General features: G+C 39.6%; 27 protein-coding genes and 1 pseudogene (1 of these 28 running past the window's edge). 12 read left to right on the forward strand and 16 right to left on the reverse strand.

Annotated elements, in window-relative coordinates:
• Nucleotides 1-451: 451 nt before the first annotated feature.
• The 3 genes from H6G76_RS16375 (at nucleotide 452) to recR (ending at nucleotide 3,621) form a co-directional block, all read left to right on the forward strand.
• Nucleotides 452-1,987: an NAD(P)/FAD-dependent oxidoreductase gene (locus H6G76_RS16375; RefSeq protein WP_190702488.1), complete on the forward strand. Its 1,536-nt coding sequence runs from the start codon at nucleotides 452-454 to the stop codon at nucleotides 1,985-1,987.
• 431 nt (nucleotides 1,988-2,418) lie between these two features.
• Nucleotides 2,419-2,664, forward strand: a complete 246-nt coding sequence (locus H6G76_RS16380) for a ChaB family protein (RefSeq protein ID WP_190702491.1) — start codon at nucleotides 2,419-2,421, stop codon at nucleotides 2,662-2,664.
• 399 nt (nucleotides 2,665-3,063) lie between these two features.
• Nucleotides 3,064-3,621 carry a recombination mediator RecR gene (gene recR, locus H6G76_RS16385; protein WP_242056431.1) on the forward strand — a complete coding sequence of 186 codons (558 nt, stop codon included), beginning with the start codon at nucleotides 3,064-3,066 and terminating at the stop codon, nucleotides 3,619-3,621.
• A 53-nt stretch (nucleotides 3,622-3,674) separates the two neighbouring features.
• On the opposite strand, the gene H6G76_RS16390 is transcribed toward recR, so the two are convergent.
• Nucleotides 3,675-4,940: a DPP IV N-terminal domain-containing protein gene (locus tag H6G76_RS16390; RefSeq protein WP_190702497.1), complete on the reverse strand. Its 1,266-nt coding sequence runs from the start codon at nucleotides 4,938-4,940 to the stop codon at nucleotides 3,675-3,677.
• 218 nt (nucleotides 4,941-5,158) lie between these two features.
• On the reverse strand, nucleotides 5,159-5,758 hold the full coding sequence (locus H6G76_RS16395; RefSeq protein ID WP_190702500.1) for a trans-aconitate 2-methyltransferase: 600 nt from the start codon (nucleotides 5,756-5,758) through the stop codon (nucleotides 5,159-5,161).
• A gap of 583 nt (nucleotides 5,759-6,341) precedes the next feature.
• On the opposite strand from H6G76_RS16395, the gene H6G76_RS16400 reads away from it, so the two are divergent.
• Complete coding sequence (locus H6G76_RS16400; RefSeq protein ID WP_190702502.1) at nucleotides 6,342-7,067, forward strand: alanine--tRNA ligase-related protein; 726 nt, start codon at nucleotides 6,342-6,344, stop codon at nucleotides 7,065-7,067.
• A gap of 242 nt (nucleotides 7,068-7,309) precedes the next feature.
• On the opposite strand, the gene H6G76_RS16405 is transcribed toward H6G76_RS16400, so the two are convergent.
• The 8 genes and pseudogenes from H6G76_RS16405 to H6G76_RS16440 all read right to left on the reverse strand — a co-directional run bounded on the left by H6G76_RS16405 (nucleotide 7,310) and on the right by H6G76_RS16440 (nucleotide 39,959).
• Nucleotides 7,310-8,089 carry a 2OG-Fe(II) oxygenase gene (locus H6G76_RS16405; protein ID WP_190702505.1) on the reverse strand — a complete coding sequence of 260 codons (780 nt, stop codon included), beginning with the start codon at nucleotides 8,087-8,089 and terminating at the stop codon, nucleotides 7,310-7,312.
• A gap of 245 nt (nucleotides 8,090-8,334) precedes the next feature.
• Nucleotides 8,335-10,344, reverse strand: a complete 2,010-nt coding sequence (locus tag H6G76_RS16410) for an ABC transporter ATP-binding protein/permease (RefSeq protein ID WP_190702507.1) — start codon at nucleotides 10,342-10,344, stop codon at nucleotides 8,335-8,337.
• 101 nt (nucleotides 10,345-10,445) lie between these two features.
• Nucleotides 10,446-11,267 (reverse strand): pyrroline-5-carboxylate reductase, encoded by an 822-nt coding sequence (proC, locus tag H6G76_RS16415; RefSeq protein ID WP_190702510.1) that lies wholly within the window; start codon nucleotides 11,265-11,267, stop codon nucleotides 10,446-10,448.
• A 35-nt stretch (nucleotides 11,268-11,302) separates the two neighbouring features.
• Complete coding sequence (locus H6G76_RS16420; RefSeq protein ID WP_190702514.1) at nucleotides 11,303-12,409, reverse strand: zinc-binding dehydrogenase; 1,107 nt, start codon at nucleotides 12,407-12,409, stop codon at nucleotides 11,303-11,305.
• A gap of 74 nt (nucleotides 12,410-12,483) precedes the next feature.
• Complete coding sequence (locus H6G76_RS16425) at nucleotides 12,484-13,278, reverse strand: hypothetical protein (protein WP_190702517.1); 795 nt, start codon at nucleotides 13,276-13,278, stop codon at nucleotides 12,484-12,486.
• 31 nt (nucleotides 13,279-13,309) lie between these two features.
• Nucleotides 13,310-20,725, reverse strand: a pseudogene (locus H6G76_RS16430) (amino acid adenylation domain-containing protein); the annotation flags it as partial.
• A gap of 578 nt (nucleotides 20,726-21,303) precedes the next feature.
• Entirely contained in the window at nucleotides 21,304-25,542 is a 4,239-nt protein-coding gene (locus H6G76_RS16435; RefSeq protein ID WP_190702522.1) for a type I polyketide synthase, read from the reverse strand.
• The gene (locus H6G76_RS16440; RefSeq protein ID WP_190702526.1) at nucleotides 25,539-39,959 is read right to left on the reverse strand and encodes a non-ribosomal peptide synthetase; all 14,421 of its coding nucleotides are present in this window, start codon (nucleotides 39,957-39,959) and stop codon (nucleotides 25,539-25,541) included. Before H6G76_RS16440 ends, H6G76_RS16435 begins: the two co-directional genes overlap by 4 nt.
• Nucleotides 39,960-40,769: 810 nt before the next feature.
• Between H6G76_RS16440 and H6G76_RS16445 the strand changes: the two genes are divergently transcribed.
• The 5 genes from H6G76_RS16445 (at nucleotide 40,770) to H6G76_RS16465 (ending at nucleotide 48,627) form a co-directional block, all read left to right on the forward strand.
• Nucleotides 40,770-41,750 (forward strand): MvdD family ATP-grasp ribosomal peptide maturase, encoded by a 981-nt coding sequence (locus H6G76_RS16445; protein ID WP_190702528.1) that lies wholly within the window; start codon nucleotides 40,770-40,772, stop codon nucleotides 41,748-41,750.
• A gap of 234 nt (nucleotides 41,751-41,984) precedes the next feature.
• Nucleotides 41,985-44,060, forward strand: a complete 2,076-nt coding sequence (locus tag H6G76_RS16450; protein ID WP_190702531.1) for a patatin-like phospholipase family protein — start codon at nucleotides 41,985-41,987, stop codon at nucleotides 44,058-44,060.
• 142 nt (nucleotides 44,061-44,202) lie between these two features.
• The gene (locus H6G76_RS16455; RefSeq protein WP_190702534.1) at nucleotides 44,203-44,607 is read left to right on the forward strand and encodes a hypothetical protein; all 405 of its coding nucleotides are present in this window, start codon (nucleotides 44,203-44,205) and stop codon (nucleotides 44,605-44,607) included.
• A gap of 191 nt (nucleotides 44,608-44,798) precedes the next feature.
• Nucleotides 44,799-46,820 (forward strand): ABC transporter ATP-binding protein/permease, encoded by a 2,022-nt coding sequence (locus tag H6G76_RS16460; RefSeq protein ID WP_190702536.1) that lies wholly within the window; start codon nucleotides 44,799-44,801, stop codon nucleotides 46,818-46,820.
• Nucleotides 46,821-46,950: 130 nt separating this feature from the next.
• Entirely contained in the window at nucleotides 46,951-48,627 is a 1,677-nt protein-coding gene (locus H6G76_RS16465) for a GUN4 domain-containing protein (RefSeq protein WP_190702541.1), read from the forward strand.
• Between the two features lie 271 nt (nucleotides 48,628-48,898).
• Here H6G76_RS16465 and H6G76_RS16470 read toward each other — a convergent pair whose 3' ends face one another.
• Together H6G76_RS16470 and H6G76_RS16475 are read right to left on the reverse strand one after the other, a co-directional pair.
• Entirely contained in the window at nucleotides 48,899-49,591 is a 693-nt protein-coding gene (locus tag H6G76_RS16470) for a hypothetical protein (RefSeq protein WP_190702544.1), read from the reverse strand.
• Between the two features lie 258 nt (nucleotides 49,592-49,849).
• The gene (locus H6G76_RS16475; RefSeq protein WP_190702546.1) at nucleotides 49,850-50,374 is read right to left on the reverse strand and encodes a hypothetical protein; all 525 of its coding nucleotides are present in this window, start codon (nucleotides 50,372-50,374) and stop codon (nucleotides 49,850-49,852) included.
• A 319-nt stretch (nucleotides 50,375-50,693) separates the two neighbouring features.
• Between H6G76_RS16475 and H6G76_RS16480 the strand changes: the two genes are divergently transcribed.
• Entirely contained in the window at nucleotides 50,694-51,944 is a 1,251-nt protein-coding gene (locus H6G76_RS16480) for a glycoside hydrolase family 10 protein (protein ID WP_190702551.1), read from the forward strand.
• A 247-nt stretch (nucleotides 51,945-52,191) separates the two neighbouring features.
• Here the strand turns inward: H6G76_RS16480 and H6G76_RS16485 are convergent, their stop codons facing one another.
• From H6G76_RS16485 to H6G76_RS16500, 4 genes are all read right to left on the reverse strand, one after another.
• Nucleotides 52,192-53,679: a site-2 protease family protein gene (locus H6G76_RS16485; protein ID WP_190702554.1), complete on the reverse strand. Its 1,488-nt coding sequence runs from the start codon at nucleotides 53,677-53,679 to the stop codon at nucleotides 52,192-52,194.
• A 113-nt stretch (nucleotides 53,680-53,792) separates the two neighbouring features.
• Entirely contained in the window at nucleotides 53,793-54,875 is a 1,083-nt protein-coding gene (locus tag H6G76_RS16490) for a DUF4350 domain-containing protein (RefSeq protein WP_190702556.1), read from the reverse strand.
• Between the two features lie 33 nt (nucleotides 54,876-54,908).
• Nucleotides 54,909-55,523 carry a DUF4129 domain-containing protein gene (locus H6G76_RS16495; RefSeq protein WP_190702559.1) on the reverse strand — a complete coding sequence of 205 codons (615 nt, stop codon included), beginning with the start codon at nucleotides 55,521-55,523 and terminating at the stop codon, nucleotides 54,909-54,911.
• Between the two features lie 7 nt (nucleotides 55,524-55,530).
• Nucleotides 55,531-56,010, reverse strand: a complete 480-nt coding sequence (locus H6G76_RS16500) for a DUF2243 domain-containing protein (protein ID WP_190702562.1) — start codon at nucleotides 56,008-56,010, stop codon at nucleotides 55,531-55,533.
• Between the two features lie 290 nt (nucleotides 56,011-56,300).
• Between H6G76_RS16500 and H6G76_RS16505 the strand changes: the two genes are divergently transcribed.
• Together H6G76_RS16505 and H6G76_RS16510 are read left to right on the forward strand one after the other, a co-directional pair.
• On the forward strand, nucleotides 56,301-56,939 hold the full coding sequence (locus tag H6G76_RS16505) for a histidine phosphatase family protein (RefSeq protein ID WP_190702565.1): 639 nt from the start codon (nucleotides 56,301-56,303) through the stop codon (nucleotides 56,937-56,939).
• Nucleotides 56,940-57,433: 494 nt separating this feature from the next.
• Nucleotides 57,434-57,671: the start of a LemA family protein gene (locus H6G76_RS16510; protein WP_190702568.1), read on the forward strand. Its footprint extends 338 nt past the window's final position; the window shows 238 of its 576 coding nt (coding positions 1-238); the start codon lies at nucleotides 57,434-57,436; the stop codon falls past the right edge of the window.

Here is a 57,671-nt window from a genome sequence, read left to right on the forward strand (position 1 = left end):
ATTCGGTTTATAGCTTGGGTTTTCTCTATTAACCAATCTAAATTATCTAAGTTTTATTTAATTTTCTTATATTATTTTACCATAGTTACTCTGGGAGAGCCATAAAAATATATAAATGAATACAGATAAACACTGATAAAATCTCTGTGTTTATCCGTTGCTAGTAATATCTAAGTAGGATCTTTGCCGATAACCTAATTCTATAATTGAGTTTTTTAATAGTTGATATACCAAAAGATAGAAAAGCTCATAAACATAAGTGTAATTTAATAATATTAAATCAAAAAACTAGCACCTATCTAGAGGTATATTTAATTTGCATATCTAATTAGTAATCGAGAAATGAGAAGCTAAAAAATCATTGCACCCCTTGGGTTTACCAGCTACGCAAGCGGATTTACGCTGGAACATAGTCTTCATATTCTTAGGATTGCGATCGCTTGTATTAAGTATGAACTCAACAGATGTAATTGTCATTGGTAGCGGTATAGGGGGGTTGAGTTGCGCGGCTCTTTTGGCTCGCTATGGGTTAGAGGTGACTGTTTTTGAGAGTCATACTATCCCTGGTGGGGCGGCGCAAGCTTTTGAGCGTCAAGGGTTTAAGTTTGACTGTGGGCCTTCTCTCTACTCTGGTTTATCTTATAGTCCCTCTGTGAACCCTCTACGACAAGTAATAGACGCAATTGGCGTTGATTTGCCTTGTGTTAATTACGATACTTGGGGCTGTCGTTTACCAGAAGGTGATTTTGATACCTCCGTGGGAGGCGAGCAATTTTGCGAAGTCTTAGCTAAACTACGGGGTCAGGATGCAGTCAATGAATGGCGACAGTTGCAAAAGGTCATGACACCACTAGCCCAAGCTGCGATCGCTCTGCCTCCTGCTGCTTTACGCTTAGATATAGGTGCAGCTTTGACTGTGGGTAAATTCGCGCCATCGTTAGCGCAACACGCTACTAATTTTCTGAAATTAACAGGTTCTTTTGACCGCATCATGAATGGTGTGGTTCGTGACCCGTTTATTCATAATTGGCTAAACTTGCTGTGTTTCCTCCTGTCTGGACTCCCGGCTGCTGGTACTAACGCCGCAGAGGTCGCATTTATGTTCGCCGACTGGTATCGACCAGGAGTAGTTTTAGACTACCCTATCGGTGGTAGTGCGGCTTTAGTAAATGCCCTTGTACAAGGATTAGAAAAACATGGTGGGCAATTGCTGTTAAATAGTCATGTTGAGCAAATATTAGTCGAAGCTAACAAAGCAGTTGGTGTCAGGTTGCGTGATGGTCGAGAAATTCGGGCGCGGCGGGCGGTTGTGTCTAATGCTTCCGTCTGGGATACCCTGAAGCTACTACCAGAGGGCGCATTACCAAGAAAATTCTTTACCCAACGCCAAACTATACCTGAGTGTGATAGTTTCATGCATCTGCATCTTGGAATCGATGCTCAAGGCTTACCAGCAGATTTAGCTTGTCATTATATAGTAGTTAACGATTGGGAATTGGGGATTACTGCGCCGCAAAATGTTGTCTTGGTATCAATTCCCTCTATTCTCGACCCATCTTTAGCACCCCCAGGGAAGCACGTAATCCACGTTTACACCCCAGGTAACGAACCTTACGCACTTTGGGAAGGGATGGACAGGAGGAGCCAGGAATATACACAACAAAAGCGATCGCGTGCTGAAGTCATGTGGCAAGCTTTAGAAAGAATCATTCCCGATATCCGCACCCGTTGCCAAATCACCCAGGTTGGTACACCCTTAACCCACGAGCGTTTTTTACGCCGCCATCGAGGTTCTTACGGGCCAGCAATTTCTGCCGCCTCTGGTTTGTTTCCTAGTCACCGCACACCCTTACCAGGATTGATGTGCTGTGGTGACTCCACATTCCCCGGTATTGGTTTACCAGCTGTTGCCGCTAGTGGGATGATTGTTGCTAATAGTCTGGCTTCTGTGCGGCAGCATTTGACTATGTTAGAGGAGATCCTTTAGGAACTTGCAATTAAAAAAACCTGAGTTCGGGTGAAGACGTAATTATACAAAGGAATCGAAGTTTCAGCTGATCCCGAACTTAGGCTACTCATACCGTTTCACTTGTTTTACTTTGGAAAAATCAAATTTTTGGTGATTATAAAAAATTTGGTTAACCATTTAATTGCCTGCCTCCACAAATAGTTTTTAATTAATGAGGATTGCTATATAGCAACCAGTGTAAGAGATTCAAATAAATCTATTGCCTATTGCCTATTGCCTATTACCTATTACCTTCCTCCAAGATTAGTTTGTAAATGAAGTAAGATTCTATAACTGTGGGCATATCCACATTAAATTGTGATGTTTATCAATTTCTGCACAAAGAAAGAGGGTTTTTATTAACTATCTTTTTTACCATGAACCCATATCAAAGTTATTGGAGTGGAATTATGGCATATAGCAAAGTAGAAGAATTACCCCAAGATATTAAAGAACAACTTCCTGAACACGCCCAGCAAATTTTCTTTGCAGCTTTCAATGCTGCTCAAAGTGATGGTTTGAGTGAAGATGGCGCGCGTGAAATTGCTTGGAATAGCGTCAGACACAAATATACTCAAACTAAAGACGGTAAATGGGATAGAAAACCTGAAGACACAGCTCAACACAACAAAGCAATCACAACTGGTGGTAATTAATTTCCTACAAGCAAGCAGAAGTTTGTGAAACATTTTTGCTAACTTTTGATTGATTTAACTCTCTTGGCAGATGAAAGCGGTTTGTATAAATTACAAATCGCTTTTTGCTATGATTGCTCAGATCCTGAACTTCTGATTATTGATATTATCTATTGAGGTGCGTTAGGCGATCGCCGTAAAACAGACACTGCGGTACTGTTAACTAACATATGCTGATTCAAAAAGACGAAATAGCAGATTATTCTTTAATGACAAAATGGTTAAGTAATGCACAAGGATTAATTTGATTCACAACGAATCGCATGGGGATTCAGCCTATGTCATCATAGTTAAAGTGAACGCGATTCTGGAGATAAAACCACGGTTTACGCACGTCCTTTAGCACGGTTGATAGAACAGTTGCAACGCTTGCCAGGAGTTGGCCCCAAATCAGCCCAGCGATTGGCTTTGCACATTTTAAAGCGACCAGAAGCAGAAGTAGAAGCTTTAGCGCAAGCACTGGTTGACGCAAAAAAACAAGTAGGCTTGTGTTCAGTCTGCTTCCACTTATCTGCGGAACCAGTTTGTGAAATCTGTCGCAATGCCAACCGCGACAATCAAACCATTTGCGTAGTGGCTGATTCGCGTGATGTAATTGCGTTAGAAAAAACCCGCGAGTTCAAAGGCAAGTATCATGTCTTAGGGGGAGTGATTTCCCCAATAGATGGGATCGGCCCAGAACAGTTGAATGTCCAACCTTTAGTGCGGCGGGTGAGTCAGCAAAAACCGCAAGAAGTAATCTTGGCAATTAGTCCAAGTATAGAAGGGGAAACCACGACACTATATATTGGTCAACTATTGAAACCCTTTACGAAAGTGACAAGAATTGCCTTCGGCTTACCCGTAGGTGGAGATTTAGAGTATGCCGACGAAGTAACCTTAGCCAGAGCCTTAGAAGGACGGCGAGAGTTAGAGTAGGCAATAGGCAATAGGCAATAGGCTTAAAAGCCTTCGATTGTCCATGTGTCAGGCTAAATTGACATCAAGAGGGTTTGCGACAGGAGCTTTTGTTGATCTTCTAGAGGGATAAGCAAATGATCTCCTGCCCAATTTACGGGTAAACCACGATATGTACCTGGATTTAAAGAAATACGCGCTGGCTGCTGTCGTTGTAAATCGTAGACAAATAGACTTTGTTGACCATTACGATCAGCTAAAGTTAGAACAATGCGATCGCCTGCCGCAGAAAAATCCACACTTTGACCAGTAAAATTTTCTGAAGGGCTTTCTCGAAAAACTAGTTGTTTTTTTCCCGTTTTGAGAGAAAGAGCATAAATTTGTTGCGATGATGGTTGATTTGGTCTAGTTGTATAAAGCAAAGTATTTCCATCATCACTCACCGCTATTAAACTACCTTGAGCTAGTTCTTGCATCTGTTTTGTAATCGGGTTAATAGCAACAACAGTTTCCTGATTGCTATTAACCTGTTTTTTTGACACCACACTCCGCGCCAAAATTCTACCATCTGATGACCAACCATAAATATGGAATGTTGTTCCTGGTATTCCTATAACTTTAGAATCCTTCCCAGTGCTAACATCATGTATCCAAACGGCAGTATTTTGATAATTGTCTCGGTTAGAAGCAAACGCAATTAATTTGCCATCAGGCGACCATTTTGGCTGAGAAACCCAATCTAGACGCGGGCCAAATTCCTCATCTGGTTTTAAAACCGCCAGTTTGGCAATTGCTTGTTGCAAACCTTCAACATTCAGTTGCTTAACTTGTTGAGTTTGAGCATCCAGAATATTTAAAGGATTTTGTAGCTTGCTTTTACCTATAAATAAAATTTGACTAGGATTTTGCGGATTTGGTAATAATTCTGGGGTATCTGTACCCGGTTCTGCTACCCAACGTCGCCCATTTTTAGTATTGTAAACTAGCAAATCTAGTGTTAGAGATTCCGAGGAAATTGCATCTTTATAAACGACTGTTTGCCGAGAAATAGGAATCTTAGTTTGTTGACCATTCTCGTTAATTTGAATTAATTCTGGTGAATAAACCTGACGATAACCATATCTACCAGCATTTGACGGCAGAATTTTTTGAACAAATTCTTGTACTTGCTTGGCGGAAGGTTCAGTTAATAGCAATACTTCTTGCTGGCTTTCTGCAACTAAATTTAACCTCTGATCAATTTGCAGGTTGCCATAAGAGGATTTTCCTATAGATTTACAACCGAATACAGCAAATATTAAAGCTCCTGTGAGAGGAAGTAGATGTTTTTTGAATGGCATATCAGGTGAACGAAGAAAAGCCGGAGAGTTTTTTAGGGTAGGTGTTTAAGTTTTGCGAATACTTGAATAAAGTTTAAGGTTTTATAGGACTAGTATTTGATTTTTGAAAAAAATCAGTATATTGTTACCTGCCTTCTATTGGGTTGCCTATTGCCTATTGCCTGCCTACATAAGTATGTTCAGTAATCAAATCGGATTTCTATATGTTGCAATAATTATTAGATTTTTTGACCAATGATATAAACATGATTCTCAGGATATTGGTCATATTCGAGATGGCGACACGTGCAGTGATGCTCAGTAAGAATCCGCATTAAAGCATCTACCCCCAAAGTGCTGTACTCAAATTCTAGACCTTGAAAAGAACCTGAAATCTCGCTGCTGGTATGTCCGCCACCACAGGTAAACAAGAGAACTCCATCGGGTTCCAGCGCATCGCATAGCTTTTTCATAACAGGCTCTTGCATATTTAGTGGCAAATGAAAAATACTATCCCAAGCAGAAATTAAGCTGTAAAATTTTGAAGGAGTCCAACAGCAGATGTCTTCGGTGTAAAACGTAATTTCTGGATGCAATTGCTGGGCTAAATTTATCATTTCGGTGGAAATATCAAGTCCTTCAGCTTGAAATCCATGCTTGGACAAGATGTTAATAAATCGTCCGCTACTGCCACACCCTATATCTATAGCTGAGTGCCTCTTAGAAGTAAATTTGATAGCCCGCTCTAATTGTGCAATTCCGTATGACGAATCTTGATGCTGAGTTTGCCACCATCGGGCAATTTGATCATATCGGGCGGCTGTAGCATTCGGATTCATTATGATGTGAACTCCTAACTATTTTCCAATGCCAAGTGCCGCCCCTATGAGGATATAGCACTCTTATGATTTATTTTCTCATTGAGTGCCAACAAGTTTACCTGATTATGCAGTTAATACCTCTGTTTAATGCTGAGATGCTTCCTATCTATGGCACTACCCACTTTTGGTTGTTACCTCCAGTGCCAGTGGCTTCTCGTATTCCACAGCAGAAGCTACTGAGTAGGAGAGAGATATATCGTTGTACTGTACTATTTCGGCTAGTAAGGTGTAAGTAATATATCACTATCTAATTGGGGACGACAAGCTGCACAAACTGCCTGATAATTTATTTTTACTCACCTATATGTGTATCTTATTTTACTAAATCAGGACTTAAGCACAAGCTACGGAAAATCAAACCACGAGAAATAAAATTTTGAAAGGTTTTTTGCATAAGTCCTATTAATATTGAACACCTTGCTTACCTGGTACGTGGTTGTTGTTTTGACATTCATATCTCCAGATGCAAGCTCTAAGTCATTTTTTTGTGGTTTATTATATTCTTGGAAATAATTGTTATCAAACTCAAATTGAGAGATTTATGTCTACAGTACTTGCTTATCTGGAAGATACTTATAAATTTACTGATCAGGCTCACGTTGAGTATATTGGCAATGATGAGCGGGGTAATTATTGTGTACTCGATAGCACGATATTTTATCCGCAAGGTGGTGGTCAGCCTTCAGATGTCGGCACTATTGAAACGAAAGGAATTCAGATTTCTATCACTTTCGTAGGTTTTGTAGATGGAGACGTTCGTCATTATGGAGACTTTTCATCTATATCTTTAGAGAAAGGTGAAACAGTAACTTTGTATGTTGATGAAGCCCGTCGTATACAAAATGCTAAGGCGCATACATCTGGACATCTTATGTATACTATAGTCGAATCACTGGATAAAAATTTAGTTGCAGTTAAAGGGTATCATTTTCCCGATGGCTCCTATGTAGAGTTTCAAGGAAACCCTGCATTTGAAAATACAGAAACATTTATTGCTGAAGTTAATACAAAAATTAGTGAAGCTTTAAATAAAGCTACTAGTATAGAAGCTGCACTAATTACACCAGAAGAATTAGCAGCGCGTTGGTTTAATATTCCCAGTAATTTACCTCCAGGAAAACCTTTGAGAGTTGTAACAATTGACAATCTTCATCCAACTCCATGTGGGGGAACTCATTTAAAATCGCTTACTGAATTAAAAAGTGTAGTAGTTACTAAAGCAAAACGTCAAAAAGGAAATCTTAAAATTAGTTATAAATTTGATTAATTTTATGCTTTTAATGATGTCAAAAGTTTACTTTATTTATTCGTAATGGTTGTGTCATGTTTTAATTTTTTAAATCATATTCGCAACAGTACTGATACCGTTTCACTTTAAGTTTGATACAAATAGGCCGCAGGGGGCAGAGGGGCTGAGGAGAAATTATTTGTATCATTTATTTCGTGAAATGGTATGACATAACTTCTGGGATGTAGCGTAGCTTTCCAGTCTGCGCTATATTCCAGAAGTTATGACCAAAAAACTAAATCTCCGTCTGGCATTTGTCCAATAAAAGAGCTAATTGTTATACGTTCTCCAATGCCTGGTAAGACTTCATGAAAATTACGGCTATTGAAAATAACCAAATCTCCTGTGAGTGGAATATTATGCTTTACTTCTGAGTCAGCTACTAAGGAAGAATCGTAGCCATAAGAACCAGGCATTTTATATTTTTCATCTTCGGGTTGCCACTGGCGGTTGTAGACTTTGCAGATACCACCTTGGCTAGGTGCTTTGATATAAACATTCCATACTAACTGTGACTTAATATTTCCTATTCTCCACTCTGGAGCATCTAAACCTGCAAAGTCTATGTGTAACAAGGCAATATTAATCTGACGTATCAATCCCGCAAAATAATGCCCATAATCTTCATTTTCATAAGCAATATGTACTTTACTTGAAACATTCTGACGCAAAATTGTTGCCAAACGCTTGATTGGATCAAAAGATAAAGAAGTTACTTGATTATAAGTCTCACTAGCTTTTCTAACTGCATCGAAATACCCAGATTTATCTCTATTTCTATATTCAAATTGGGTAATGCCAATTCTGCCTATGGGTGGTTCTACATTTCTATAAAAATCAAACCCAACTTTTTCAATCGCTAAAGATATTTTGTGACATTCTTCAAGTGAAGCAAATTGAGAAATCCGGATTGACGGAATCTCATTTCTCAGTAATGCTTGAAAGTTTTCTGAGTTCATTTCGCAGTCATTTAAGGTTTGCCACTGCGTTGTCTTTAGCATGGTAATTTATCCTTTATATCTTGCAAATTAAATTGTTGTAATAATAAAAAATGATAGAGATATTTAATGGAGCTTTTTGATAAATTTTTATTTATGGTGACAACAAATTTGACTTTAATAGCAGTTTAAAAGAAGAGGTAAACGTGATTTATTCAACTACCGTGCGTATTATTTCATGAAAAAAATTAAATATTGAAGTTTTTGATAAAAGATGATTTATCTTTACAACTCATGGTTAGTAGCTACTAAACTCTCACCCATTTCAATACATTGGTATCTTTGTCGTATCGATAGGTAGTGCCATCCCTAGTAGTGATAGAATCCCCTTTGCTGGCTTTACTTCTAATAGTCTTAATGGAATAGTATGTTAATTCGCTCATTTCCTTATGAGAAAGTCCTTCAGTTATGGCTTTTTGAGCCAAGATAGCTAATTTATTTCGAGATTCATTATTAGAGGCGATTTGAGCATTGTCTGGAGAATTACGAGCTATATTTTTTTGGTTTCGGTAATCTTGGACAGTCACAAGTTGCCAGCTAGAGTCATGTGAGAGTTCTAAAACCCATTGATGATAATCAAATAAGCTTTCTCGATGTCCAACACTAATAAATGTTGTTTTTGTCTCTTGTAGCTGTTTATATAAACTACCTTCGTTGGTTAAATCCAAGGCACTTGTTGCTTCATCTAATATGGTGAATCTTGGATGAGTTATTAACAGGCGTGCGAAAGCTAGGCGTTGTTGTTCTCCGAGCGATAATATATTTTCCCAAGGAACTTCAGTATCAAAGCTTTCAACTCGACTGAGTAAGTTTTGCAGATTTACTTGTTGCAAAACTTCTCCCAGTTCTGCGTCGGTCATTTGACGATTAGTTTTGGGGTAGAGTAACTGTTCACGCAAAGTTCCCAAAATGATATAGGGACGTTGAGGTAAGAATAAGACTTCTTCTAGGGAAGGCCGCACTAAACGACCAGTTCCCGCATTCCACAAACCCGCGATCGCTCTCAACAGAGAACTTTTACCTCTACCACTCGGCCCGACAATTAATAAACCTTCTCCAGCTTGAACGGAAACAGACAAATTTTCGACAATTACCTGTTCATAGTTGGGTGTTTGTAAAGTGACATTCTCAAAAGCAAATTGATTTTCTTCTATTGTTTTGATAGTGTTGACATTTTCTGGCTGTTTACTTACTTCTTCTAAAGCATTTGAAAATTCAGATAAGCGCTCAACGTAACTAGAAAATCGCCCAGAAACACCAAATTCACGAATTAATTCTTCTAACGCGGACGCAAACTGATAGCTGGCTGTAGTAGCTTGTCCAACTTGTCCAAAATCAATGTCACCTTTAATATATAAAGGTGCGAGTACTAAGAGCATACCAAGTTCAATTGCACCTCGATATCCTCTGTTAAAAATTGCCTGATTTCTCTCCCAACCAATCTTGCGTTTAATATTGTTTACCAGAATTAGAAATCGGCGTTGAATTATATTTAATTCTTGTTTTTCCCCTTGATAAAAAGCTATAGACTCTGCATGATTTCGCACATGAGTTAAAGCATAAGTATAATCGCCTTTAGATTCGAGTTCTGCCTGATTGATTTTAATATATTCTTGATTTAAGTAACCACCAATAAAATTGCAGATAATTGTATAAATAATGATAACAATAGCTATTTGTTGGGAAATTGACCAGATGATTACTAAAAAAGTCATCATTTCTAATGCTTTTTCTAAAAAAGTAGCTGAAAAGTTGATAGCACTACTTGTAATCGGTTCAATTTCTTGGGATAAACGTTGATCTGGGTTATCGATGTCGGCTTTAAAGTTTATTTTGTAATAAGCACGATTTCTCAAATATTTATTTAATACATTCTGTTCAAGCCATTGATACCAATTAAGAGAAATTTGTCTTCTGAGAAATTTATTGAATCCCAGCAAAAGCGTTATAGTAACGATGCCAACAGCATAGATTGAGATAGTATAAGTGAATTTAGAATAATCTTTTTCTTGAATAATGACATCGATTAGATAGCGATAAATAAAAGTATTTGCAGCATTGATACCTACAAATAAAATTATTACTAATAAGAGTAAAATCAGCAGTCCCCACGCCCGAATTACGTCTGAGAATGCTCTCTCCCCTGGCTTTGTGGGATACCAAAAAGGGCCAGCGATCGCTTTTACATTATTCCAAAATTGGAAAAAGTCTGAAAAAGGATTTGTTGCAGGTTTAGATTGAAGAACTTGGGCTGTCATATTTGAGAAAAACTGAGATATTTTAGATTTAGATAAATTCTTTTGACTGTTAAATAATCAGTAATAATGATTGACTAACAAATCCCATTCATAACTAATTTTTAAAACATATTGCCTAGTTGTTGAGTGCGACTTAAAGCAGTAAGCACTGCATTAGCAATCACGGTTCGCATCCCACCTTTTTCTAATTCGTAAAGGCCAGCCGCAGTCACTCCCCCAGGACTCGTTACCTTGTTGCGTAAAACGGCTGGATGTTCATTAGTCTGAGACATCAGTTCTACACTGCCAGCAATCGTATGTAATGTTAATTCTTGGGCTTGTATGCGAGTTAAACCCATCTGCACCCCAGCATCAATCATCGCTTCGATATAGAGATATATAAACCCAGTACCGGCACTACTCAACGCTGTTGACATATCAAGGTAATGTTCATTTTGAGTAGCAAATTCCTTACCTAATGCTTGTAAAATGATTTGAGTCTGCGATCGCTGTACCTCAGTCACACTTGATGATGCGCTCCATACTGTAGTTCCATGTCCGACTTGCACGGCAATATTTGGCATAGTACGGACAACAGCAGGATGATTCAATCCTTCGCACAGCGATGCAATACCTACTCCACCGATAATACTAATTACTAAAACATCAGGTGAAATTTTACCTTTGAGCATAGCCATAACAGAGGCTAATACCTGCGGCTTCACCGCCAACACCACAATAGATGCGCCTTGTATAGCTTCTATGTTGGAGGTTGTAGTACGTACTCCATATTCCTTTTCTAAATGAAGGCATCGCGTAGAAAGTGGGTCGCTAACAACAATTAGTTCAGGTTTTTGAACAATCTTTGTTGATAACAATCTGCTAATTATCATTTCGCCCATCGTTCCACCGCCGATAAAGGCAATTTCTAAATTTTCAAGCATATTTTCTTCCTAAGTTATTTAGTATGTTTTTAGTTTCAAGATAAATTAGTCTGGATTACAGCTTTTAATACAGAACCTTGCTCTACATCTGCTAGGGCTTGATTAATTTCTTCTAAAGTGTACGAACGGCTAATTATGCTTTCCCAAGCAATATTTTTTCTAGAATTACTATGACGTTTTAATAATTCAATCATTCTATAAAAATGGCTGAAATCAATTCCCCAAGTTCCACGGATATCTATATGTTTTAAATTAATTTCTAAATGTGGATTTATGAGAATCTCACCTGTATTTGTGTAATGCCCAACAATTACATAACGACCGCCATTTCTCGTTATATTCAAGCCTTCTTTAACAGCAATGGGAACACCTGTGGCTTCAATCGTCACATCAGCACCATGTCCGTTTGTCAATTCCAAAACTCGCTCAATATGTTGTTGTGGATTGTTAGCATTAATTACAAGCGTTTCATCCACACCAAAGGATTTAGCAACTGCTAATCGACTCTCAAATTTATCAATCACAATTACTTTACCCGCACCTGAGAGCAAAGCCAGAATTGCTGCACTTAAACCGACAGGGCCACAACCTTGTACCACAACAACATCACCGATTTGAATTTGCGCTCTGTCAATAGCGTGTAATGCAGTGGGTAAAGCACATCCTCCAGCAATAAATTTCTTTGGCGAGACTTCTTCGGGTAGAGTAAGAACCTTTACCCCTGGTTTAAGATAAACCAGTTGCGACCAACCACCCAACAACCCCTCGTTGGCTGAATAAGTTACACCATAAACCTTGCGTTGGGGACAGCGCGTGGATGCTTTGGCTACTAGACAATACCAGCAGTTGTAACAAGTTTCGTGGACATCTAAAAAAGTGGCGATCGCTCCAGGCTGAATTAATTTACCATTGACATCATTAACCTGTCCCCCTGTTTCCACCACACGACCGACTGAGAAATGACCAGGAATAATTGGATATGGTACGCCCTCTAAATGTCCACGCAATAGATGTACATCAGTTCCACAAACCTCACTATATAAGGTTTCAATAATGATTCCACCCTTTTCTAGAATCGGGTCTGGTAGTTGTTGCACTGTTACTGGCTTATTAGGTGCAGTCATCACAGCTGCTAAGGGCATGAATCATTACCTCTCTTTTCCAAATTGCTGTTGATGTAGAGACGTTGCATCCAAAGCCTCTACAGGGTTTTGATTTAAGACCAGAAAATAATTTCACCGTTAGGAAGTAAGCCAATCATGGAAGTGAAAGCTACACGTTGTCCGTGCATTGGCTCAACATAGTGGAAGTTGCTGGTATTGAACAGCAATACATCGCCTACATAAGGTTGGAAAGCGATCGCATCGTTATCTTCAAGGACTGCATCGCTGTATCCGTAGGAATCGAGTTTATATTGCTCATCTTCTGGTGTCCAACGGCGATCGTAAATGCAGGTTTTACCATGATTGTTATCAGACAATTTCAAGTACAAAGTCCAGGAAAGTTGAGTGGTAATTGTGCAAACTTCCCAGCCAGATTGCTCTAATGGGGCAAAATCAATATGTATTTGTGTACCATTTTCAATTTTTCTGATCAACCCTGCATAATAGCTACCGTATTCTGCTTCCGAAGCAATTCGCACCTTCGCGCCACACTCTCTAAATTTCTCCATGATGCGCTCCAAGGGATTGAAAGAAGCTGCAAAAATAGTGTCTCTTAATTTAGATGCTCTTTCTACTCCTTGAAAATAATTTGCTTTACTGACGCTGTTGTATTCAAATACTGTGATGCCAACTTTTTCAATTTTAGGAGTGACATCTTCATAAGCATTAAAGTTAAGCAATTGAGATTGAGCATATAACTTCTCACACTCTTCAGGTGTAGCAAAGTCTTTAAGCCGAATCAGAGGAATGCGGTGTTCAATCAGCTTTCTTAAAAATTCTGCTGTTAAGGGATACTCTTGGTTTTTTTCCCATCCTGTCGATTTAATTTGGTTAGATGCAGCAGTCATAATATACTTCCTTACGTTTAAATTTCTACTTTCAATTCCTACTAATATTTAGCAACGCTATGTTTGCTTGTGCTTGCTGAATGCAAATTTTCAAGCGTTTAGTTAAAACCTGAACGTGTGGTTCAGCCATCATCGTGACATGATTTCCTGGAACAAAATGGACATCTACTGGTTCGCTAGAATACTCCTCCCATCCCATAGCTGAATTCTGGGAAATATCAGAGAACTTACTATTAAAATGTTCTGGAGGAGTTTCGCTGGCACGTAAAAGGGTAATTTGTCCAGGATAGGTATGTTGTGGAACATAGTTAATCAGAGATAAAGAGTTTGCTTTTAAAGCTTGCACAATGTTTTTTAACTGTGTAATTTCCGCATTAGGAGGCAACATATTCACCGTTTTGAAATGCTGTAAAACTTGCTTTAGTTGTTCTTCTACAGATAGCGATCGCAGGGTATCGTAAGAAATATTTATATTCGTAGATAGGGAAACTTCTACTGCTTTGATCGCCTCAATCAACCACCTAGCATGATCCCAATCAAGACGCTCAATTCGTGTTTGTTTGTCTTTAGAGGTTGGTGCAGGCATATCAATCATGGCAAGTAGCGCAACTTGATGTCCTTGATGAATCAGCTGAGTCGCCATTTCAAAAGCTACGATACTTCCTAAAGAATGCCCTCCCAAAAAGTATGGCCCTTGCGGCTGAACAGTCTGCATTACTTGAATATAATGACTAGCCATCTCCTTAATTCGGTTGGCTGGCTCTAATCCATCTAGATTGTTGGCTTGAAAACTGTATAAAGGTTGGTCTTCTCCTAAATAACGCCCTAAATGATAGAAGTAGAAAGGCTCACCACCAGCACCGGGAAGACAGAAGAAAGGTAACTTGGAACCATTTGGTTGAATGGGAACTAGACAAGATGAATTTGCATCATCCAAGTCTATTTGCAAAATTGTTGCTAACTGTTCAATTGTGGGATTTTGAAAGAGGCTGGTTAAATTTACATTTTTACCAAACTGCTGCTGAATTTGAGCCATTAAGTAAGGTGCTAACAGCGAATGACCGCCAAGGTCAAAAAAGTTGTCTTGTACTCCTACCTTGTCAACTTTGAGAATTTTTGACCAAATTTGCACTAATTGCAGTTCTAATTGGTTACGGGGTTCAACAAATGTATCTAAATTATTAACGTTAGCAGGTGTGGGTAAAGCGCGGCGGTCTATTTTACCGTTGGGTGTTAATGGCAACTTATCTAAGAAGACAAAACTAGAAGGAACCATGTACTGTGGCAACTTCGTAGAGAGAAAACGGCGGATTTCACGGATGATGGGCGTTGATGCTTGAGTGGGAATGATGTAAGCCATTAAGCATTCTTCAGGTGCAGTTACGATAGTCTGATGCACAGATGGATGTTGTGCTAATACTGCCTCAATTTCTCCAAGTTCGATGCGTACACCGCGAATCTTGACTTGATGATCTTGCCGACCGAGAATTTCAAGAGTGCCATCTGGAAGATAGCGACCGCGATCGCCTGTATAATACAGCAAATCTCCAGCATCATTGCGAAAATAGTTAGTGACAAAGCGAGAGCGCATTTCTTGGGCGGCGTTAATGTAGCCCAAACTGCGAAATGGAGTCCGTAAAACAATCTCGCCCGGTTCCCCAATACCGCATAGTTGATGATTTGCACCCAAAACTAAAGCTTGTGTTTCTGGAAGTGTTTGTCCGACTAGTTGCACCCCTGGTCTGGGTTCGCTGGGTACTTGGTAATAACACTTTGCCAAAGTTGTCTCTGTCGGCCCATATAGATTAACTATTTCACCTGCTTGGGGAAAAACATCTCGCCATTGCAGTACAAGCGTCTCTTTTAGAGGTTCTCCGGCTAAGAATAACCAGCGTAAGTTATGCAGAGAAACATCCGAGGGGACACTAGCTAACCATGATTGCGCTAAGGAAGGAACTGTATGGAGGACAGAAATTTGTTGACGTTCTAAGTAACGTAAAATTTTCGTTGGTTCTAACTTATCTTCTGGGGCTGGCAGACATAAGGTTGCACCACTAGTCAAGGGCAAGAAGATATCTCTGAGGACGACATCAAAGGAAAGTCCTGTTAATTGGGCAATGCGGTCTTGTTGATTAATTCCAAAGGTTTGTCTTTGCCAGCTAATAAAATGTGCTAACCCTTTATGACACCCCAACACACCTTTAGGAACGCCAGTAGTGCCAGAAGTAAAGAAAATATAGGCTGCATCATCCGCAGAGATTTCTGGTAGGGGTGTTATATGACTGCTTTCTAAAGAATTTACGGCTAATCCTGTATCTGAATTTACATATATAACAGTTAACGACTGCCATATTTTCTGGTCTTCTTGGTGCTGATTGTCAATGTAGAGTAAGTATTTAGCTTGTGCTTGTTGAAGCATTAGCTGTTGACGTTCATGGGGAAGTTGCGGATCGAGAGTCAGTAATACTCCGCCACTCAACAGAACAGCGATCGCACTGGCAATCAAGCCAAAACTAGGAGTTCCGTACAAGGCTACGACATCACCCTTTGTGATACCGTGACTCAGCATCACCCTAGCTAAAGCTTGAGATTTATTGCCTAATTCACCATAGTTCCAAGTGCGATCGCCTTGACGCACTGCTGAGAGTTCTGGGTTGCTATTTACCCAATCGGTAAAGGTTGTTGTGACTAATTCGTATTCTGGTTGTGGTATAGGTTTTGTAGGATCTGGCAGTAAAAATCGGGCTTGTGGAGTAACTAGAGAATAAAAAGCGATCGCTCTATCAGGCTCGACAACAATTTGATTCAGCAAATGGTGGTATTGTTGCAACATTTCCACCATTCGTTCTGAAGTAAATAGGTCAGCATTGTAGAGTAATTGCAGAATTGTGCCTTGTTCTTGTTCTGCAACATACAAGCTTAAGTCAAACTTAGAAGCCGCTTCTGAAACCAATATAGGTTCTACAGACAGCCCAAAAAGTTCTAGTTCGTTTTGTGCCAAATTCTGTACATTAAACCATACCTGAAAAATTGGGTTATGGCTGAGATTGCGTTCTGGCTGTAATGCTTCCACCAACATTTCAAAAGGCAAATCTTGATGAGCATAAGCACCCAAAGCTACTTCTTGCACCCGTGATAATAACTCCCTAAAACTAGGATTTCCATCCAAGCGGGTACGCAACACCAGGGTATTGATGAAAAAGCCAATTAGTGATTCAATTTCTGCACGGTTGCGGTTAGCGATCGGTGTACCTATGCAAATATCATCCTGCCCACTATAACGCCATAGCAATATTTGGAATGCTGCTAACAGCGTCATAAACAAGGTAACACTTTCTTTTTGACTCAATTGTTTGAGGGCAGTACTTAACTCTTTCGAGATTACCAACTCTTGATACGCCCCGTGGTAAGTTTGCACAGCCCCTCTAGGGCGGTCAGTGGGTAGCGATAATAAAGTGGGTGCGTCTTTTAGTTGTTGTTGCCAGTACGAGTGTTGATTTTGCAGCACATCCCCTTGCAACCACTGTCGCTGCCAAATTGCGAAATCTGCATACTGGATTGGCAGTGGTGCTAATGGTGACAGACGACCTTGAGCATAAGCATTGTATAAAGCTGCTAATTCTTGAATAAACACACCCATTGACCAACCATCAGAGACAATGTGATGTATAAACACTAACAAAGCCTGTTCTGTCTGGGACAGTACAACTAACGTTGCTCTAACTAATGGTTCATCCGCCAAGTTAAAAGGTTGTTGTGCTTGTGTTTGCACTAATTGTTGCAAAGCAATTTCTTTTTCGGTTGTAGGTAGATTTTGCAAGTCAACAATTGATACAATCCCCTGCTCCCTGCTCCCTGCTCCCTGCTTCCTAATAACTTGAATTGGTTGCCCATCAACGCTAATGAAATTGGTGCGTAATACTTCGTGGCGATGAATAATTTCTTGTAAGCTTTGTTGTAGCGCAGCTTGATTTAGATTTCCCACTAGACGCAAAGTTAGGGGCATATTATATGTGCCACCCAAAGACTGTAACTGGTCTAAAAACCACAAACGTTGTTGAGCATAAGACAGTGGTATTTCTGCATTCTTTGCCCGCCTTAATATGGGTGGTGTAGAAAGTTCTAATTCCTGTTGCTGCAATTGCTCAATAAAATGTCCTAATTCCGCAACTGTAGCTCTAGCAAACAACTCACGCAATGGTATTTCCACTTTGAAAATGTTGCGGATACGTGAAAGCAATTGGGTTGCTAGTAGCGAGTGTCCGCCCAGTTCAAAGAAATTATCATGTATGCCTACTTGCTCCACTTTCAGAACTTGCGCCCAAATATGTGCCAGCATTTCTTCAAGTGGGTGACGTGGGGCTACATATTTGTCTATTCGTTCGCTGTGTAAATCTGGTGCGGGTAAAGCGCGACGGTCTATTTTTCCGTTGGGAGTTAGGGGCAGAGAATCCAATATTACAATAGCCGGAGGAACCATGTACTCTGGAAACTTTGCCTTGAGAAATTGGCGTAGTTCGCCTATTGTAAGTTGGCAGTTCTGATGCGCTACTACGTAGCCAACTAGGCATTTATCACCCCTGTTATCTTCACGGGCGATAACACAAGATGTTTGCACACACTCATGTTGGTTTAGTGCTGCTTCAATTTCGCCTAACTCGATACGGAAGCCCCGAATTTTAACTTGGTTGTCAATACGTCCCAGGTATTCAATATTCCCATCAGGTAAATAGCGTGCTAAGTCTCCTGTTTTGTACAATTTTGAATTGTCAAAAGGGTTAGGAATGAATCTTTCCTGCGTTAGTTCAGGACGGTTGAGGTAGCCTCTGGCTAACCCGACTCCACCGATGTGCAACTCCCCTGGCACGCCTACAGGTACTGGTTGTAAATTTTTGTCTAAGATGTAAACTTGGGTATTGGCGATCGCTTTGCCAATAGTTATTTTCTCTTCATCATGACATTTGGCGATTGTTGCACACACACTCGCTTCTGTCGGCCCGTAAGCGTTGAAGAAGTTTCGACCCACAGACCATTGCTTGATTAATTCCGCCGGACAAGCTTCTCCGGCGACAATGATTGTTTGCAGTGCTGGCAGTTCCTCTTGTGGCATCACTGCTAGAGCCGATGGTGGTAGGGTAATATGCGTAATCGCATCATCTCGTAATCGCTCAATCAACGTCTGTCCTGGCAATAGCGAGTCTTTTGTTCCCAAGTAAAGCGTTCCACCTGACATCAATGCCATGACAACTTCCCAAATAGACGCATCAAAACTGAAGGAAGCAAACTGGAGAACGTGACTATTCTTAGTCAAGCCAAAAGTTTGAATCTGAGCTTGAGCTAAGTTGCATAATCCTTTATGCTCAACCATCACACCTTTCGGTCTACCTGTTGAGCCTGAAGTGTAAATCACATTCGCTAGATGAGAGGCTTTTACCTCATTGTTTGGATTATCTTGATTGTGTTGGGCGATTTGTGACCAAATTTCATTTAAACAAATAAGTTTGGCTTGATGTTTGGGAAGTCTTTCAATCAGGTTTTGTTGAGTCAGCAGCACTGAAACTTGAGCATCTTCTAGCATGAAAGCCAAACGCTCAGATGGATAGTCTGGGTCTAGTGGCAAATATGCCCCACCCGCTTTGAGAATCCCCAACAGCCCAACAATCATCTCTAAAGAACGTTCGACACAAATACCCACCAGCGTATCTGGTTTTACATTCAATAAGCGCAAGTAATGAGCTAAAGAGTTAGCACGACAATTCAATTGGTGGTAGGTGAGTTGTTGATTGCCAAACACAACCGCCACAGCATCCGGTGTGCGCTCAACCTGTTCCTCAAATAATTGATGGATACATTTATCTTCAGGGTAGTCCATCCATGTATGATTCCAATCAACTAATAACTGTTGTTGTTCAACTGCTGTCAGCAGGGGTAATTGGGAAATTCGCTCTTGAGGATTGGCGACAATTGCTTTAAGTAATGTGACAAAATGCCCACTCATGCGCGCGATAGTGCCTGCATCAAACAGGTCAGCGTTGTACTGCCACATACCTACTAATCCACTGGCGGTGTTCTGGAATAATAAAGTTAAATCAAACTTGGCAACTGCGCTTTGAGTTGGGAAAGGACTGATAGTTAAGCCAGTAAGCTCTACTTCAGATATGGGTGCATTCTGAAGGATAAACATCACCTGAAATAGAGGTGTATGGCTGAGGTCGCGTTGTGGCTGCAATGCTTTGACTAACTCATCAAAAGGCAGGTCTGCATGAGCATAAGCTTGCAGTGTACGTTGTCGTACTCGACCAAGCAATTCTTTAAAGCTGGGGTTGCCTGACAAATTGGTGCGTAATACTAAAGTATTGACAAAAAAGCCAATTAACCCTTCTATTTCCAGGCGATCGCGGCCAGCAATAGGTGTACCCACTACAATGTCATCGGAGCCTGTATAACGATAAAGCAAGGTGACATAAGCGGTAAACAGCATCATGAATAGGCTGGCTCCCTCTTGCCTACTCAAGTCGTTTAGTGCCTGACTCAGTTCTTTTGATAATTCTATATATTGGGTTGCGCCCCGATAAGTTTGAATGGCTGGTCTTGGTCTGTCTGTAGGTAATTCCAGCAAAGTTGGGGTATTTTTGAGTTGTTGCTTCCAGTAATTAAGCTGCGTTTGCAGGACATCTGTTTGCAAATATTGGCGTTGCCAAATTGCATAGTCAGCATACTGAATTGGTAGCTCAGGTAGCTCTGGGGATATGTTATTGCAGAGTGCTGAGTAAATAGTTGCTAACTCGCGCATCAATATGCCTGTTGACCAACCATCCACGACAATGTGGTGTACTGTTAGTATGAAAGCCTGTTCTAGTTCTGTGAGTTTCACCACACAAGCTCGGATCAAAGGATAACTAGCAAGGTCAAAGGTTTGACTAGCCTCAGTTGCTGCTAATCTTTGGCAAGCGATTTCTCTTTCACTTTCAGATAATTCTGTTAGGTCTATTATTGGTAAAGTGAGAGTTAATTTATCAGCAATTACCTGGACTGGCTGTTCGTTGATGGTGCGGAAGTTGGTACGTAAAACTTCGTGACGAGCAATAATTTTGTTGAGGCTTTGCTCTAATGCCACAATGTTTAACTGACCGTAAAATTTTATAGCTGTTTGCTCGTTATAGAAGGGACTATCTGGTTCTAATTGGTTTAATAACCAGAGTCGTTCTTGGGCATAAGATAGAGGTAAATTCTCAGGACGTTTGGCTTTGACGAGAGGGATATCTGTATTGATAGCGGCATTTTTTTCTTGCAAAAACAAGAGAAGTTCTGATTTACTTTGAGCTAATAAGTTACGAGTTTCTATCGTCAACACTCCCTTAGGAGCATTAACACGCAACTGCTCACCTTCCACCCACAACTTCACACCCTGGTTACGAAGGTCAGCTACTAATTGCTCAATGTTCACAGAAAAATTACCTCCAATCACCTAATTATTTATTCCTAATCAAGTTTTTTTTACTATTTATAATTGCAATTTATTATCTTTATTGCCTGTAAGTTCAAAATTTGTTTTTTACTAATTATTTACTCTAATTTTTACTTATTGGTTTGCTTATTTAAGTTATCAGTAGAGAGATGATCCCATTTTTATCAATAAAATGCAATGCCAGTTAAGACAGTTAAGACAGCAGGAAAGAGGACAGTTAAGACAGTTAAGACAGTTAAGAATAGACCTTTTGCAAAAGTCCATGTTTTAATCTCTTTCTCTGCGCCTTTGCGACGGCCTACCCTTCGGGAAGCCGTGCAGAGCGCGTCTACAAGTCAGGGAAACCGCCCAACGCTCTACCTCGCCTCTGCGTGAGACAAAAAAATAGTTATGCAAGAGGTCTAATGTATTTATATTCCAATACGGTTCAGTTAAGGTTTCGTTCCCCCCTCCTAAAACCCCTCAAAAATGAATTTAGGGGGATATTCAATGTCTGCTGTTCTAAGTTCTACGCTTAAACTACTCAATCACTTGGTACAAGATAGAAGTTATTGCATTTAAATTGCGATTTCTTCTCTCTCATTCGTACTTAAGTGAGAATTTAATTGAATTTGTTCTTGTAGCTTGGATGCAACTTCCACTATTGTGGGATATTCAAACAAACTAGCAACAGTTAATTTAATAGAAAAAATATTTCGCAATCGAGATAGAACTTGTACAGCGATTAAAGAATCTCCTCCTAATTCAAAAAAGTTATCATGGATGCCTACTTCTTTTACTCCTAATAATTCTTGCCAAATCTCAGCAATTTTTTGCTCAATTGCGTCACGAGGGGCTACATAAGAATTGGGTAAATTAGGTCTTGAATAGTTTGCTGATAATTTTTCTGACTCAAAAGTATCTGACTTTGTTTGTAAGACATTTTCTGATTTCTTCTGCCCGGATTTTACACTAAACGCAGCTGATGCAGAAGCAACTGCCATAATAATTTGATGTTCAATTGTTTCCGTTTCAGGAAAAGCAGCAACTTGCACAAAATCTTGCTCTCTTAATGCTTCAAACCACTGGTCTAGAATAATAAAAGGCTGACCAGGGCTGCGTCTTTTATCATCTAATGGTTTTAAAAGTAGACCCCAGCTAATATCAAAGTCAATTTTCGCCTGAGTTATTTCCCACACTAAAAGGAAGCCGCCAGGAGCTAATAAAGAGCGTACATGATGAAGTGTTTTATCTATATTACGAGTGGCGTGTAAAACATTAGTGGCGATGATGACATCAAAGCTGTACTTTTCAAACCCTTGCTCGGTTGGCGATTTGTCTATGTCTAGTAAGCGATATTCAACAAATGGATAGTCTTTAAATTTCTCTTGCGCTTGAGTTAAGAAGCCGCTACCAATATCAGTAAAAGTATAGCTGGTTCTTTGTGGTGGCAACACAGGTAATATAGCTTGTGTAGTGACACCAGTACCCGCACCGATTTCCAAAACTCTCAGCTGAACAGATGACGGTAATGATTTGATTAGCTGTTCCAAACTGGAGCGCACAATAGAGTTGTAGTAAGTAATTATGGATGATTCTGAATATGATGGTTTGTTTTCTTTTTGGTAAACTAGTTTATTAAAAATCTCTAATGGTTCTTGTTCACCAGTAACAATAGCCGCTAAATTTTCCCCACAGCGTTGGATTAAATCTAAATCTACTAAAGAAGAATTAGCGAACCTTGTTCTGACTTGTTTTAAATGTTCGTTAATGTAATCTTGTGAACATGATACTAGTCCAGTAAATAATCCTTCTTGTTGCTGTAGTTGTTTTTGCTCAATTAATATCTGCAACCATCTAGAAAACAATTGTTGGTAGCGGGGAGAAATATTGTATTTATCTAATAAATTTTCTAAAGAATACTTGTCTTGAGAATTACTAAAAGCCCCTAATTTTTGGAATGCAGAGTTAATGTAAGCTGTACATAAATTATCTAGCCACTGTCTATTTTCTTGATAAGTTAATTCGTCAAGTTCTGCATTTCTAATGCTTGCTTGCTTTTGACCTGCTTGTTTAAGCAGTGTCCACAATTTTGATGTTGTGGGTATTTGCGAATCTTCCCAAGCTGTTTTTTGTGGCGGGTCAATCCAATAACGTTGGCGCTCAAAGGGGTAAGTTGGTAAAGGAATATGATAATACTCATCCTGACTATAAAATCCCAACCAATCTACTTTCACCCCAGCCAACCAAAGTTGACCAAATGTGTTGAATAAAACATGAATATCAGATTGCTTTTCTTGAGGATGACGTACTGAAGTTAATACAATTTGTGCGGCTGCTTTGTTTTGATGTCTTTTAACTAATGTAGCTAGTGTATGTCCTGGCCCTACTTCTAATAAGACTTGCTCTGGCTTTGCTAATAATTTCTCTATACCGGAGGCAAACAGCACTGTAGAACGTAGATGTTGAGCGTAGTAGTCAGGATTAGTGGCTTGTGTAGTTGTAATCCAAGTACCAGTTAAGTTGGAAATATAAGGCAGTTTTGGCGGATTTAAAGTAACTTTTTTAACTTGCTCTGTAAATGCCTCTAAGATGGGTTCCATCATCAGCGAATGGAAGGCATGGGAAGTATGCAGACGGCGACATTCAATGCCTTGAGCAGCAAGCTGATTTTGTAGTGCATCTATCGCTGCTATGGAACCGGAAACTACGCATTGCGATCGCTGATTAATCGCAGCAACAGAAAGTTCTTTACCTAATAGGGATTGTACCTTGTCTGCGGGTAAGGGAACAGAAAGCATTGCTCCAGTGGGTAGTTGCTGCATCAGTTGTCCGCGTGCTGCTACCAAAGATAAAGCATCTTCTAAAGAGAAAACTTCTGCGAGAGTTGCGGCTACATACTCGCCTATACTATGACCGATCGCAGCTTGTGCTTCTACTCCCCAAGACTGCCATAATTTAGCTAGGGCATATTCAATTACAAAAATAGCAGGTTGGGCAATTCCTGTTTGTTGAAGTTGCTTTGACGCTTCATCAATCTTTTCATCGCTGGTGTAAAGAATATGACGTAAATCTAGCCCTAGTAAGGGTTTCAAAAATTCTGAACAATAATCAACTTGTTCTTTAAATACTTCCTCAGTCTCATAAATTTCCCGCGCCATGTTGACATACTGAGAACCTTGACCGGGAAACATAAAGACAACAGGCCGTTCTGTAATCTCTGTATAGTTGGAAAATACCTGTTTTGACTCTAGACCTTTGACAGCATCTTCTAAATCACGACAAACTAACATCCGTCGATAATTAAAGCCCCGGCGACCACTGTTGAGTGTATAAGCCACATCGCCTAAATTAAGTTCTGGATGCTCTTTTAAATGCGTGATTAAATTAGCTGTCGCTTTCTCCAACGCACTCGCAGTCTTAGCCGACAGACATAAAAGTTGATAATCTCTCCCCTGCTCCCCTGCTCCCCTGCTCCCCTGCTCCAACACAGGAGTTTCTTCCAAAATGACATGAGCATTCGTCCCCCCCATCCCAAAGGAACTAACACCAGCACGGCGAGGAGTGTTATCTGTCTTCCATTCTTTCAGGGTTGTGTTGACATAAAAAGGACTGTTTGCAAAATCAATTTTGGGGTTAGGTGTCTCAAAATGCAAGCTAGGAGGCAGCATTTTATGTTGCAGTGCTAATACCGTCTTAATCAAACCTGCGACACCTGCGGCTGTATCTAAATGTCCAAAGTTGGTTTTGACTGAACCAATGGCGCAGAAACCTTTTTGATCTGTAGTTTGACTAAAAGCTTGAGTTAAAGCCGCAATTTCTATCGGATCTCCTAAAGGTGTCGCTGTACCATGAGCTTCAATATAGGAAATTGTTTCAGCCTCTACACCCGCTATAGCTTGCGCTTCACCAATAACTGCGGCTTGTCCGCTAACACTAGGCGCAGTGTAGCCAACTTTTGTTGCACCATCGTTATTAATAGCCGAGCCTTTAATGATTGCATGGATGTAGTCGCGATCGCTGATTGCATCCTGTAATCTTTTTAGTACCACAATCCCAGCACCGCTACCAGCAATTGTCCCTTGTGCCTTAGCATCAAAAGTACGGCAGTGTCCATCAGGAGACAAAATCATTCCTTCTTGATGCAAATAACCTATTTTCTGAGGAATACACAGAGTCACACCCCCAGCTAAAGCTATGTCACATTCACCATTTAAAAGACTTTGACACGCTACATGAACCGCAACCAAAGAAGTAGAACAGGCTGTTTGTACATTGACTGCGGGGCCAGTCAAATCGAGTTTATATGCAACTCGTGTCGGTAAAAAATCTTTATCGTTGGATATTCCTAACTGTACGGGGTCAAATGTTCCTAGTAATTGATGATGAGAATAGATATTGTTGAGAAAATATCTATTCATCCCCACACCACCATAAACCCCAATTAATCTATTGTAGGTTTGCGGGTCATAACCAGCTTTTTCGACAGCTTCCCAAGCTAATTCTAAAAATAGGCGTTGTTGTGGATCTATTAACTCAGCTTCTTTGGCACTATAAGCAAAGAAATTTGCATCAAATAATTCAATATCTTCTAAAACACCGCTTGCTTTTACATAACTCGGATTATTTATTAAATCAACAGAAACACCAGAGTTGATTAATTCTTCATCTGTCAGCCAAGAGATTGATTTTACACCATCTCGAATATTTTGCCAAAATGATTCAATATCTTTTGCGCCAGGGAATCTACCAGCAACAGCAATTATAGCTATTTCAGAATTATTAAATTCGTTATTGTCATGCATTAAGTTTGTCATTTTACACCTTTTTTCTGAGAACGATGTTGCTGTCTGGATTTTAGTTGTTGTTTTCTTACAGCTTTAATTTCACTCTGGGTTTGAGTGCGATAATTGTTTTCTTTAATAGTTTCTTCTTTTTGAGATTTAGTCCATAAATATTTGCTAAGACTATGTATAGTTGGGTAGTTAAACATATCAACTATTGATAGTTCTAAACCCAATTTTTCTTGCAGTTGTTGATTAACTTTTACTAAGATTAATGAATGACCTCCAAGCTCAAAGAAATTATTGTAAATTCCTACATTTTCTAGAGCTAATACTTGTTGCCAAATGTCAGCAATAATGCTTTCTATCTCTGTATTTGGCATGACATAATCTAATGATTCTTGATGTAAATCTGGGTTAGGTAGAGCGCGACGGTCTACTTTACCGTTAGGTGTCAAGGGTAAGGACTCTAATATGACAAAAGCGGCTGGAACCATATACCCAGGTAATTTATTAGCCAGGAATTGTCGCAGTTCTTCGGTTGTGAGTGTGACATCTTTTTGTGGTACTACATAAGCGACTAAACGCTTATTACCTGGGGTTCCTTCATGAGCAATGACACAACAGTTCTGCACATCACTATGTTGTCCCAGTAGACTTTCTATTTCTGCCAATTCAATACGGAAACCACGTATTTTAACTTGGTTGTCAATACGTCCTAAGTATTCAATGTTTCCATCTGGCAAATAACGTGCCAAATCTCCAGTTTTGTAGAGACGCTCAGAATTAAAGAAATTTTCTTCTCTGCTCCCCTGCTCCCCTGCTCCCCTGCTTCTTCTGAAGGGGTTAGGAATAAATTTTTCTTGAGTTAGTTCTGTCCGGTTGAGGTAGCCTCTTGCCAACCCTACACCACCGATGTGTAACTCTCCCGGCACACCTATCGGTACGGGTTGTAGATTGCTGTCTAAGATGAAAACTTGAGTATTGGCGATCGCTCTGCCTATAGTGATTTTCTCATCTTCCGGGGTGCATTTGGCGATCGTTGCACACACACTCGCTTCCGTTGGGCCGTAGGCATTAAAGAAGTTTCTGCCCACAGACCATTGCTTAATTAATTCAGTAGGACAAGCTTCGCCAGCAACAACTATTGTTTGCAATGCTGGCAGTTCCTCTTGTGGCATTACCGCTAAAGCCGATGGTGGTAATGTGATATGGGTAATGGCATCATCTCGTAATCGCTCAATCAACGGCTTTCCTGGCAATAGCGAGTCTTTTGTTCCCAGATATAGCGTTGCACCTGACCCCAAAGCCATCAAAATTTCTGAGATTGAAGCATCAAAACTGAAGGAGGCAAACTGGAGAACGTGACTATTCTTAGTCAAGCCAAAAGTTTGAATCTGAGCTTGAGCTAAGTTGCACAGTCCTTTATGCTCAACCATCACACCTTTCGGTCTACCTGTTGAGCCTGAGGTGTAAATCACATTCGCTAGATGAAAGGCTCTAACTCCACTGTTTGGATTATCTTGATTGTGTTGGGCAATTTCTGACCAGACTTCATCTAAACAAATAAGTTTTGCTTGATGTTTGGGAAGTCTGTCAATAAGTCGCTGTTGAGTTAACAGTAGCGAAACTTGAGCATCTTCTAGCATGAAACTCAAACGCTCAGGGGGATATTCTGGGTCAAGTGGCAGATATGCACCACCAGCTTTGAGAATACCTAGTAGTCCCACCACCATGTCTATTGAGCGTTCTACACAAATACCGACCAGAGTATCTGGTTTTACACTCAATGAGCGCAAGTGATGAGCCAACCCATTAGCACGACAATTCAACTGGTGGTAGGTAAGTTGTTCATTGTCAAACACCAACGCTACAGCATCCGGTGTACGCTCAACCTGTTCCTCAAATAATTGATGGATACACTTATCTTCAGGGTAGTCAACCCATGTATGATTCCAGTCAACCAATAACTGCTGCTGCTCAACTGTTGTCAGCAGTGGTAATTGATAAATTCGCTCTTGGGGATTAGTAACAATACCTTCCAGCAATGTGACAAAATGACCAGTCATTCGTGCAATTGTGCTGGCATCAAACAAGTCAGTATTGTACTCCCACACACCCAACAATCCTTGGGTAGTGTTTTCCATCGATAAACCCAAATCAACCTTTGTAGTTCTGCTTTCTACTGGCAATGAACTAACAGTTAAACCAGCAAGCTCTAATTCTTGTAAGGGTGCATTCTGAAGGTTGAACAATACCTGAAACAGTGGCGTATGACTGAGATTCCGTTCTGGTTGTAATGCTTCCACCAACATTTCAAAGGGTAAATTCTGATGAGAGTATGCGCCTAAAGCGACTTCTCGAACACGGGTTAGTAATTCGCTAAAAGTGGGATTACCAGCTAAGTTAGAGCGGATAACTAAGGTATTGACAAAAAAGCCGATTAACCCTTCTATCTCCGAGCGATCGCGGTTAGCAATTGGTGTACCCACCAAAATATCTTCTTGTCCTGTGTAGCGATAAAGCAAGGTATTGTATGCTGCCAACAGCGTCATAAACAAAGTTACACCTTGCTCTTGGCTCAGTTTTGTCAACCTATCAGTTAACCCATCTGACAGTAGAAACTGCTGATATGCGCCAGCGAAAGTCTGCACAGGCGGTCTTGGTCGGTCTGTAGGTAGGGATAATAAGGCTGGTGCATCTTTTAATTGCTGTTCCCAGTAATTTAGTTGGCTTTGTAATACATCTCCTTGTAGCCACTGCCTTTGCCAAATTGCGAAATCTGCATACTGAATTGGCAGTGGTGTTAACGGTGACATTTTATCTTGGGAATAAGCATTGTATAAAGCTTCTAATTCTTGGACAAACACACCCATTGACCAACCATCAAAGACAATATGATGTATAAACAAGAACAATGCTTGTTCTGTCTCAGACAACACTACTAATGTTGTCCTGATTAATGATTCATCTGCCAGATTAAAGGGTTGGTGAGCTTGTTGTTGCGCTAATTGCTGCAAAGTAATTTCTTTTTCGGTTATAGATAAATGCTGCAAATCAACAATTGGTACTGATACTGTCCCCTGTTCTTTAATAACTTGAACTGGTTCTCCATTAACTGTAATGAAGTTAGTGCGTAACGCTTCGTGGCGATTAATAATTTCTTGTAAGCTTTGTTGTAGCGCAGTTTGATTGAGAGTACCATCTAGACGCAAAGCTACAAGTAAGTTATAGAAGGGACTATTGGGATTTAACTTGTCTAAAAACCATAAACGCTGTTGAGCATAAGACAGTGGTAAATCTGCATCCCTTGTTCTTGGTAAGATGGCTGATGTTGTTAGATCATGTTGCTGTAACTGTTGAATATGTTGGGATAATTCAGCAACCGTTGGTGCAGCAAATAAGCTCCGCAATGGTAATTCTACTGTCAAGCTAGTACGCACGCGAGAAACTAATTGCGTTGCTAGTAGAGAATGTCCGCCAAGTTCAAAGAAATTATCATGAATACCAACTCGCTCAACTTTCAGCACTTGCGCCCAAATTACTGACACAATTTCCTCAATGGGGTTACGTGGGGCGACATACTGATCTGATAATTGGTTGTGTAAATCAGGTGCAGGTAACGCGCGGCGGTCTAATTTCCTGTTAGCAGAAAGCGGTAGAGCCTCCAAGATGACTATTGCACTTGGCACCATATATTCTGGTAACTTTTCCTTGAGGAAGTTACGTACTTCGCTAATAGAGATTGTTTGCTCTGGTTGCGGCACAATATAAGCGACTAAGCGTTTATCGCCTGGTATATCCTCACGGACAACCGCACAAGAGGCTTGTATATCACTTAGTTGACCCAGTACCGCTTCAACTTCGCCCAACTCAATACGGAAACCCCTAATTTTAACTTGATTGTCAATGCGTCCTAAAGATTCAAGCTTACCGTCAGGTAAATAACGCGCTAAGTCCCCTGTTTTGTATAATCTATTACCTCCTGCCTCCTGCCTCTCCGCAGTCGCTACAACGGGGGGAACCCCCGCAACGCGCTGCTCTCTGCCTTCTGCCTTCTCAAAAGGATTTGGAATGAATTTCTCTTGTGTTAACTGAGGTCTGTTAAAGTAGCCTTGAGCTAAAAGCACACCTGCAATGTACACTTCTCCCAGCACACCCACGGGTACAGGCTGTAGATATTTATCGAGGATGTAAATTTGCGTGTTAGAAATCGGTCGCCCGATGGAAGGAAGTAGCGGCCAAGTGTCTATGAAGTCAGGCAGAGTATAACTGGTGGCTAAATGGCTTTCTGACGGCCCATACTGATTATGCAAAGTAATATCAGTTAGTTTGCTCAACCATCCAGAAATTGCAGGGGTAATTTGCAATTGTTCTCCAGAAGTAATAATTTCCCGCAAACCAGTATTAACTATGTCATTCCCCAAGGCGACTTCTGCTAATTGCTGTAAGCCGACAACTGGGAGAAACATCCTTTGAATTTGTTTCTCTTGCAGAAAACCTAATAATGCTAAAGCATCACGGCGTAATTCCTCTGTGATGAGGAATAATGTGCCGCCAGAACACCAAGTAGTGAAGATTTCCTGGAAGGAGACATCAAAGCTAACCGAAGCAAATTGCAGGGTTTTTGCACGAGTAATTTTCAGGTTGTCCCGATGCCACAAGATATGATTGCAAAGGGCAAGCTGACTCATAGCTATACCTTTGGGTTGTCCTGTAGAGCCGGAAGTGTAAATTATATAGACTAAGTTATTGGGTTGTACGCCAGAAATGATGTTGTCTGGGCTGCACTGGGAAATCTTTTCAGCATCAGTATCTAAGCAAACAAGTTTTGCCTGATTTGGCGGTAGCCTATCAATAAGTCGCTGTTGAGTCAGTAAAACTTTTACTTGAGTATCTTCTAAAATAAAACTCAAGCGATCGCTCGGATACTCTGGGTCAAGTGGTACATAAGCTGCACCCGCTTTGAGAATCCCCAACAGTCCGATGACCATCTCTAAAGAACGCTCGACACACAGACCAACTAAGGTATCTGGTTTTACACCCACAGACTGCAAGTAGTGTGCTAACTGGTTAGCGCGACAGTTTAATTGGGAATAAGTTAGTTGTTGATTTCCAAATTCCACCGCTACTGCATCAGGTGTCAGTTCCACTTGCTCCTCAAATAACTGATGGATGGACTTATACAGGGGATAATCTACTGCTGTATCGTTCCAATCTATTAATAACTGCTGTTGCTCAACTGCTGTTAACAGTGGCAATTGAGAAATTCGTTGTTCTGGGTTAGCAATAATACCTTCAAGTAAGGTGACAAAATGACTTGTCATGCGATCAATGGTACTAGCATCAAACAAGTCTGTATTGTACTCCCATACTCCTACCAGCCCAGTTGGACTGTTTTGCATAATTAAGGTTAAATCAAACCTGGAAGTTGTACCTTTGATGAGGAAGGAACTAACATTTAAACCTGTTAGTTCTAATCCAGATGTGGGCGCATTCTGGAGGACAAACATTACTTGAAACAGTGGTGTATAGCTGAGATCCCGTTCTGGCTGCAATGCTTCCACCAGCATTTCAAAGGGCAAATGTTGATGAGAGTATGCCGACATTGCCATGTCTCGAACGCGACTTAGTAATTCGCTAAAGGTGGGATTGCCTGCTAAGTCAGTTCGCATGACTAAAGTATTGACAAAAAAGCCAATTAACCCTTCTATCTCGGAGCGATCGCGGTTAGCAATGGGCGATCCCACCAATATATCTTCTTGTCCTGTATAGCGATAAAGCAGGGTATCGAAGGCTGCCAACAGCGTCATGAACAAAGTTACACCTTGTTCTTGGCTCAGTTTTGCTAACTTATTAGTTAATTCACCAGACAGTGCAAATTCTTGATGTGTGCCGTTGTAGGTTTGCACAGATGGTCTTGGTCGGTCTGTGGGTAGGGATAATAAAGCTGGTGCATCTTTTAGTTGTTGTTCCCAGTAACTTAGTTGGCTTTGCAATACATCTTCTACCAACCACTGTCTTTGCCAAATAGCGAAGTCTGCGTATTGAATTGGCAATGGTGCTAAAGGTGACGACTGACCTATTGAGTAAGCGTTGTAAAGTGTTGCTAGTTCGGAGATAAACACACCCATTGACCAGCCATCAGCGACTATGTGGTGCATACAGACAAACAAGATATTTTCTGTGTCGGATAGCACTACTAATTTGGCTCTGACTAATGCTTCTTTTGCTAGGTCAAAGGGTTGGCTAAATTGTAATTGTCCTATTTGCTGTACAGCTATTTCTTGTTCATTTGCAGATAAGTGCTTTAAGTCAACAACGGAAACTACTTCCTGTTCACTATTCCCTATTCCCCTAATAACTTGAATTGGTTGTCCATCAATTGTGATGAAGTTGGTGCGTAACGCTTCGTGGCGTGCAATGATTTCTTGTAGGCTTTGCTCTAAGGCGGTAAGTTCCAGTTTTCCTGTTAAACGCAACGCTATGGGTATGTTGTAGAAAGGGCTGTCTGGCTCGAATTGGTCTAAAAACCATAAACGCTGTTGAGCATAAGACAATTGTAAGTCTGCATTCTCTACCCGCCTTAAGATAGGTGCTGTAGAAAGTTCTAAGTCCTGTTGCTTTAATTGCCCAATTACTTGCGCCAATTGGGCAACTGTAGCTGCGGCAAACAACTCACGCAATAGTATTTCCACCTTGAAAATGTTGCGGATGCGTGAAACTAGTTGGGTGGCGAGTAGCGAGTGTCCCCCTAGTTCAAAGAAGTTATCATGAATACCTACTTGCTCTACTTTCAATACTTGCGCCCAAATTTGCGCCAGCATTTCTTCAGTAGGTGTACGCGGGGCAACATATTTTTCTAACAGTGTGCTGTCTAATTCTGGTTTTGGCAGGGCGCGACGGTCTATTTTGCCGTTAGAGGTGAGGGGTAAGGATTCTAGCAGCACAAAAGCACTTGGGATCATGTACTCTGGTAGCTTGTCCTTGAGAAACTGACGCACCTCTGCGACTGTAGGAGATTGTTCTAGCTGCGGCACTACATAAGCTACTAAACGTTTATGGCCCGGTTCATCTTCTCGGACTATCACCACGCTTTCCCACACCGCCGGATGAGAAGCCAGTAATGCCTCAATTTCTCCCAACTCAATGCGGAAGCCACGTATTTTTACTTGGTTATCGATGCGTCCTAAATACTCTAATTCGCCATTGGGTAAATACCGCCCTAAATCACCAGTTTTGTATAATTTATTTCCTTCTGCCTCCTGCCTCTCCGCAGTCTCTACAACGGGGGGAAGCCCCGCAACGCGCTGCTCTCTGCCTTCTGCCTTCTCAAAAGGATGAGAGATAAACCGTTGTTGGGTCAACTCGTGACGATTCAAATAACCATGCGCCACCCCAGCACCACCAACGTACATTTCGCCAGGAACGCCAATAGGCACTGGCTGTAAATATTCATCTAGTACATATACTTGTAAGTCGGGTATGGGGCGACCAATTACACTGGCCGTGCTTTGCAAATCGGCTTTGCTCAATGGGCGATAGGTAACGTGTACGGTGGTTTCTGTAATCCCGTACATATTCACTAACTGGGGTGAGGTGTCGCCGTGTCTATCAAACCAAGGTTGCAAGCTCTTTAGTTCCAGTGCTTCTCCACCGAAGATTACTAGGCGTAAGTTCAAGTCAGAAGCAGGGGGAAATGTAATTGACTGTTCTGCTTGAATTAACTGGCGGAAGGCTGAAGGTGTTTGATTAAGGACTGTGACTTTTTCTTGACACAATAACTTATAGAATAATTCAGGCGATCGCGTCACTAAATAAGGCACTACTATTAGTTTTCCACCATACAGCAATGCACCCCAAATTTCCCACACAGAAAAGTCAAAAGCATAAGAGTGGAACATTGTCCACACATCTTGAGAGTTAAAGTTATACCAAGCATTTGTCGCTGCAAATAAACGAGTTACATTAGCGTGATTAACTAAAACACCTTTAGGCTTACCTGTAGAACCAGAAGTGTAGATAACATAAGCTAAATTATCTGGTGTTGTAGTGTTTTCTGGATTTTTGTTGCTATGTTGCGCTATGGTTGAGCGATCGCTATCTATACAAACAAGTTGTGCGCTATGCTCTGGTAGTTTGTTGAGTAATTCTTGTTGTGTGAGTAGCACAGAAACCTGAGCATCTTCTATCATGAAGCTCAAGCGGTCTTGAGGATACCCACTGTCAAGTGTGACGTAAGCACCACCCGCTTTGAGTATAGCCAATAGTCCGACAATCATATCGAGCGAACGCTCTACACAAATACCTACCAGCACATCTGGCTCTACACCCAAGGAACGCAAATAGTGTGCTAACTGGTTAGCGCGACGATTTAATTGTTCGTAGGTAAGTTGATTGTCTTCGTACACTACCGCTACTGCATCAGGGGTGCGTTCAACCTTCTCTTCAAACAACTGATGCAGGCACTTTTGAAGTGAATAGTCTACTGTTGTATCGTTCCACTCTACTAATAACTGCTGTTGCTCAGGTTGCGTCAGCATTGGCAATTGTAAAATCCGTTCTTCTGGGTGAGCAACAATTCCCTCAATTAATGTTTGGAAATGTCCTAATAAACGAGTAATTGTGTCATCATCAAATCGGCTAGTCTCGTAGCTAATCTTGACAAACAGTTGCTCACCAGGAACAACCACTACCGTCAGAGGATAATTAGTTTGTTCAATGGCGTGAATATTGTCTATAGAGAAACTGTAATTTTCCTGTTGCGCTGCCTCATCAATAGGATAATTCTCGAAGACAACAATGCTCTCAAACAAAGACATTCCTCTAGGCACATCACTCAGACCTTGAATCTCTGCCAGTGAGCTATATGAATATTGTTCAGATTCAACTTGCTGTGCTTGTAAATTCTTCAACAAATCTATTACTTGAGTCTCACCAGAAACTTGAACGCGTACTGGCAAAGTGTTGATAAATAATCCTACCATTGACTCAATGCCAGCAAGCTCAGGTGGACGACCAGACACAGTAACACCAAACACTACATCAGTTTCTTGACTGTAGCGACACAAAAGTAATGACCAAGTGGCTTGTACTAGACTATTTAGTGTCAACTGATGCTGTCGCACAAATGTTTGTATGGCAGATGTCGTTTTTCTTGTCAGGTGGATTTGTTGTTTACTGTAGCGAGAATTTAACGGTTTACGGTTTGACGATGGCTGATCAACACTTAAAGGAGTGGGTAGATTAAAACCTTGAAGTTTCTGCCGCCAGAATTGCCGAGCTAGGTCTTGATCTTGTTTTTGTAGCCAAGCAATATAGTTGCTGTAGCTGGTAGTTGGTTTAATAGCTAAATTTTTACCCTGAGAAATTGCTTGATAAAAGGACAGCAGGTCTTGAAAAATCAAACGTCCTGACCAACCATCAAGCAATAAGTGATGAGAACTCCAAATAAATTGATAAGTATCTGCACTTAGTTGAATGAGAACCAAGTATATCAGTGGTGCAATAGACAAATAGAAACCCTGTTGTCGCTGTGACTGCAACAAAAGCTCTAATTTTTTTTGCTGCTCTTGTGCAGATAGCTCTCGCCAATCATAGCTTTGTAGGTTAACGTTTACCTGCCGATACACTACTTGAAGTGGCTGTTGCTCATTCTCCCAAACAAACGCAGTTCGCAAGACAGAATGCCGTGCTATCACTTGCTGCCAAGCTTGCTCAAATACTGATACATTTAAATTTCCACTCAAAGCATAACTACACTGCTCAAAATACACTCCTGAGTCTGGAGCATACAAACTTTCAAACAGCATTCCCTGTTGCATCGGGGAGAGTGGGTAAATATCTTCAATATTTCGCCAGTTAGTTTTGCCTAAACTTGCCAACAGTTGGTCTAGTTCTAACTGGTTGAGCTTGATTAATGGGAAATCTGTTGGTGTATAACCGCCATTCTCAGGAGATGAACAATGAGCAATAAGTTTCTGCAATGTCTCGATAAATTCTTGCGCCAAACTTTCAATTGTGGTGCGCTGATGAAAATTACTGCTGTAAGTCCACTCTATTTGTAGACGTTCTCCCGTAATAATGCTATTAATCTCTAGCAGATGAGTGCGGTTATTTTGCCAACCGTGCATTTTTCCCGCAGACTCACTGGCTGGCTGCATCCAAGAATTTGTATTAAGCAGTTGAGCGAATTGACCCAAATAATTAAAACTGATTTGAGCTTGCGGTAATGCCTGTAGTTGATTCGCAATTTTTGTATCTTGGCTTAGATAGCGCAATAATCCATAGCCAATTCCTTTATTGGGAATAGCCCGTAATTGTTCTTTGACAGATTTTAAAGCATCTGCTGGATTGTCTGTAGCTGGGAGTTCAATAAGCACAGGGAAGATGGTCGTAAACCAACCGATGGTACGTGATAAATCCACACCATCAACAATATTTTCCCGCCCATGACCTTCTAAGTTGAACAGCACACTCTGAGAGTGAGTCCATCTGCTCAAAACTAACACCAAGGCAGTCAGTAGTACATCGTTAATCTGAGTGTTGTAAGCTTTTGGTACATCTTGCAGCAAAGCAAGAGTTTCCGCCTCACTTAAAGACAATAATACTGTACTAGCTGCTGCAACAGTGTTTGCCCCTTTTATATAGTCAACAGGTAGAGATGGAACTGCGGCGCGAGATTCATCCAACCAGTAAGCCGCTTCTGATTTGAAGGCTTGTGATTGTGCATATTCGGTTAATTTAAAAGACCAATCTTTGAAAGACGTTGTTTTAGCAGGAAAGGTAATAGCTTTACCTAGAGCAAGTTGCTGGTAAGCTGTTTGCAAATCCTCTAATAAAATCCGCCAAGACACACCATCAATTGCTAAATGATGGACAACGATCAGTAATCGTGCCTTTTTGTCAATACCCAGATGGAAAAAGGCAATCTGTACTAGATTTTCTGACAGATTTAGTCTCGCCTGCAACAAATTACCTTGAGCTTCAATGGCTGCTTGTTGTTCAGTTTCGGGAATTGCTGATAAGTCTATGTAAGAGAAAGCAACGCTATGATTCGGCGCAGAGTAAATCTGCTGCCAAGTAGAGTCAGACTGTGTAAAACGTAAGCGCAGAGCATCGTGATGTACTAGCAATTGCTTGAATACTTGCTGCAATAGCTCCGGCTTGAGGTCAGATGGTACTGAGAGTAGAAATGCTTGATTAAAGTGGTGCGGCTGGGAGAGGTTTTGCTCAAAGAACCAATGTTGAATGGGGGTTAAAGGTAATGTACCTGTGACTAATTCTTGTTCTGCCTCAATTTTATTGATTGTGTCTACTACTGTTGCCAATTGGGCAATTGTTGGATGTGCAAATAATTGCTTGAGGGTAAGTTGCAATCCAGCAAGCTTGGCTCTGCTAATGATTTGAATACTGAGGATTGAATCACCGCCCAGTTCAAAAAAGTTATCGTGAATACCTACACTCTCTACTCGTAGAACTTCTGACCATATTAGTGCTAGTATTTCTTCGATTTGATTGCGTGGTGCTACAAAACTGACTTGGAGTTCTCCACGGGAATCCGGCACTGGTAGAGCATTGCGGTCTATCTTGCCGTTAGGAGTTAGTGGCAGTGATTCCAGCATGACAAACGTATGTGGCACCATATAATTAGGCAGTCGGCTAGACAGGAAAGAGCGCAACTGGTTAACCGTCGGTATCTGCCCTAGATGCGTTACTACGTAGGCGACTAGGCGTTTATCACCAGGATTGTCTTCACGGACAATTACACAACAAGCCTGCACTTCCTCATATTGGCTTAATCTTGCTTCAATTTCTGCCAATTCAATGCGGAAACCCCGTATTTTAACTTGGTTGTCAATTCGTCCCAAGTATTCAATATTACCATCTGGTAAATAACGCGCCAAATCTCCAGTTTTATAGAGGCGACCAGTGCCGAAGGGGCTGTTGATAAATCTTTCCTGCGTAAGTTCTCTTCGATTGAGGTAGCCTCTTGCCAGCCCAACACCCCCAATGTGCAACTCCCCTGGCACACCTACAGGTACTGGTTGTAAATTTTTGTCTAAGATGTACACTTGGGTATTGGCGATCGCCTTACCAATCGATATTTTCTCATCTTCCGGGGTGCATTTGGCGATCGTTGCACAAACACTCGCTTCTGTCGGCCCGTAAGCGTTGAATAAGTTTCGACCCACAGACCATTGCTTGATTAATTCCGCCGGACAAGCTTCTCCGGCGACAATGATTGTTTGCAGTGCTGGCAGTTCCTCTTGTGGCATCACTGCTAACGCCGATGGTGGTAATGTGATATGCGTAATCGCATCATCTCGTAATCGTTCAATCAACGGCTTTCCTGGCAATAGCGAGTCTTTTGTTCCCAGATATAGCGTTGCACCTGAGCCAAAAGCCATGACGACTTCCCAAATCGAAGCGTCAAAACTGAAGGAGGCAAATTGAAGAACGCGACTATCTGAAGTCAAACCAAAAGTTTGAATTTGAGCTTGAGCTAAGTTACACAGTCCTTGATGCTCAACCATCACACCTTTAGGTGTTCCTGTAGAACCAGAGGTATAAATCACATAAGCCAGATTAGTTGCTTGTACATCAGTGTTCAGATTATCTTGGCTTGACTTATCTATCGCCTGCCATTGAGTATCTAAACAGAGGACTGTCGCTTGATGCTGTGGTAGTCTATCACTTAGATGCTGTTGAGTAAGTAGCACTGAAACTTGAGCATCTTCTAACATAAAGCTCAGACGCTCTTGAGGATACTCAGGGTCAAGTGGTACATAAGCCCCACCCGCCTTGAGAATTGCTAACAGTCCAATGACCATTAGGAGACCGCGCTCTACACATAACCCAACTAGTACCTTTGCTCCTACACCCAAGGAGTATAAGTAGTGTGCTAACCCATTAGCACGGCAATTTAACTCGTAGTAAGTCAGTTGTTGATTACCAAACACCACCGCCACAGCATTGGGTGTTTTCTCAACCTGCTCCTCAAATAATTGATGAATACATTTATCAGAGGGATAGTCTACCTGGGTATTGTTCCACTCAACTAATAACTGCTGTTGCTCAATTTTTGTCAGCAGAGGTAATTGCCAAATTTGCGCCTCTGGGTTGACAACAATACCTTCTAGCAAGGTCACAAAATGCCCTGCCATGCGCCTGATTGTCGCTGCATCAAAAAGGTCAGTATTGTACTGCCAGCATGGCTCTAAAATCCCCTGAGCTTCTCGCACCATTAAACTCAGGTCTAACTGTGCGCCCCTTTGCCCAAGCAAATATGGCTCCATTTCCAGCACTAGTTCTTGACTGTGCAAAGAATTGTCTGTTCGTTCACACCAAGTTTGTGCTTGCCAAGTGAAACTAACTTGACACAAAGGATGACGACTTGGGTCTCTTTGTGGCTGGATTTGTTCTGCTAACAGAGAAAATGGGTAATCTTGATGCTTTTGGGCTTGTCTAACTGTTTTGCTGACTTGAGCAAGAAGTTCATGAAATGTGGCATCTTCTTGTAGAGAAACCCGTAAAACAGTCAGATTGGAAAAGTAGCCGACCATCTCTTTAAACTCTTTACCCGGCCGACCTCTCATGGGGCTGCCTATAAGGATATCTGTTTGATTGGTGTAACGGTAAAGTTGGATGTAAAATGCTGTGAGCAGAATTTGATAAAGACTGGTTCCAGAAACGAAAGCTAGATTTTTGAGTTTTTTAGTTAACTGTTCATCTAGCTTTAAAATATGTGATACTCCTTGATAAGTCTGTACTGGGGGGCGGGGTTTATCTGGGAGCAAGTTCAAAATTGGTAATTCGCCAGCTAATTGTTTTTGCCAGTATTGTCGCTGTTTTTCTCCCCTGGAACTCGATAACATTTCTAATTGCCAGCGAACAAAATCTGCATAAGTTTTATTCTTACTTAAAGAATCTGCTGTTACCTGGGTTTGCTTTTGATTAGCTTGCTCAATTTCTTGAGCATACAAAGTTTGAAATTCACTCAGCAGTAAATCATAAGACCACATATCCCCAGCAATGTGGTGCATTGTTAACACAAGAACGTGTTCTTGCGCTGAACGCGTAAATAAATTCACCCTGAGAACTGAATCTTTTTCTAAATTAAAAGGTCGGTCAGATGTAGCATAAATTTTCTCTTTTAATTCGTCTTCACTCCAAATGCTGGCATCTATTACTTCAACATTAATTTTTTGCTGTTGATTAACTTGCTGAACAGGTTTGTCTTCATAACTAGTATATGTGGTTCTAAGAATAGGATGGTTTTGAATAATTTTTTTCCATACACACTCAACAATATAAATATTTAAATAAGAATTAATTTTTACAGTAATGAAAATATTATAAGCAATGCTTTCAGGAGCAATTTGGTAGATAAACCACATTGCTTCTTGTCCAGATGAGAGTGGAAAATTTGTTTTGTTAATTGTGTTCATTAAAATACCTTAAAGTTGTGACATATTTGTGTTACAACAAAAAATAATGTGCAAATAGAGCCTTTGTAGCCCTAACAATATTTACCCTTGATTAAATAGATAAACTTACTTCGCTAAATTTTTAGTAAATATTCCTAAAAGACACAGATAAAACCTCATTTATCTAGTTGCAAATAGATAAATTTTGCCTTACTTATTACTAAAAATTTTCTATGATTGTCTAAATGCATTAGGTTGCAGATACTTTTTAGATTCAGCTACTCAGTAATTAAAATTGTTGCTAATTAAAAATAAAAATTTAATTTTGGCAATTCTTCAGTAGATAGATAATCTCAGTTTTTTCAAAAAAATGCAATAACAGTTAAGACAGTTAAGTGGACAGTTAAGCAGATATTTAAGACAGTTAAGACATTTAAGACAGTTAACAATATTTAAAAATTTAATAAATAATTACTGGCGGAAATCACAGAATCCTTGCATTTATTTACAAACCGCCTTTTAACTACCTTCTCATTAATTCCTTAACTGTCTTAAATTTCCTTGTACACATACTTAATTAGTGGTATGTGTTTAATGGCTACAACAATAGGACTCACGCAACTAGTAGATTAAATCAAGGTGAAAGTTGTCAAAACTTGCCAATTTCAAGTGCGATCGCACATAGCCTACTGTCAACTAAATTCAGGCATGATTCTTGTGGGATAGGCATTAGAGACGGGCAAGAAGCTGATCATACAAAACAACAAAATCATCTCGCACTTTAGGCAAAGCCCAAATTAAATATTTCATACTTCATATTTCATAATTTTTATGACCGTTTTAATAGTTACGTTTAGCAACGACAACGAAAGCATTCCGCTAGTAATCAAAGAAATTGAGGCTAGAGGTGAAAAAACATTTCGGTTTGATACAGACAGATATCCTACCGAAGTCAAGCTAGATATCTACTCTGGAGATCCTGAACGGGTAATTATTACTGATGGTGAACAAAAGCTTGATTTGAGTGAAGTGTCCTCAGTTTGGTATCGGCGGATGCGCTACGGGCAGAAAATTCCCAATTCGATGGATAAGCAATATAGAGATGCGTCAATTCAGGAATGTCGGGTTACTGTTAGAGGGATGATTACCAGCCTCCCAGGATTCCACTTTGATAAAATATCCAATGTGGATCGGGCTAATAATAAGCAACTACAGTTGAAAGTTGCAAAAGAAGTTGGACTTTTAACTCCCCGGACTCTAACTTCTAATAATCCTGAAGCAGTCAAGCAATTCGCTCAAGATTGTCAAGAGCAAGGCATAATCACCAAGATGCTTGCTTCTTTTGCTATCTATGATGACCAAGGAAGAGAAAACGTTGTATTTACTACTCCAGTTACAAATGATGATCTGGAGAATATGGAAGGGCTACGTTTTTGTCCAATGACATTTCAAGAAAACGTACCGAAGGCGTTGGAGTTGCGGACAACTATTGTCGGACACCGCGTATTTACTGCCGCAGTAGATTCTCAAAGCTTGGCAGGATCTACTTACGACTGGCGCAAAGAGGGGAGAGCCTTAGCTAAGAACTGGCAACCATACAACTTGCCAGAAGATATTGAGAAAAAGCTGCTCAAATTAATGGCTGAGTTTGGCTTAAACTACGGAGCAATTGATATTATTGTCACCCCCGATGGTCGGTACGTATTCCTCGAAGTTAACCCAGTCGGGGAATTTTTTTGGTTAGAGTTATATTCACCACACTATCCCATTTCACAGGCGATCGCAGAAGTATTAGTAAATAATAAAAATTAGGTAAAAATAGCAGCTAAACCATCTACCTCAACTACAATTTTGAAGGTCAGCCGTGTTTCTTTTAATAGATTGTTATTTAATATAGGATTAGTATTTGATTGAAAAATCAGTACATTGTTATCTGTTTTTGTTTCGCCTGTTGCCTGACTACAAAAGTATATTCAGTAATCAAACCGGATTCCTATACCTGATTTTTTAAACTAATAATTATTTATATTTGGAGATTAAAATCTTGTGACAGACATAATAAATGCACAAACAGTTTTAACATTTGATGGTGTGGATGATTATATAGATTTTGGCAGAAAAGATATTAGCGGTGTTTTTGCCGAAGGGAGTGCCGCCTTTACAGTTTCAGGATGGATAAAACCTCACCAACTAACAAATAAATCTACTAGTTACGGCACACGCAATGTATTCTTTGCTCGTTCATCAGAGCGATACAGCGATAATTTTGAGTTTGGTATTAGTGAAACAGGAAGCTTAGATGTTTTTATTGATGAAACTGTTAGTAAAAATAGCAAAACTTTTGGTCAAGGAGAATTAACTATAGGACAATGGCACTTTTTTGCCATTATTTTTAATAGTGGTCAAGTAACCATATATCTTGATGATAATAAATATAACGATTCTCTGAGAGGGACATCTTTAAACAAAGCAACAAGTTCTGTAACTCTGGGCGCAACTTTACACAAACAAGTTTATTTCAATGGGCAATTAGCAAACATTAGCGTTTGGAATTATCCTTGTACTCATGAACAACTCCAGATTCATCGTTGTGGACTAATAGTTGGCGATGAAGAAGGATTAGTAGCCTATTGGAAATTAGATGACGGAGAAGGAACAACTGTCACAAACAAAGTAGGAAAGTCTTATCAAGGTAATTTTCGTGGGAATCCTAGTTGGGATTTAGCAGAAATTCCCTTTGCTACACAATCACCAAGTCCAGTTCCGTTTGCAGCACCATTATCTAATCAAGAAGAAACTCAAGAACAGATTCAAATTGAAACAGAAGTTACTCCCGAAGAAAATCTTGCCACTCTAACTACAAATTTATTAGCAGCAACAGTATCAATAGTCAGTGAAGAAGAAAACCAATCGCCGGAAATTCAGCAGACAGAAGCAAACAAAGAAGAATCCGAGATTATTCCCACCTTAGTAAGTCTCCAGCCACATGAAGACGAAACCGAAGTTCCTGAAAATATCCCACAAGTACAAACATTCACTCAGGAGGAATCGCCAGAAAGTATGAATACAAAAGCCCATCCCAAATATAAAATACTGACCATTGATGGAGGTGGTATTCGGGGCATTATTCCTGCATTCCTCTTAGCGGAAATCGAAAGGCGAACACAAAAGCCTATATTTAGTTTGTTTGATTTAATTGCTGGCACTTCAAGTGGCGGAATTTTAGCACTTGGACTAACTAAACCCCAGTTAGGATCATCTGATGACTTGCCACTAGCCCAATACACTGCTGAGGATCTGGTACAACTATTTATTGAGTACGGGGTAGAAATATTTTATGAACCATTGATTGAAAGATTACTTGGGCCAATAGAAGATATATTTCTTCAGCCAAAATATTCTTCTGATGGTAAGGAAGAAATTTTAAGGCAATATTTTGGTAGTGCCTTTCTAGAAAATAATCTCAAAGACGTTTTTGTAACTAGTTACGATATCGAGCAACGAATTCCAGTATTTTTAACAAACAAACTGGAAAAACAAGAGAGAGAATCTAAAAGTTTTCGTCATTTATGTGGGGGCGTTTCGCTTCTAGATGCAGCATTGGCAACTAGTGCTACCCCGACCTATTTTGCTCCCCATCGTATTATAAATTCGGAAAATAGTGCCATAGTTTATACTTTAATTGATGGTGGAGTATTTGCTAATAATCCAGCCCACTTAGCAGTTTTAGAAGCACAAATTGCTAGTAAGCGAAAAGCAGAAAAAGCTCTCAATACAGAAGATATTTTATTAGTATCTTTAGGGACAGGTTCGCTGACGAGTGCTTATCCTTATAATGAAGTCAAAAATTGGGGACTTTTGCAATGGGGAAGACCACTTTTAAATATTGTGTTTGATGGTGGTAGTGAAGTGGTATCTGGAGAATTAGAACTATTGTTTGAGCCTAGCGAGCAAGAAGCTAAAAGTTTTTATTATCGCTTTCAAACATTCTTAGATGGAGAGCTAGAGAAAATAGATAATATTAAACTACAAAATACTCGCCAGCTACAAGCTATAGCCCATAGACTGATTTCTGAAAAAAGTCAACAAATTGATGAATTGTGTAGTCTTCTGGTGGGTTAAATTCAGATTTCTTATATCTTGCACCAGGCAACTGGCATACATTTTACACTCGCCAACGCTAGGTGCAAGAAGTAAGATTTTTAATTTCTTCAAAAAAGAAATTAGTCATGTTTTCACCTTATAAAGATTGTAGGTAAGTACAATGGATGAACTCGTCAAAAAAATTGCTGGTTTAGGTCTTCCTGGGATACTTTTTGTGATAGCAACAGCTACATCAGGCGGTAGTGTTGCTGCTGTTGTCGCAATGCTGTCATCACTGGGTGGGCCTTTGGGGCTTTTGGGAGGTTTAGGCTTGCTTGGACTGGTAGGCATTCTAGCAGAATATATAACAGCATTTGGAATTGAAAACGTTCTCAAGCTCATCTATACAGAACGTAGCAAAACTGAATCTGTGAGATTTTTGCTCAAAGAAATTAAAGAGTTACCTATTACAGATGAGCTAAAACTCAAACTGAAACATCACATTAGCCCAATCGTCGTTACTGAGTCTGATGAAGGCCCTACTCCTAAAACAATCGAAATCGTTGATGAGGAACCAGTAATCTAATACATTTGATTTGAGCCTCTCTAGCCCCCTTTTTTAAGGTAGCTAGAGAGGGGTTTATAAGTCTCAAATACAACATCATAAAAATTTTTAGGCATTCGCTGAAAATAAAAATAGCCTCTGAGTCTAACTTAAATTCTCAAAGGCTATTTCAAAATTACTAGTGAAATTATTAACGGCTACATCTTGAGAATATGCAAACTCCATCTGTGCGAGAGCAAAACACAACAAATCCTTTTTCTACCTTAATTCAATTTTGGGATGATGTGAAAGTAGTTGCCGGGCCTTATTGGTATCCGACAAAAGCAGAAGGAAGAGCATTTGTAGATGTGATTCGTTCATGGGGGATGCTGATTCTTCTATTATTATTAATATTTGGAATAGTAGGAGGAAATGCTGCAAATAGCTATTGGAATCGCTATGTAGTTGATCTTGTTATTGAAGAAAGAAACATTGAAAAATATGAAAGTACTTTATGGCTATCAAGCCTGATTGTTGTAGGGATGGTTCTTTTAGTAACTTCCTTGCGATATATCAGAAAAAAAATTATTCTTGACTGGTATAAATGGTTAAATAATTATATTTTAGATAAATATCTTAGCAATCAAGCTTATTACAAAATCAATTTTAAATCTGATGTAGATAATCCAGATCAACGTCTAGCTCAAGAAATAGAACCTATTACTAGTAATGCTGTGAGATTTTCAACTACTTTTTTAGAAAAAGTTTTGGAAATAGGTAGTGCTTTGTTAATTGTCTGGACAGTTTACCCAGAAATTGCCTTTTATTTAATTATTTATACAATTATTGGTAATTTAATAGCGATCTCTTTAAATCAAGTAATATCTAAAGTTAATCAAGAAGAACTTGCTTTTAAAGCTGACTTTGCTTATTGCCTAACTCATGTTCGCAATCACGCTGAATCAATTGCTTTTTTTCACGGAGAGAAAGAAGAATTAAATATAATTCAGCGTCGATTTAATAATGTTATAGAAACTGCTGAACGTAGGCTGAGTTTGGAGAGAGGACAAGACGCTTTTGGCAGAGCATATCAGTCTGCTATTGGTGTATTTTCGATGTTTATTCTGACACCTTTATTTCTTCAAGATAAAATTGACTATGGAGAAATTAACCAAATTAGTTTTGCTTGCTTTATGTTCTCTAATGCTCTGGGAGAGCTAATAGGCGAATTTGGGGTTTCTGGACGATTTTCTAGTTATGTAAAGCGTTTTGCCCAGTTTTCAGATACTTTAGAAGCTGTTAGTCAAGAACCAGAAAAGGTCAATACTATCAAAGTAGTAGAAGAGAACCGTTTGGCTTTTGAGGATGTCACCTTAAAAACGCCGAACTATGAGCAGGTAATTGTTGAAAATTTAACGCTGACTGTTCAACCAGGGGCAGGGTTATTGATTGTTGGCCCTAGCGGTAGGGGTAAAAGTTCTTTATTAAGAGCGATCGCCGGTTTGTGGAATGCGGGAACTGGTCGTCTGGTGCGTCCTCCCCTCAAAGATGTCTTATTCTTACCTCAACGCCCTTACATCATTTTGGGTACTTTACGCGAACAGTTGCTTTATCCGCATACTGACCGAAAAATGAGCGACAAAGAACTCGAACAGATTTTGCAACAAGTTAATCTGCAACACTTACTGACTCGTGTAAATGGTTTTGATACGGAAGTTCCTTGGGAAAATATATTGTCTTTAGGAGAACAACAACGCCTCGCTTTTGCACGGCTATTAATTACGCATCCTAGTTTCACTATCTTAGATGAAGCAACGAGTGCTTTAGATTTAAATAACGAAGGTAATTTATACCAACAATTACAAGAAAATAAAACAACTTTTATCAGTGTGGGTCACAGAGAAAGCTTATTTAACTATCATCAATGGGTATTAGAACTTTCACAAACATCTAGTTGGCAGCTTGTCTCTATAGAAGATTACCAACTACAAAAAGGACTTGCTATTAAATCAGTAAAAAAAGAGCAAATCACAATAGATATTGCACCTCGAAAGGAATGCAAAATAGAACCAATATCTTCAGTAGTAATAACTGAAATTGTAGGATTGTCTCATCAAGAGATTAAAAACTTAACCGACTATTCCCTTGCTACTATTAGAACCAAAGCAAGTCAAGGAAAACCGATCACTACAAACAATAACGTTACATACCGCTATAACAAAGACCCAAAGGTATTGAAATGGATAATAGATTAAGCCTAGCCATACCGTAAAGTAAATTTATCTGAATTAACAAGAGTAGTTTGACTTTAATCTATGACAAAAATATTCTAGTGTGGAAATGAATCAAAATTTAGCAGCTACTTAATATATTTTAGAATCAGTGATGTTAGCTAGAAAGCAACAACTAATTACTTATGCTTCAATTACAATTTATGAAAAAAAATATAAATTTCCTCTGATAAAAAACCCAAGCTTAAAAAAAATTCAAAAAAAAATTCAAAAATGTCAAATTTTAATTAAAAATGGTAATAAGTCTCATTCTTATGTTTGGGGAATAATTAAACGAAAACAAGAAATTAGTCAAAGAGAGATTTTTGCAGAAGTTAAATTACTAATTAAAGATTATACCCAACTTCTTGATTTTGTTGAAAATTATAAAGATAGTTATCAAGAATTTTTGTTAAAATTTATAGATGACTGGAAAAATTTGTTTAATCAAAAATATATTGAAATTAAAAAAATTAATGAAGAAAGAAACAAATTAGAGTTAAAAAATATTGATAATTCTCAAGTTATTGAAAGGCTAAATCTAGAAAAAGAAGAAAACTTAAAATCAATTCTATTATTAAGTAATACGAACCTTTTAATATTAGAAAAGGTAAGATTGCTTAGTGAAGGAATCAAAAACTTAGCAGAAGATACTAAAAATCAAAAGCAAGCTATTCAGCAAATAGTCAAAGATATAGAGGTGTATCAAGAAATTTATGAATATCAAATCAGAGCGACTAAAATTCGGCGAGAAATTGCCAAAATAGCTGAAAAAGCGATTAATTTAGAAAATTATCTCCAAGATTATTTTAGTCCGTTTCAATCTTTAATAGATGAGGTAGTCAAAATAGATGCAAGTTTTTACGCAACTGTAGGAGAAATCCAACACTTAGCTAGTACTGATTTAAATCCTCAATCAAATTTATTAACTATCCAAGACAATAATTCAATTTCTCATAACTTATTTAATTTATTAGTTGCAAGCTATGAGAAAAAAGATAGGTTAGAAGATGCTTTTTTTCAGACACAATTATTAGATAGGCAAGTTTATGATTTTGATTTTAGCCATAATGAAATCAATGTAAATCAAACAATTAGCCTAATATCTAATTATATGTCTACTCAACTAATTGCTCAAAAAAAAGTGTTAGGGATAGTAGAAACAGACTTTGTACTTCTCAATTTTCAACCTGAAGAAACAGAATTAGTAGTATCACCTAATACGGATATTGAATTTACCCAATACTCCGAAAGTAACTGGCACATTGATTATAGTAAATTGCAAAATTTACTTGCAGATTACAAATGGCGAGAAGCTGATATTGAAACAGCTAAATTAATGCTACAAGTCATGGGTAAGAATTATTGGAACGAAGTTTATAAGGAAGATATTCTTAACTTTTCTTGTCAAGCTTTGGATAAAATTGATCGCCTTTGGCAACACTATAGTCATGGCTATTTTGGTTTTATTGTGCAGCAAAGCATTTGGGATGAAATTGGCGGTCAAGTAGATTATGAAACTCAAAAGAAATTTGGCGATCGCCTTGGTTGGCGAAAACAGGGAAAATGGTTAAATTACGACCACATAACTTTTAAATTATCTCCAACAACACCGATGGGACACTTACCTGTCAAATGGTTACACTATGACCAAGATACTTTCGATATTTCTCTAAATTCATCTGTGGAACCTCGATCAATGGCTGCTTGGCGGGTTGATTCTTGGCTCTTATGGCAGATGCACTTATTTTTTACTCGTGCAAAAATTTGTAATGAAAGTTATAACAGGTAACAAGAGATAGAGGACAGGTGTCAGAGTTAAAAGTCTTTTGCTGTCTCAGTTTTATGATTTACTGATGTCCTAACTACCTTGGCTATTGCCATAAGATAAATTTTTTTAATTGTCAAAAAAAATCACCACATATTTGTTAACAGTGGTGTATCACTAATTGGGAACTAATTGATTTGGAATTGATTGGACTCTATGAAAAAGTAGCAAGGTTAACGCCTTGCTAGATTTACCTTGATTTATTCGGATGAAGTGGCTGATTCAAGCATAGACTTTAGACTTCATTTCTAACCAGCTTGATGCGTGAACCACTGTTATCAGCCAAGAACACCCAATGTTGATTTCCAGCACCTACAGTTACTTGCCAACCAGAGAGGAGAATAGGATCGCAAGGGTTGGGAAATGTTGGGCGATCGCAACCATCTGCCCAATCTGTTGCTTGAAAAACTATGATTCTCAAAGATTGCGCTGGTAATCCTGATATTGCTTGCGCCTCTTGTAAAACCGCATTCCTAACTGCTTGTGGTAATTGATTATTTGTATTAGCCGCTAAACGTAAGGAACTACCATTTTTATTGGTATGATAAGTCCATTGTTGTGTGCCATTAGATACCACAACTAGCCAACCAGGAACTAAGGCTTGGGTGCATAATTCACCTGGTTGTGGCAGATCTAAACAACCATTACTCCAAGTTTTTTCACTAGAACTAACAATTTGCAGATCTCTGCTAGCTATTCCGGTTCTGTTGGTTAAATCTCTTAGCACTGCGTTAGCGACGGTTGACGGTAAACTATTTAGTTCAGCTTTAGCTGTGTTAACTTCATTAGTGATAGCTGGTGACAAGTTGGCTGGGTTAGCTGTGGCACTTTTGATGAGTGTTAAACCACTACCAACAGACAAAATGCCTGTCAAAATTAAAGCTGTAAAGATTCGGGCTTGATTAGTAATATGATAAGTTTTCAGCATAAATTTACTAAAATAAGATGCCTTGGTGAGTAAATATTTAAGGTATTAAAGACCGATATTTAGTCATTAATAGCCAAAAAAATATATAGCCCTAAAGCTATACTTTGTTGGTATTTTTAAAGTATCTGTCTTTGCAGGCAGATATTTCCATAGACGCTGTGCTACAGATTGGTGTTTCTAAATTTTTACCACAATTTTGTACGGAACTATATATAGCGATCGCAAGTCTAATCGTCGTCTGACTAGGTTTAAAAATAACTATTTACTATAAGTATTAAATTTTGTTAAGCTATTGGGGCATTGATTTTGTATTAATGTATCTTCAGGAACAGCAACCCGTATGGTTGTGGATGCCCAGTTTTTGAAGTCGGGTGCTAACCAAACTAATTTACACAGAATTTCATTATTTACCCACAACACCAAAGGAAAGTGAAGATTTTTCCGAAACTCATCTCGCATGAGATTGGTGCTAATCAGTAGTTGATTTATTGCTACTACTGACTCTAAACCATACACTATCAATCCTTCAGGATGGCAAACACTGATACTATTTGTGATGGTTGTATAAAGTGTCTCATCTGTAGGCGATAATTTAATTGCTTGGATCGCTACCGTTGAAAATTCTTTTAATAACTTCAGGATCTCCTGCTGTTTAGTAACAGAATCACAACAGGCTAATATCAAAGAAAACTCCCCAGATGCAACTTTAATAGCCCTTACTAGCCTCTGGGCGGTAGTTAAACTGTTAGTCAGAGTATTTTGCGAAGTATTTACACTATTCATTGTTCGCCTCACACTGAGTTATAAAGATAGCAATTATTTGTAGTAATATTACTTATAAATTTATATTTAAAAATAGCAGACTGATAGTTGAAAAAATTTTTTCTGGTAATACATAGCATAATGCTAAATGTGCAAGATATGCCAATATATACAAATATTGATAGATAAGTGAAGTGTAATCTAATTTACAATAATATTTGCAAATTAGAGGCAAAGCAGACTCAGGATGGAAAGCTGATTTTGGCATAGTAGACCAAAAGCAACTTCTGTCCAGATATACTAGTCATTTTTCCATGTCTTCTTTTGCCTGTAACCAAATATGAAAAAACTTGTCAAGTGGTGTGTTGAGTTACTGTGGTGGAATACTCATCAACGTAGAAAGAAAGCACTATTTGCGGTCATAATAATCCTCAGTATGATTGCCCCAGTTATGCTTTCATTTCCGTTAACAGCACAAACTACTATTGGGCGATCGCCTGCGTCAGAATTAAGAGGAGTATGGTTAACAAATATTGACAGTGATGTTTTATTTGAACGCAACCGTCTCAAGAATGCCTTGCAACGACTGGATGAATTAAACTTTAATACCGTTTATCCGGCGGTGTGGAATTGGGGTTATACATTATATCCCAGCAAAGTAGCAGCTAAAGTCATTGGGCGATCGCTTGATCCCACACCAGGGTTGCAAAAGCGCGATATGCTCAAAGAAATTGTCGATGAAGGACACAAACAAGGGTTAACTGTAATTCCCTGGTTTGAATTTGGTTTTATGGCTCCTGCTGATTCCTTATTAGCCAAAAATCGTCCCCAATGGCTGACAAGTCGCAGCAATGGCACAAAAATTGTTAAGGAAGGTATACATAATCGGGTTTGGTTAAATCCTTTCCACCCAGACGTACAGAAATTTATTCAAGATTTAATCGTTGAAATCGTCCGCAACTATGATATTGATGGTATTCAATTTGATGACCATTTCGGTTTACCTTCTGAATTAGGCTACGATGCCTATACAGTAGCACTTTATAAAAAAGAACACCGTGGTAAAGCCCCATCAAAAAATCCTAAAGATCCCGAATGGGTGAGTTGGCGGGCGAATAAAATCACTGACTTTATGAAGCGGGTATTCACAGCGATTAAAACCACGAACAAGAACTGTCTAGTTTCCGTTGCACCGAATCCCCAGCGTTTTTCTTACGAATTCTTTTTAGCTGACTGGCAGAAATGGGAACGCATGGGACTGATTGAAGAATTAGTGTTGCAGATATATCGAGATGATTTGAATGTGTTTGTTAGCGAATTAGAGTATCCCGAAGTCAAGGTTGCACGCAGTCATATTCCGGTGAGTATTGGGATTATAACTGGATTGAAGAATAAATCTATTCCGATCGCTCAAATTCAAACCCAGGTGCAGAAAGTACGCGATCGCAACTTTGCTGGTGTCTCTTTCTTTTTCTATGAAAGTCTGTGGAACTTGAGCAAAGAACCAACCTCAATGCGTCAAGCTGGCTTAAAGAACATATTCCCCACACCAGCAAGTTATCCTAATTTGTTAGCTGGTTGGAAACCTTAATGAAGTCTGAAGTCTGAAAAAATACTAGTAGGTTGGGTGGAGGCGCATGAGAGATGTTGACAGCAATATGCTAAATCTATTTGCGCCGTAAACCAACATCAAATCACTGTAACCTGTAACCCATAACCTAATAAAGTTCAGTTAAACGCGGAGTGTTTGTGGTAATAGTGGCGTGGGCTAATTAATTAGTTGAGTCACGCCACTACAATTAATCTGTTCAAGATTATTCAGACTTCACACTTCATAATTATCCGCCAATACCTAAACGCCCAGCTAGGCCAGGAGTTAAAGGTAGGAGAGTTGCAATCATCAAGAATAAAGCCAAAAGACCTAAAGCGGCTCTAGCATCATCGGGTTCGCTGATTTCATTTAAGCTGGGGCGTTCTAAATCCCGTTGTAAAAACAGAATCACAATTGCCCAGTACATGGCCATAGAATTACCGAGTGAAACTAACGCCAGCAAAATTAAAGTTGCTACTGTTGCTCTTCCAGCAGTTTTGCGACCATAAATCGCTTGAACTACGCGCCCGCCATCTAGAGAACCAGCTGGCATTAGGTTTAAAGCGGTAATTACCAAACCCAGCCAACCAATGATGACTAAAGGATGGACGCTTACTAAAGATGATTGTAAAGCTGAACCAAGGATAACTCGCGCCAAGCTACCTACTAAAATTGAGCCTTGGAAGAACTGATTTGGCAATTGAAATAAACTACCTGGGTGAGAAAGCAATAACCCAACAATCAACATGATTAAAGAGACGATACCCCCGGCGGCTGGGCCTGCCAAAGCAATATCAAACAGTGCTGTGCGGTTGGGTAAAAGAGATTCAAAACGGGTAATTGAACCAAAAGAGCCAATTTGCACAGCTGGTAAAAAGAAAGGCCAGCTAAGGCGCACTTGATAACGACGCGCTAGTATCCAGTGACCAATTTCGTGTGCTACTAAAACTGCAAATATGCCCAGTCCGATGGGTAAAGCTTGGGTTAACCGTTCTGGGGTAGCAAATAAATCAAAGTTCAACAGTAAACCTGCTGTTTCTAAACAGGTGGCGACAGTTGCAATTAGCAATATACCAGCAAAGGCTTTTTGCGCTACTGTTGTCGGTTGGGGATCGTTACGGCTAGGCAGTACAATCACCACAGGTTTACCGTCTGTGTTTTCGACCAAAAATAGGCGATATTGCTCACCCAGACGTTCCCTTAAGCTGGTGCTGAGGCGGTTGTGAACTTCTTGGGGTTCGCCGCGCAGATTACCTTTAAAGATAGCTCCTTCTTGGTAGGCGATCGTTTCTGTGGCGAAAAAGGTATCAAGACCGAAAATGCCTTTAATGGCGTTTAAGTCTGCTTCAGGAATTGATAGAACTTCAATTTTCAGTTCACCGACTGCTGGTTGTTGTGCAGCATCGCCTTCCTGTGAAGAATTAGCCGCTAACCTTTGGGTTGCCCGTTGCTTGAGAATGGCATCTTGCCCGGCAGCCCGCAGTTGTCTACCGAGGTAGATGTACAAACCAGCCGAACCTACCACCAAGAACAGAATACCAACGATGTTGAGGTAAATTCCGGCGGCAAATAAACCGAAGAATAACAGCCAGGGAGCCATTAAAACCACTGACTGCAACCAGGCTAAGATTCCCAGTTTTCCAAAAGGTCTAGCGCGATACAAGCCCCAGCCCAAAATGGCGAAAGCTATCAATAAAATTGTTCCAATTATCGGAGTCTCTGAGGAAGCAAACATTTCCAAACCCTTCGCTGCGAAAGACCAAGCCTGAGTTGGTCAGGTGTGAGAGATACATCTATTAATGTATAACGCTACCTGTTTCCCGCCCAAATTTAGTCATAGGGTCGCTTCTATTTGAAGGTTCGCCATTTTGCCAACCAGCTTAACAGTTCTCGTTCACTTATGCGTTGTTTGCGGGTGGCTAATTTTAATACTGCATCTAGTTCTACGGCACTTGTGCCTGTTTTTTCTTGCCAAACTTGCAGTAATGTTTGCCGTTCTAGCGGTGTTGTCCCTAACCCCAAGGCTTTTTGTAGTTGGAGTTGTTCTTCTTTACCTACCATTTCGATAACAAAGTCGCTAGATTCGGCTTTTTGCAAGACTGTGGCTAAAGCTTGGATATATGCTTGGCTGTTGTCTACAACTTGGGTTTCTAAGGCTATGGGTTTGCCAAAACGCTGATTTTTTGCCCAAATTAACACTAGTAATAAAATTAGTGTTTGCATTAACATAGGTAAGACAGGAGTTTGAGCAAAATAACTCAATAAGTCGCTTTCACCTTCACTTTCTCTGACATCAGCATCTTTATAACCGTGAATATATTCATCTACAAATAATTTATTGCCTTTCTGCTTGACTAAGCTGGCGAGATATTGGAAGTTACTTAAATTATCCTGATAGGCATTAGCGGCTAAGTAAGGAGTTGTAGAAAAAATTACTTTGCCTGGATCGCGTTGTTCTTCCCAAACAATAGCACCGAAGCGATCGCCTAAAGAAACTCGCTGCTGTTCCTTTTCATCAATTTTATAACGTCTCCGTGTGGCAATTTTGACATTACCAAAAGTAGATTGTTGCAGAGAGTGAAAGGTAGCTTCCGTTACAGGTGTTTTAACGCCTAAAATTACCAAAGTATTGCCTTTTTTGAGAAATTCATGTTCCTCAGACAACAAATAAGGTTCTCTTGGGTAGCTACTCACCCGCAGTAAGGTAATCGGAGTTTTCTCTACCTTCAAATTCTCAAGCGGCTTTTGCCAACGCTGGATAGCAATATTCTGCTGTTGCATAAAAGCATACCAAGCACCATAGCCGTCAGCAGACCGATTATAAGTAGAGCCAGTGTAAATTTTAGTATTAGGAGCAGCAACTAAACTCAGTATAATGATGACACCAAGTGCGATCGCTCCTATCCAAGCAATGCGGTTTGAACGTTTCATTGGTGATTGGTCAAAAGGCTAAAGGTTGACACTTTATACTTTCCGCTCAACAATCTCTTGATAGGCTTGCTGACATTGCTGATAATTTTCTGGCAATATCTCAGCATTCCCAAAACACAATTGCTCGTGGGTAGTAATTAAGGTTTCGTAAGGTTGTACTGGGGTGACAGTTGAACTTAGTAATTTTAAATACTCGCCATCTGTGCGGCTGAATTTGTGAGGTATAAGCTTAGTATCATGCAAGTGTTGCAAGATAGCTAAGTAAAGACAACGACAAGCTTCGCGGTAATTACCCTGACGATAAAATTCTTGCGATCGCTCTAACCATAGTGTTACAGATAAATCATTAGCGCGATTTTTACTTGCAGCATCAACAGAATTATTGCCTCTAGATAGCCAAGAATATATATAGGGACTAAATTCTTGCCACAAACGCCAAATCACAAAAGCCGCAAATAAAGCAACTATCAGCCAAAATAAAAAGGTTAGCAAATTACCTAACCAAGGACTAATTTGCCATCCTGGAGACAAGCGTGATAAAGAATTTTGAAAGCGGTCAAGCTGATATTCTACCCATTCTCCGGCTTGTCGCTGGAATTGAGATATCTGCCAACTCCAGCTAGTTTTTTCAAAGGTATCAGTGGACATAGGGAAACTAGTAAGTTTTTTTGCTCTTTTGTAACATTAACCAGCCCACTAGGACAAGCACCGCCCCAAATACTAAAAATCCTAAATCCCAAGCTAACTGATTCGGCCCTGATTTTACGTGATGGATACCCAAAATTTGGTGGTCAATTATCCCTTCAACTACATCAAATAATCCAGCACCAATAAGTATAGAACCAAAAAATGTTTCGGATGACCAATCAACATTTTCACGACCACCGGCGCGCCATAAAAGGATAATTCCTGTCACAGTCAACCCAAAGTCTAAGACATGAAACAAACCATCCCATGCCATGTTTAAATCTATATTTGAGTCGTTTGTTAAAGGTTTAACACTACTAAGCATATGATGCCATTGCAGGATTTGGTGCAATAAAATACCATCAATAAAGCCGCTTAACCCCAGCCCTAAAATGATTCCAGCAATAATCAGTGGTTTTTGTTGAGGCACAATTTCACTTTTGGTCATGATTTTTTATTCACATATAAGTTTTGTTATCACAATAAATTTTTATCTCAGAGATATCTTCTATCTTTTGGTATTACCTGTTTTTAGAGGATGTCTGAAAACTTTTTGATGTTGTATTTAAGACTTGTAGATACCCCTAGCTGAAACCGCTAATTTTATCTTTGATTTCAAAAGTTTGTCGTTGATTGACTTTTTTGGTTGATTACTTTGTCCTGAGGGTACATACTCAACTGCGAGATTGATGGTAGTTTATTTTTGCAATCTCCTTTATTCCAATCGCTATAGAAGCTATGACACTTAATTTATATTTCCTGCGACATGGAGAAACTACTTTTAGTCAAACTGGTAATTTCTGCGGTAAAACTGATGCCCAGTTGACAACAGAAGGGATACAGATGGCAGAGAGTTTTGCTGATGTTTATAAAAAATTGAAGTGGGAAGCTGTTTATGTTAGCCCGATGAAGCGAACAATTGCAACTGCCAAGCCATTTTGCGATGCTATCGGTATGGATATGCAGTTGCGTGACGGGCTGAGAGAAGGTAGTTACGGCGAATGGGAAGGTAAGAGTAAATCGTTTGCCCAAGAGAATTACGCCGAGAACTATATAAAATGGTTGACCGAACCTGCTTGGAATGCACCATTAGGTGGAGAAACTGCGGTAGATATTGCTAACCGTTCTATGCCTGTAATTGCTGAAATTCAAGAAAAATATCCCCAAGGTAATGTTTTAGTAGTTTCCCATAAAGCGACGATTCGGATTATGCTTTGCAGTTTACTGGGAATTGATTTGGGACGTTATCGCTATCGGGTGAATATTTTGGTCGCGTCGGTAAGTATGGTGAAATTTGACGTTAATGGCCCTTTGTTAGAAATATTAGGCGATCGCCATCATATGCCAGATCATATTCGTACTCGTCCGGGAACATAATTGGTAAAGAAAAAGGATTAGATTTTTTAAATCTTGAACAATCAGGTATTAAGCTAATTGCTGAAAAGCGTGATATTTGTTTTGCAGTGATTGACCAATTAAGTAGGTCAAACTAATTAAACATTAAACAACAATAGTGGCGTATCTAACCTAAAATAGTGCATAAAATTACCTCTTGTGGTGTGGGCATCCTGCCCGCAACGGAGGGGCTAGAAGCCCATTCCACAAGACATTTATAATGCAACGCTTTAGCCTAGATACACCCTACCTTTTATGTTTTTGAGTTTGAGTTACTCTTGCTTGTTGACTTGCAAAAATTAAAAGCCTGAGATACCCAATTTATTAAAGAAGTCGGGTATCTCGTTATTTATACGTAATTAACTAATAATATTGAACTGATTATTACTTAATATTACAGTTATAGCCTAGCATTAACTAATACTAAAATATAAAGTACGTAAGTTAATTTCCTTTTTCAATTTCTAGTTATCAATATGCCAACTATTTTGCTAGCACTAGTACCAATATTTATAATAATTTTTGTAATTGGATTTATTATTGGCTTATACAATAAATTAATTCAAAGAAAAAATCAGGTTGAGCAAGCATTTGCTACTATTGACGTGTTACTGCAAAAAAGATGGGATTTAATACCGAATCTTGTAGCGGTTGCTCAAAATTATATGCAATTTGAGAAAAGCACTTTAACAGAGATTGCCAAACTCAGAACCA

This window comes from Nostoc sp. FACHB-152 (genome assembly GCF_014697475.1).
Taxonomy (GTDB): domain Bacteria; phylum Cyanobacteriota; class Cyanobacteriia; order Cyanobacteriales; family Nostocaceae; genus Nostoc_B.

What these genes read in the sequence shown, in the direction of transcription:
- proC (WP_190702510.1), bottom strand. Translation starts at nt 11,267, where the DNA reads ATGCTTGAAAATTTAGAAATTGCCTTTATCGGCGGTGGAACGATGGGC.
- H6G76_RS16465 (WP_190702541.1), top strand. Translation starts at nt 46,951, where the DNA reads ATGTTAGCTAGAAAGCAACAACTAATTACTTATGCTTCAATTACAATT.
- H6G76_RS16505 (WP_190702565.1), top strand. Translation starts at nt 56,301, where the DNA reads ATGACACTTAATTTATATTTCCTGCGACATGGAGAAACTACTTTTAGT.
- H6G76_RS16435 (WP_190702522.1), bottom strand. Translation starts at nt 25,542, where the DNA reads ATGACAAACTTAATGCATGACAATAACGAATTTAATAATTCTGAAATA.
- H6G76_RS16405 (WP_190702505.1), bottom strand. Translation starts at nt 8,089, where the DNA reads ATGCTAAAGACAACGCAGTGGCAAACCTTAAATGACTGCGAAATGAAC.
- H6G76_RS16495 (WP_190702559.1), bottom strand. Translation starts at nt 55,523, where the DNA reads ATGTCCACTGATACCTTTGAAAAAACTAGCTGGAGTTGGCAGATATCT.
- H6G76_RS16390 (WP_190702497.1), bottom strand. Translation starts at nt 4,940, where the DNA reads ATGCCATTCAAAAAACATCTACTTCCTCTCACAGGAGCTTTAATATTT.
- H6G76_RS16400 (WP_190702502.1), top strand. Translation starts at nt 6,342, where the DNA reads ATGTCTACAGTACTTGCTTATCTGGAAGATACTTATAAATTTACTGAT.
- H6G76_RS16455 (WP_190702534.1), top strand. Translation starts at nt 44,203, where the DNA reads ATGGATGAACTCGTCAAAAAAATTGCTGGTTTAGGTCTTCCTGGGATA.
- H6G76_RS16445 (WP_190702528.1), top strand. Translation starts at nt 40,770, where the DNA reads ATGACCGTTTTAATAGTTACGTTTAGCAACGACAACGAAAGCATTCCG.
- H6G76_RS16420 (WP_190702514.1), bottom strand. Translation starts at nt 12,409, where the DNA reads ATGCCCTTAGCAGCTGTGATGACTGCACCTAATAAGCCAGTAACAGTG.
- H6G76_RS16500 (WP_190702562.1), bottom strand. Translation starts at nt 56,010, where the DNA reads ATGACCAAAAGTGAAATTGTGCCTCAACAAAAACCACTGATTATTGCT.
- H6G76_RS16440 (WP_190702526.1), bottom strand. Translation starts at nt 39,959, where the DNA reads ATGAACACAATTAACAAAACAAATTTTCCACTCTCATCTGGACAAGAA.
- H6G76_RS16490 (WP_190702556.1), bottom strand. Translation starts at nt 54,875, where the DNA reads ATGAAACGTTCAAACCGCATTGCTTGGATAGGAGCGATCGCACTTGGT.
- H6G76_RS16375 (WP_190702488.1), top strand. Translation starts at nt 452, where the DNA reads ATGAACTCAACAGATGTAATTGTCATTGGTAGCGGTATAGGGGGGTTG.
- H6G76_RS16480 (WP_190702551.1), top strand. Translation starts at nt 50,694, where the DNA reads ATGAAAAAACTTGTCAAGTGGTGTGTTGAGTTACTGTGGTGGAATACT.
- H6G76_RS16380 (WP_190702491.1), top strand. Translation starts at nt 2,419, where the DNA reads ATGGCATATAGCAAAGTAGAAGAATTACCCCAAGATATTAAAGAACAA.
- H6G76_RS16470 (WP_190702544.1), bottom strand. Translation starts at nt 49,591, where the DNA reads ATGCTGAAAACTTATCATATTACTAATCAAGCCCGAATCTTTACAGCT.
- H6G76_RS16460 (WP_190702536.1), top strand. Translation starts at nt 44,799, where the DNA reads ATGCAAACTCCATCTGTGCGAGAGCAAAACACAACAAATCCTTTTTCT.
- H6G76_RS16395 (WP_190702500.1), bottom strand. Translation starts at nt 5,758, where the DNA reads ATGAATCCGAATGCTACAGCCGCCCGATATGATCAAATTGCCCGATGG.
- H6G76_RS16485 (WP_190702554.1), bottom strand. Translation starts at nt 53,679, where the DNA reads ATGTTTGCTTCCTCAGAGACTCCGATAATTGGAACAATTTTATTGATA.
- H6G76_RS16475 (WP_190702546.1), bottom strand. Translation starts at nt 50,374, where the DNA reads ATGAATAGTGTAAATACTTCGCAAAATACTCTGACTAACAGTTTAACT.
- H6G76_RS16410 (WP_190702507.1), bottom strand. Translation starts at nt 10,344, where the DNA reads ATGACAGCCCAAGTTCTTCAATCTAAACCTGCAACAAATCCTTTTTCA.
- H6G76_RS16425 (WP_190702517.1), bottom strand. Translation starts at nt 13,278, where the DNA reads ATGACTGCTGCATCTAACCAAATTAAATCGACAGGATGGGAAAAAAAC.